Annotated in this window: 57 protein-coding genes (2 of these 57 only partly in view); 22 read left to right on the top strand and 35 right to left on the bottom strand. The window is 62.3% G+C overall.

Annotation, left to right across the window (positions count from 1 at the left end):
- Window positions 1–1208, bottom strand: the 5' portion of a protein-coding gene (locus tag AACY31_RS08805; RefSeq protein ID WP_339477647.1) for a GTPase/DUF3482 domain-containing protein. 166 nt of this gene lie to the left of the window's left edge; only the first 1208 of its 1374 coding nucleotides appear in the window; its start codon is at window positions 1206–1208; its stop codon lies beyond the left edge, outside the window.
- A complete protein-coding gene (locus tag AACY31_RS08810) occupies window positions 1201–2568 on the bottom strand; it encodes a DUF2868 domain-containing protein (RefSeq protein WP_339477646.1) in 1368 nt (455 codons plus the stop codon). The genes AACY31_RS08805 and AACY31_RS08810 overlap by 8 nt, the downstream gene beginning before the upstream one ends.
- Before the next feature lie 86 nt (window positions 2569–2654).
- Here AACY31_RS08810 and AACY31_RS08815 point away from each other — a divergent pair, with 86 nt between their 5' ends.
- Window positions 2655–3167: a dihydrofolate reductase gene (locus AACY31_RS08815; protein WP_339477643.1), complete on the top strand. Its 513-nt coding sequence runs from the start codon at window positions 2655–2657 to the stop codon at window positions 3165–3167.
- Window positions 3168–3689: 522 nt separating this feature from the next.
- Window positions 3690–4745 (top strand): haloacid dehalogenase-like hydrolase, encoded by a 1056-nt coding sequence (locus AACY31_RS08820; protein ID WP_339477640.1) that lies wholly within the window; start codon window positions 3690–3692, stop codon window positions 4743–4745.
- A gap of 109 nt (window positions 4746–4854) precedes the next feature.
- Here the strand turns inward: AACY31_RS08820 and ilvD are convergent, their stop codons facing one another.
- The 4 genes from ilvD to AACY31_RS08840 all read right to left on the bottom strand — a co-directional run bounded on the left by ilvD (window position 4855) and on the right by AACY31_RS08840 (window position 10394).
- Window positions 4855–6696, bottom strand: coding sequence for a dihydroxy-acid dehydratase (gene ilvD, locus AACY31_RS08825; RefSeq protein ID WP_339477637.1), 1842 nt, complete (start codon window positions 6694–6696; stop codon window positions 4855–4857).
- A 269-nt stretch (window positions 6697–6965) separates the two neighbouring features.
- Window positions 6966–8171: an MFS transporter gene (locus AACY31_RS08830; protein ID WP_339477636.1), complete on the bottom strand. Its 1206-nt coding sequence runs from the start codon at window positions 8169–8171 to the stop codon at window positions 6966–6968.
- 247 nt (window positions 8172–8418) lie between these two features.
- Entirely contained in the window at window positions 8419–9615 is a 1197-nt protein-coding gene (locus tag AACY31_RS08835) for a class I SAM-dependent rRNA methyltransferase (protein WP_339477632.1), read from the bottom strand.
- A 239-nt stretch (window positions 9616–9854) separates the two neighbouring features.
- Window positions 9855–10394 (bottom strand): type 1 glutamine amidotransferase domain-containing protein, encoded by a 540-nt coding sequence (locus AACY31_RS08840; RefSeq protein WP_339477629.1) that lies wholly within the window; start codon window positions 10392–10394, stop codon window positions 9855–9857.
- 232 nt (window positions 10395–10626) lie between these two features.
- Between AACY31_RS08840 and AACY31_RS08845 the strand changes: the two genes are divergently transcribed.
- From AACY31_RS08845 to AACY31_RS08855, 3 genes are read left to right on the top strand one after another with little or no spacing between them, the layout of a single operon-like run.
- The gene (locus tag AACY31_RS08845) at window positions 10627–11442 is read left to right on the top strand and encodes an HDOD domain-containing protein (RefSeq protein ID WP_339492682.1); all 816 of its coding nucleotides are present in this window, start codon (window positions 10627–10629) and stop codon (window positions 11440–11442) included.
- Window positions 11443–11472: 30 nt separating this feature from the next.
- The gene (gene mutM, locus AACY31_RS08850) at window positions 11473–12285 is read left to right on the top strand and encodes a bifunctional DNA-formamidopyrimidine glycosylase/DNA-(apurinic or apyrimidinic site) lyase (RefSeq protein WP_339492673.1); all 813 of its coding nucleotides are present in this window, start codon (window positions 11473–11475) and stop codon (window positions 12283–12285) included.
- A 55-nt stretch (window positions 12286–12340) separates the two neighbouring features.
- A complete protein-coding gene (locus tag AACY31_RS08855; RefSeq protein WP_018609455.1) occupies window positions 12341–12661 on the top strand; it encodes a hypothetical protein in 321 nt (106 codons plus the stop codon).
- 139 nt (window positions 12662–12800) lie between these two features.
- Here the strand turns inward: AACY31_RS08855 and AACY31_RS08860 are convergent, their stop codons facing one another.
- The 5 genes from AACY31_RS08860 to AACY31_RS08880 all read right to left on the bottom strand — a co-directional run bounded on the left by AACY31_RS08860 (window position 12801) and on the right by AACY31_RS08880 (window position 17468).
- Window positions 12801–13052 carry a YfhL family 4Fe-4S dicluster ferredoxin gene (locus AACY31_RS08860; protein WP_003206534.1) on the bottom strand — a complete coding sequence of 84 codons (252 nt, stop codon included), beginning with the start codon at window positions 13050–13052 and terminating at the stop codon, window positions 12801–12803.
- Window positions 13053–13188: 136 nt separating this feature from the next.
- Entirely contained in the window at window positions 13189–13668 is a 480-nt protein-coding gene (gene coaD / locus AACY31_RS08865; RefSeq protein WP_339477621.1) for a pantetheine-phosphate adenylyltransferase, read from the bottom strand.
- A 115-nt stretch (window positions 13669–13783) separates the two neighbouring features.
- Entirely contained in the window at window positions 13784–15379 is a 1596-nt protein-coding gene (locus tag AACY31_RS08870; protein ID WP_339504333.1) for a GMC family oxidoreductase, read from the bottom strand.
- A gap of 85 nt (window positions 15380–15464) precedes the next feature.
- The gene (locus tag AACY31_RS08875) at window positions 15465–16010 is read right to left on the bottom strand and encodes a twin-arginine translocation pathway signal protein (RefSeq protein WP_339477616.1); all 546 of its coding nucleotides are present in this window, start codon (window positions 16008–16010) and stop codon (window positions 15465–15467) included.
- A 27-nt stretch (window positions 16011–16037) separates the two neighbouring features.
- Window positions 16038–17468: a coniferyl aldehyde dehydrogenase gene (locus AACY31_RS08880; protein ID WP_339477614.1), complete on the bottom strand. Its 1431-nt coding sequence runs from the start codon at window positions 17466–17468 to the stop codon at window positions 16038–16040.
- A 149-nt stretch (window positions 17469–17617) separates the two neighbouring features.
- Between AACY31_RS08880 and AACY31_RS08885 the strand changes: the two genes are divergently transcribed.
- Both AACY31_RS08885 and AACY31_RS08890 read left to right on the top strand, forming a co-directional pair.
- The gene (locus tag AACY31_RS08885; RefSeq protein WP_003206524.1) at window positions 17618–18289 is read left to right on the top strand and encodes a TetR/AcrR family transcriptional regulator; all 672 of its coding nucleotides are present in this window, start codon (window positions 17618–17620) and stop codon (window positions 18287–18289) included.
- A 33-nt stretch (window positions 18290–18322) separates the two neighbouring features.
- A complete protein-coding gene (locus tag AACY31_RS08890; protein WP_339477610.1) occupies window positions 18323–19177 on the top strand; it encodes a sulfurtransferase in 855 nt (284 codons plus the stop codon).
- Window positions 19178–19308: 131 nt separating this feature from the next.
- On the opposite strand, the gene AACY31_RS08895 is transcribed toward AACY31_RS08890, so the two are convergent.
- Genes AACY31_RS08895 through AACY31_RS08910 form a run of 4 tightly spaced genes read right to left on the bottom strand, consistent with a single transcriptional unit; the run spans window position 19309 to window position 23788 of the window.
- A complete protein-coding gene (locus AACY31_RS08895; RefSeq protein WP_339477607.1) occupies window positions 19309–20307 on the bottom strand; it encodes a hydrolase in 999 nt (332 codons plus the stop codon).
- 31 nt (window positions 20308–20338) lie between these two features.
- Window positions 20339–20950 carry a 16S rRNA (guanine(966)-N(2))-methyltransferase RsmD gene (gene rsmD, locus AACY31_RS08900; protein ID WP_339477605.1) on the bottom strand — a complete coding sequence of 204 codons (612 nt, stop codon included), beginning with the start codon at window positions 20948–20950 and terminating at the stop codon, window positions 20339–20341.
- Window positions 20950–22440: a M16 family metallopeptidase gene (locus AACY31_RS08905; protein ID WP_339477603.1), complete on the bottom strand. Its 1491-nt coding sequence runs from the start codon at window positions 22438–22440 to the stop codon at window positions 20950–20952. Before AACY31_RS08905 ends, rsmD begins: the two co-directional genes overlap by 1 nt.
- Entirely contained in the window at window positions 22433–23788 is a 1356-nt protein-coding gene (locus tag AACY31_RS08910) for a M16 family metallopeptidase (RefSeq protein WP_339477602.1), read from the bottom strand. Before AACY31_RS08910 ends, AACY31_RS08905 begins: the two co-directional genes overlap by 8 nt.
- A 344-nt stretch (window positions 23789–24132) precedes the next feature.
- On the opposite strand from AACY31_RS08910, the gene ftsY reads away from it, so the two are divergent.
- The 4 genes from ftsY (at window position 24133) to rpoH (ending at window position 28201) form a co-directional block, all read left to right on the top strand.
- On the top strand, window positions 24133–25545 hold the full coding sequence (gene ftsY, locus AACY31_RS08915; RefSeq protein ID WP_339504334.1) for a signal recognition particle-docking protein FtsY: 1413 nt from the start codon (window positions 24133–24135) through the stop codon (window positions 25543–25545).
- A complete protein-coding gene (gene ftsE, locus AACY31_RS08920) occupies window positions 25542–26213 on the top strand; it encodes a cell division ATP-binding protein FtsE (RefSeq protein WP_339492668.1) in 672 nt (223 codons plus the stop codon). Before ftsY ends, ftsE begins: the two co-directional genes overlap by 4 nt.
- Complete coding sequence (ftsX, locus tag AACY31_RS08925) at window positions 26210–27232, top strand: permease-like cell division protein FtsX (RefSeq protein WP_339477598.1); 1023 nt, start codon at window positions 26210–26212, stop codon at window positions 27230–27232. Before ftsE ends, ftsX begins: the two co-directional genes overlap by 4 nt.
- 114 nt (window positions 27233–27346) lie before the next feature.
- Window positions 27347–28201 carry an RNA polymerase sigma factor RpoH gene (rpoH, locus tag AACY31_RS08930; RefSeq protein WP_003177476.1) on the top strand — a complete coding sequence of 285 codons (855 nt, stop codon included), beginning with the start codon at window positions 27347–27349 and terminating at the stop codon, window positions 28199–28201.
- A gap of 195 nt (window positions 28202–28396) precedes the next feature.
- On the opposite strand, the gene mtgA is transcribed toward rpoH, so the two are convergent.
- Window positions 28397–29119, bottom strand: a complete 723-nt coding sequence (gene mtgA / locus AACY31_RS08935) for a monofunctional biosynthetic peptidoglycan transglycosylase (RefSeq protein WP_339492667.1) — start codon at window positions 29117–29119, stop codon at window positions 28397–28399.
- Window positions 29120–29192: 73 nt separating this feature from the next.
- Between mtgA and AACY31_RS08940 the strand changes: the two genes are divergently transcribed.
- A complete protein-coding gene (locus AACY31_RS08940; RefSeq protein ID WP_339492666.1) occupies window positions 29193–29564 on the top strand; it encodes a DUF423 domain-containing protein in 372 nt (123 codons plus the stop codon).
- A 9-nt stretch (window positions 29565–29573) separates the two neighbouring features.
- On the opposite strand, the gene AACY31_RS08945 is transcribed toward AACY31_RS08940, so the two are convergent.
- Window positions 29574–31565 carry an acyltransferase family protein gene (locus AACY31_RS08945; protein ID WP_339504335.1) on the bottom strand — a complete coding sequence of 664 codons (1992 nt, stop codon included), beginning with the start codon at window positions 31563–31565 and terminating at the stop codon, window positions 29574–29576.
- 228 nt (window positions 31566–31793) lie between these two features.
- Between AACY31_RS08945 and thiS the strand changes: the two genes are divergently transcribed.
- From thiS to trmB, 3 genes are all read left to right on the top strand, one after another.
- Window positions 31794–31994 carry a sulfur carrier protein ThiS gene (gene thiS / locus AACY31_RS08950; protein WP_339477591.1) on the top strand — a complete coding sequence of 67 codons (201 nt, stop codon included), beginning with the start codon at window positions 31794–31796 and terminating at the stop codon, window positions 31992–31994.
- Between the two features lie 188 nt (window positions 31995–32182).
- On the top strand, window positions 32183–32977 hold the full coding sequence (locus AACY31_RS08955; RefSeq protein WP_339477589.1) for a thiazole synthase: 795 nt from the start codon (window positions 32183–32185) through the stop codon (window positions 32975–32977).
- A gap of 9 nt (window positions 32978–32986) precedes the next feature.
- The gene (gene trmB, locus AACY31_RS08960; protein WP_339477586.1) at window positions 32987–33712 is read left to right on the top strand and encodes a tRNA (guanosine(46)-N7)-methyltransferase TrmB; all 726 of its coding nucleotides are present in this window, start codon (window positions 32987–32989) and stop codon (window positions 33710–33712) included.
- 149 nt (window positions 33713–33861) lie between these two features.
- On the opposite strand, the gene AACY31_RS08965 is transcribed toward trmB, so the two are convergent.
- The 10 genes from AACY31_RS08965 to AACY31_RS09010 form a co-directional block, all read right to left on the bottom strand.
- Entirely contained in the window at window positions 33862–34185 is a 324-nt protein-coding gene (locus AACY31_RS08965) for a DUF3392 domain-containing protein (protein WP_003177482.1), read from the bottom strand.
- Window positions 34186–34206: 21 nt separating this feature from the next.
- Entirely contained in the window at window positions 34207–35406 is a 1200-nt protein-coding gene (hemW, locus tag AACY31_RS08970; protein WP_339477584.1) for a radical SAM family heme chaperone HemW, read from the bottom strand.
- Window positions 35403–35999, bottom strand: coding sequence for an RdgB/HAM1 family non-canonical purine NTP pyrophosphatase (rdgB, locus tag AACY31_RS08975; protein ID WP_339477583.1), 597 nt, complete (start codon window positions 35997–35999; stop codon window positions 35403–35405). Before rdgB ends, hemW begins: the two co-directional genes overlap by 4 nt.
- Window positions 35996–36430: a DUF4426 domain-containing protein gene (locus AACY31_RS08980; RefSeq protein ID WP_339477581.1), complete on the bottom strand. Its 435-nt coding sequence runs from the start codon at window positions 36428–36430 to the stop codon at window positions 35996–35998. Before AACY31_RS08980 ends, rdgB begins: the two co-directional genes overlap by 4 nt.
- Window positions 36431–36456: 26 nt before the next feature.
- Entirely contained in the window at window positions 36457–37077 is a 621-nt protein-coding gene (gene metW / locus AACY31_RS08985) for a methionine biosynthesis protein MetW (protein WP_339477580.1), read from the bottom strand.
- Window positions 37078–37084: 7 nt separating this feature from the next.
- Window positions 37085–38224 carry a homoserine O-succinyltransferase MetX gene (gene metX / locus AACY31_RS08990; RefSeq protein WP_339504337.1) on the bottom strand — a complete coding sequence of 380 codons (1140 nt, stop codon included), beginning with the start codon at window positions 38222–38224 and terminating at the stop codon, window positions 37085–37087.
- Window positions 38225–38530: 306 nt separating this feature from the next.
- Window positions 38531–38824, bottom strand: a complete 294-nt coding sequence (locus AACY31_RS08995) for a DUF167 domain-containing protein (RefSeq protein ID WP_003206488.1) — start codon at window positions 38822–38824, stop codon at window positions 38531–38533.
- Between the two features lie 4 nt (window positions 38825–38828).
- Window positions 38829–39419 (bottom strand): YggT family protein, encoded by a 591-nt coding sequence (locus AACY31_RS09000; protein ID WP_339477579.1) that lies wholly within the window; start codon window positions 39417–39419, stop codon window positions 38829–38831.
- Between the two features lie 10 nt (window positions 39420–39429).
- A complete protein-coding gene (gene proC, locus AACY31_RS09005) occupies window positions 39430–40248 on the bottom strand; it encodes a pyrroline-5-carboxylate reductase (RefSeq protein ID WP_339477578.1) in 819 nt (272 codons plus the stop codon).
- 35 nt (window positions 40249–40283) lie between these two features.
- Window positions 40284–40970: a YggS family pyridoxal phosphate-dependent enzyme gene (locus AACY31_RS09010; protein ID WP_339477577.1), complete on the bottom strand. Its 687-nt coding sequence runs from the start codon at window positions 40968–40970 to the stop codon at window positions 40284–40286.
- 53 nt (window positions 40971–41023) lie between these two features.
- Between AACY31_RS09010 and AACY31_RS09015 the strand changes: the two genes are divergently transcribed.
- On the top strand, window positions 41024–42058 hold the full coding sequence (locus AACY31_RS09015; RefSeq protein WP_339504339.1) for a type IV pilus twitching motility protein PilT: 1035 nt from the start codon (window positions 41024–41026) through the stop codon (window positions 42056–42058).
- Between the two features lie 157 nt (window positions 42059–42215).
- Here AACY31_RS09015 and AACY31_RS09020 read toward each other — a convergent pair whose 3' ends face one another.
- Window positions 42216–42827 (bottom strand): C40 family peptidase, encoded by a 612-nt coding sequence (locus tag AACY31_RS09020; protein WP_339477574.1) that lies wholly within the window; start codon window positions 42825–42827, stop codon window positions 42216–42218.
- Window positions 42828–43076: 249 nt separating this feature from the next.
- Between AACY31_RS09020 and AACY31_RS09025 the strand changes: the two genes are divergently transcribed.
- The gene (locus AACY31_RS09025; protein ID WP_339477573.1) at window positions 43077–43505 is read left to right on the top strand and encodes a TM2 domain-containing protein; all 429 of its coding nucleotides are present in this window, start codon (window positions 43077–43079) and stop codon (window positions 43503–43505) included.
- Window positions 43506–43638: 133 nt separating this feature from the next.
- Here the strand turns inward: AACY31_RS09025 and AACY31_RS09030 are convergent, their stop codons facing one another.
- From AACY31_RS09030 to gshB, 7 genes are all read right to left on the bottom strand, one after another.
- Window positions 43639–44910 (bottom strand): dihydroorotase, encoded by a 1272-nt coding sequence (locus tag AACY31_RS09030; RefSeq protein ID WP_339477571.1) that lies wholly within the window; start codon window positions 44908–44910, stop codon window positions 43639–43641.
- Window positions 44907–45911 carry an aspartate carbamoyltransferase catalytic subunit gene (locus AACY31_RS09035; RefSeq protein ID WP_100263606.1) on the bottom strand — a complete coding sequence of 335 codons (1005 nt, stop codon included), beginning with the start codon at window positions 45909–45911 and terminating at the stop codon, window positions 44907–44909. Before AACY31_RS09035 ends, AACY31_RS09030 begins: the two co-directional genes overlap by 4 nt.
- 24 nt (window positions 45912–45935) lie before the next feature.
- On the bottom strand, window positions 45936–46442 hold the full coding sequence (gene pyrR / locus AACY31_RS09040) for a bifunctional pyr operon transcriptional regulator/uracil phosphoribosyltransferase PyrR (RefSeq protein WP_339477569.1): 507 nt from the start codon (window positions 46440–46442) through the stop codon (window positions 45936–45938).
- Window positions 46443–46526: 84 nt separating this feature from the next.
- Window positions 46527–46964 (bottom strand): Holliday junction resolvase RuvX, encoded by a 438-nt coding sequence (gene ruvX / locus AACY31_RS09045; protein ID WP_339477567.1) that lies wholly within the window; start codon window positions 46962–46964, stop codon window positions 46527–46529.
- On the bottom strand, window positions 46964–47533 hold the full coding sequence (locus tag AACY31_RS09050; RefSeq protein WP_339477566.1) for a YqgE/AlgH family protein: 570 nt from the start codon (window positions 47531–47533) through the stop codon (window positions 46964–46966). Before AACY31_RS09050 ends, ruvX begins: the two co-directional genes overlap by 1 nt.
- 220 nt (window positions 47534–47753) lie before the next feature.
- On the bottom strand, window positions 47754–48650 hold the full coding sequence (locus AACY31_RS09055; protein WP_339477564.1) for an energy transducer TonB: 897 nt from the start codon (window positions 48648–48650) through the stop codon (window positions 47754–47756).
- A 76-nt stretch (window positions 48651–48726) separates the two neighbouring features.
- Window positions 48727–49680 carry a glutathione synthase gene (gene gshB, locus AACY31_RS09060; protein WP_339477562.1) on the bottom strand — a complete coding sequence of 318 codons (954 nt, stop codon included), beginning with the start codon at window positions 49678–49680 and terminating at the stop codon, window positions 48727–48729.
- Window positions 49681–49904: 224 nt separating this feature from the next.
- Between gshB and AACY31_RS09065 the strand changes: the two genes are divergently transcribed.
- From AACY31_RS09065 to AACY31_RS09085, 5 genes are all read left to right on the top strand, one after another.
- A complete protein-coding gene (locus AACY31_RS09065; RefSeq protein ID WP_003206467.1) occupies window positions 49905–50333 on the top strand; it encodes a response regulator in 429 nt (142 codons plus the stop codon).
- Window positions 50334–50380: 47 nt separating this feature from the next.
- A complete protein-coding gene (gene pilH, locus AACY31_RS09070; RefSeq protein ID WP_339477558.1) occupies window positions 50381–50746 on the top strand; it encodes a twitching motility response regulator PilH in 366 nt (121 codons plus the stop codon).
- A 10-nt stretch (window positions 50747–50756) separates the two neighbouring features.
- A complete protein-coding gene (locus tag AACY31_RS09075; RefSeq protein WP_339477557.1) occupies window positions 50757–51296 on the top strand; it encodes a chemotaxis protein CheW in 540 nt (179 codons plus the stop codon).
- A gap of 78 nt (window positions 51297–51374) precedes the next feature.
- On the top strand, window positions 51375–53432 hold the full coding sequence (locus AACY31_RS09080) for a methyl-accepting chemotaxis protein (RefSeq protein WP_339504342.1): 2058 nt from the start codon (window positions 51375–51377) through the stop codon (window positions 53430–53432).
- 186 nt (window positions 53433–53618) lie between these two features.
- Window positions 53619–55037, top strand: partial view of an Hpt domain-containing protein gene (locus AACY31_RS09085; RefSeq protein ID WP_339504344.1) — the start only. 4509 nt of this gene lie beyond the right edge of the window; 1419 of the gene's 5928 nt are visible here — the first part of the coding sequence; the start codon lies at window positions 53619–53621; the stop codon falls past the right edge of the window.

Here is a 55037-nt window from a genome sequence, read left to right on the forward strand (position 1 = left end):
CTGTCCATCGCCGCATGGCCGCGCTGGTTGAGGGCTTGCAGCAGTTGGCGTTGGCGCAGGGCCAACAGGCGCAGCACGCTGTCGTCCACCGTCAATTCCCGTTGCCCCTTGAGCTTGCCCATCAGCCGGTTGCCATAGCTGCGGGCGGTTTGCAGGGTGCCGCCGACAATGGCCCCGGCCAGGGCGGCGGCGCCAAGGGTCAGGCCGCCCACCAGCAAATCCACGCCGGCCCCGGCCGCCGCACCCGCCGCGATTCCGCCACCGACGCGTACGCCCAGTTGCTTGAGGGTCTCGGGGTTGAACAGGTCGTCGCCCCAACGCCCGTCGAGCAGTGGCAGGTCGCTGGCGGCGGCGTCCTGGAGACGGAAAGCATAGAGCTTGAGCAGGGCCTCGACACAACGCTGTTCGCGCTGACGCACCGCGTTGCGCAGCTCAGTAATGGCCTGGCGTTCCAGTTCGGCGTCGCTGGCGACGCTGCGTCGGCAGGCGGCGCAGTCGATCAGCAGTTCGGCGATCAAACGCGCCGCGCTCTGCTGGCGGGCCAGGCGTTGGGCCTGTTGGTCGGTGACCAGGCGTTCCAGTTGCCCACGGGCGCTTTCCAGCAACAGCGCGAGGCTCTCATACAGGCGCCGCTCGCCGTCCTCGGGTGGGGCAACGCTGTCAAAGCGCACCAGGGCGTGCAGCCCCAATCGCGCCAGGGCTTCGCGCCAGTCGGGCTCGCGATGGTGGGTGCTGCTGACGAAATTCAACACCGGCAGCAGCGGCTTGCCACAACTGGCGAGGACTTCCAACTCATCGCGGTACTTGGCCAGCACCGGCTCCCGGGCATCGATCACATATAGCCCGGCGTCGCTGGCGAGCAGTTGTCGCAGCACTTTGGCTTCCTGTTCGAAGCGTTGCCGTGCTTCGCTGCCCTCGAGGAAGCGGGCCAGGCGTGCCGGGCCGTCCAGGCGTTCGCCTGGGCGCTCCAGGCGCTCGAGGTAATCGAGCAGGGCGATGGCGTCCTCCAGGCCCGGCGTGTCGTACAGTTCCAGCAGCGCTTCGCCGTCTACCGACAGGCGCGCACCCTCGACATGCCGGGTGGTGCTCGGGCGATGGGACACCTCGCCGAAGCCGACGTCGCGGGTCAAGGTACGCAGCAGCGAGGTCTTGCCCACATTGGTGTGGCCGACCACCGCCAGTCTCAGCGGCTTCATGGGCTCAGTCATGGCCGGTCTCCAGCCAGTTCAAGGGCATGCAGTCGGCGAAGGGCAACTGCAACTGTTGCAGCGCGGTGTGCCAGTCGCCCAGGCGCTCGGCGTCCAGCGCCTCACCGGGCGGCGCCTGCAACAGCCAGACGCGGGTGGCGCTGGCGCTGCGGGCCAGCTCGGCGATCAGTGCCAGGCTGCCGCGGTCCGGTGAACGGCGTGGGTCGCAGGCAATTGCCAGTCGTGCCGGCGGAAAGCGTGACAGCTGTTCGAGGAGTTTGTGGCGAGACTCGCGGCTGTCGAGAACGCCGGCGCTTTTCACGGTTTCGGGCAGCTTGGGCGGCCAGGTTCGATCGTCCAACTCGATTGCCACCAGCAGCGCACCGTCGCTGTTCAGGGCACTGACAGCATTTTCGATGGAATGCAATTGCGCGGGGGCGGCGTCGTTGACGCCCAGTCGCTCGCTGCTGGGCATCAGCCGTTCACGCAATTGGGCGTAGCCCGGCAGGTTCAAGTCCAGGCGCAGCGTGGTGCGGCCGCGCCGCCAGCGCCACAGGCACAGCAGTGCCAGGCACACACGCGGCAACAGGCCATAGACCAGCAGCACACCGACCAGCCAGGCAGCCCAGGCCTGGCGGGCGCTCTCAATGTTCAGGGCGGCATCGCCACTGGCGCGGATCATTTCCACCGTCGGCACGCTGAAGCCCAGCAGCGCGGGCAGTGTGCCGAGGGCCTGGGTCATGGCGACGAAGGTCTCGCTGCCAAGAAGAGTGGTTTCCCAGACGAAGCCATAGCGCCGGGTCGCCATCAGCAGCAGGACGATGACCAGCGCGCTGAGCATCGCCAGCAGCCACAGGCCATTGACCAGCACGCCGAGGGCCCAGCGATTGAGTTTGTGCCGTTGCAGCAACAGCAGCAGGGCTGGCGCCAGTTGGGCGGCCTTGGCGTCGCGGGCGAGTTTTTCGCTGAGCCACAGCCACAGGCGTCCCAGCGTGGCACCTTGCTCGCCAGCGAATATCAGGCCCAAGGCCCAGCCGATGAGCAGGATCAGGTTCAGCCCCAACAGACTGCCCAAGGCCCAGAACACATTGACCGGTGCCTGCCCGTCGCCGAGTGCGGCAAAGCCCAGGCCGGCGCCGCTGATGACGGCGAGCAGCGCCAATGCGATCAGCGCCAGTCGTGCCCCTTGCAGCCAATGGCGCAGGGCCTCGGTGAGGCCATCGCGCTCGGCCAGGCAGCGGGCGCGGTGGTGGATGCGCGTGGCTAAGTCGCCGCCGGCCACACGGGCCAGGCGATTGGCTTGCTGGTCTTCGAGCGGGCCGGCGTGTTCTTCACGCAGGCGTATCGTCTCGGTCAACCAGAGGTTCTGCAGTGCTGTCACGGGGGTTTCCGTTGCTCGAATGAGGGTTGAGCATAACCGCTGTGACGCCTGTCGGGGTACGCCGGGCCTCTGGTATCCTCGCGGCCATGAACAAAACTCTCCCTTTAAGCCTGATCGCAGCCCTCGGTGAAAACCGTGTGATTGGCGTCGACAACAGCATGCCCTGGCACCTGCCGGGGGATTTCAAATACTTCAAGGCCACCACCTTGGGCAAGCCGATCATCATGGGGCGCAAGACCTGGGATTCCCTCGGTCGAGCGCTGCCGGGACGCCTGAACATCGTGGTCAGCCGTCAGCCGGGTCTGGTGCTGGAGGGCGCGCAAGTATTCTCCACCCTGGAGGCCGCGGTGGCGCGGGCCGAGGCGTGGGCGCTGGAACAGGGTGTCGACGAGTTGATGCTGATCGGCGGCGCCCAACTGTACGCCCAGGCCCTGGAGCAGGCGGATCGACTGTACCTGACCCGCGTGGCGCTGAGCCCGGAAGGGGATGCGTGGTTCCCGGCATTTGATGCGAGCCTGTGGACGCTGGTCTCGAGCCAGCCGAATCCGGCCGAAGGGGACAAGCCGGCCTACAGCTTTGAGGTGTGGGAAAAGCTCTAAAGCAAAAGCTTCGCGAGCAAGCCCGCTCCCACAGTTAACCGAGTTCTATCAGGGAAAATCGGTCGACTGTGGGAGCCGGTTTGCTCGCGAAGGCGATCTACCAGGCGCCACCAAGTTAAGGCGACCAGCGAGACCGGCAAGCCCATGGCCGGCAGCACGATCAGCGCGGCGAACGTCGCGCCAGCACCGACCCCGGCCACCCCGGCGAACGTCGCGCCAGCACCGACCCCGGCCACCCCGGCCGAACTACGATCACGATCGCCACCAGCGCCCACAGCGCAACAAATCTTCGATAAGGCGGGTGCCAGTCGCCTGAAGCCGCGACTGCGAACCGGGGAGCCTAATAGCCTGATAACTAATGCATTAATACGAAAGGTGTATGTATATTGTCGTTTATGGAGCATGGCGGTGACGTTTACGGATATGTCGCTGGCGCTATGAAGACGCAAGCGGTCGTGGACAGGTGAGAGCTGTCACGAGCATTTGCTAGCGTCGAGTTTTTTGCACCCGGGAGAAATGCCGATGAAGTTTGTACCTCGTTTTTTCGCTGTCGCCTTGAGTCTTGGTCTCGCTGGCCAGGCACTCGCCACCGACCTCAAACACTGGCCGGTGGAACAAGCCAAGGCCCTGGAGGCGATGATCGCGGCCAACGCTAACAAGGGTAACTACGCGGTGTTCGACATGGACAACACCAGCTACCGCAACGATCTGGAAGAGTCGTTGCTGCCGTTCATGGAGAACAAGGGCCTCATCACCCGGGAAACCCTGGACCCGTCCTTGAAGCTGATGCCGTTCAAGGACACCGCCGATCACAAGGAAAGCCTGTTCAGCTACTACTACCGCCTATGCGAAGTGGACGACATGGTCTGCTACCCGTGGGTGGCTCAGGTGTTTTCCGGCTTTACCCTCAAGGAACTCAAGGGCTACGTCGACGAGTTGATGGCGTCCGGCAAACCAGTGCCGACCACGTATTACGACGGCGACAAAGTGGTCAACTACAACGTCAATCCGCCGAAAATCTTCACCGGCCAGACCGAGCTGTACAACAAGCTGATGGAAAACGGCATCGAGGTCTATGTCATGACCGCCGCTTCCGAAGAGCTGGTACGCATGGTCGCCTCGGATCCGAAGTATGGCTACAACCTCAAGCCGCAGAACGTGATCGGCGTGACCACGCTGCTCAAGGACCGCAAGACCGGCGAGCTGACCACTGCTCGCAAGCAAATCACGGCGGGTAAATATGACGAGAAGGCCAACCTTGGCCTGGAGTACACGCCTTACCTGTGGACCCCGGCGACCTGGATGGCCGGCAAGCACTCAGCGATCCTGACGTACATCGATCAATGGAAAAAACCGGTGCTAGTGGCCGGTGACACGCCGAGCAGTGACGGCTATATGCTGTTCCACGATGTGGACGTGGCCAAGGGCGGTATCCACCTGTGGATCAACCGCAAGGACAAATACATGACCCAGATTAACGGCATGATGGCCAAGCACGCTGCCGCCCAGGCCAAGGAAGGACTGTCGGTGACGGCGGACAAGAATTGGGTGATCGTCAAGCCGCAAGACATCCAGTAGGCGCTGGCGAAGCCTGCGATCTTTTGATCTTTCGCTTGAAATCCAAGCGGTACGGAAAAGATCGCAGCCTGCGGCAGCTCCAGGGCATTTTTACTACGGCTATTGATGCTTACAAACCGTCGAGCATTGCCTTGTTACGCACCGCGCCCTTGTCGGCACTGGTGGCGAGCAGGGCGTAGGCCTTGAGGGCCGTGGTGACTTTGCGTGGACGCACTTCCACCGGTTTCCAGCCCTTGTTGTCCTGTTCGAGGCGGCGCCCGGCCAATTCTTCGTCGCTGATCAACAGGTTGATCGAGCGGTTCGGAATGTCGATCAGGACCTTGTCGCCGTCCCGTACCAGGCCGATGGCGCCGCCAGCCGCAGCCTCCGGCGAAGCGTGGCCGATGGACAGGCCCGAGGTGCCGCCGGAGAACCGGCCATCGGTCAGCAAGGCGCAGGCTTTGCCCAGTCCTTTGGACTTCAGGTAGGAGGTTGGGTAGAGCATTTCCTGCATGCCCGGGCCGCCTTTCGGACCTTCGTAGCGAATGATCACGATGTCACCGGCCTTCACTTCGTCAGCGAGGATGCCGCGCACGGCACTGTCCTGGCTTTCGAAAATCTTCGCGTTGCCTTCGAACACATGGATCGACTCGTCGACGCCGGCGGTTTTCACCACGCAGCCATCCAGGGCGATGTTGCCATACAGCACGGCCAGGCCACCTTCCTTGGAATACGCGTGCTCGACGCTGCGGATGCAGCCGTTTTCACGGTCGTCGTCCAGGGTTTCCCAACGGGTCGACTGGCTGAACGCAGTTTGCGTCGGGATGCCCGCCGGGCCGGCCTTGAAGAAGTGGTGCACGGCCTCGTCGGTGGTCTGGGTGATGTCCCACTTGGCGATGCCTTCGGCCATGGTCTTGCTGTGTACGGTCGGCAGGTCGGTGTGCAACAGGCCGCCACGGGCCAGGGAACCGAGGATACTGAAGATCCCGCCGGCGCGGTGCACGTCTTCCATGTGGTACTTCTGGATGTTCGGCGCGACCTTGCACAGTTGCGGCACGTGACGGGACAGGCGGTCGATGTCGCGCAGGTCGAAATCGATCTCGGCTTCCTGGGCAGCGGCCAGCAAGTGCAGGATGGTGTTGGTGGAACCGCCCATGGCGATGTCCAGGGTCATGGCGTTTTCGAACGCCTTGAAGTTGGCGATGTTGCGCGGCAACACCGACTCGTCGTTTTCACCGTAGTAGCGCTTGCACAGCTCGACGATGGTCCGACCAGCCTGCAGGAACAGCTGTTCGCGATCGCTGTGGGTGGCCAGGGTCGAACCGTTGCCCGGCAGCGCGAGGCCCAGGGCTTCGGTCAGGCAGTTCATCGAGTTGGCGGTGAACATGCCGGAGCACGAACCGCAGGTCGGGCAGGCGCTGCGCTCGTACTCGGCGACCTTCTCGTCAGAGGCGCTGGAGTCGGCGGCGATGACCATGGCGTCGACCAGGTCGAGACCGTGGCTGGCGAGCTTGGTCTTGCCGGCTTCCATCGGGCCGCCGGAGACGAAGATCACCGGGATGTTCAGGCGCAGGGCGGCCATGAGCATGCCCGGGGTGATCTTGTCGCAGTTGGAAATGCATACGATGGCGTCGGCGCAATGGGCGTTGACCATGTATTCGACGGAGTCGGCGATGATCTCGCGGCTCGGCAGCGAATAGAGCATGCCGTCGTGACCCATGGCGATGCCGTCGTCCACGGCGATGGTGTTGAATTCCTTGGCCACGCCGCCGACGCGCTCGATTTCCCGGGCAACCAGCTGGCCGAGGTCCTTGAGGTGGACGTGGCCCGGTACGAACTGGGTGAAGGAGTTGGCAATGGCGATGATCGGCTTCTTGAAGTCGTCATCCTTCATCCCCGTGGCGCGCCACAAGGCACGGGCGCCGGCCATGTTGCGGCCATGGGTGGATGTTTTCGAGCGGTAATCAGGCATGGAGCACTCCGGGCGGCTAAATCAGGTACTTATCAGGTATCAATGGGGAAGTGAGCTTCTGTCGACGTCTGGAACACCCGGGTTTGGCCGTGTGTCCGGACGTGGCTGATGACTTTGCAGGATCGCTGCGCGCCTCAGCATGAGCTCATAAACCCGCCGGGGATGAATGGCGATGAATGTCGCGATTCTACACCGCTGGCGCCAGGATGAAATGACGCAAAGCGCTGATCGGGCGCCAATGTCGTGCGTGGGATGACGACTGGCAGGGGTCAGCCGGTCAGCAGCCCCCTGTAGCGATGCCGGACCAGGGCATTGAGTGCCAGTCCCAACAGGCTGAGCAGGACCAGGCAGAGGGCCAGGGTGACTTGCAAATCCAGCGGGGTGAGGCTAATCGCGGCACTGGTCAGCCCGCCAACGATGAAGATCAGCACGCTACCGGCCGAGGCCGATGTGCCGGCTTGCTCGGGAAATCTATTCATGGCTTGGGTGTGGGCGGCTGCGCGGGCAATGGTGGTTCCGGTGGTGCACACGATCATGGGCAGCAGCAAGGTGGTAACCGACAAGCCCAGGTGGCTGGAGAGCCCCAGCATCAGGCCCCCCGCCGAGAGAATCAGGCCCAGGCCGATGTTGATTTGTGTCTGCGAGTCGATGCGATTGCTCAACACGGTCGCCACCGCTCCCCCGCCAATGTAGGCCAAGCCATAGCCCAGCAGCGCCAGTGAAAAAGCCTCGGGCGAGAGGTGCAACTGGTCGATCAAGACCAATGGCGAAATGACAATGAACGAGAAATGGCAGGAAAAAGCCAGCGCCGAGGTCAGCCAATAGGCCATGAAGCTGAAGTCACGGCAGACCTTTCGATAGGCTGCGATGAAACCCAGCCCCCTGGGTTGGCGGTCTGCCGCGCAGCGTTCAAGTAAATGACAGGTGCTTACGAATGCCCCCATTGCCAGGGCAATGAACACCAGAAAGCTGCCACGCCAGCCCATCCAACTTTGCAGCCCGGTGCCGGCCAGGGGCGAAACGGAAATGAAAACCCCTCCGCAGGTGACCAGGAATATCCGCAGTTGCTGCTGTTCCCGGCCAGTGAACAGGTCTTGGATCAGCGCCTGGGACAGCACCAAACAACCGCATCCCAAGGCTTGGACGATACGGAAGAACAGAAACGCCCCGTAACCGTCGGTGAGCACGCAACCTGTTGCGCCGATGGCTGCAACGATGATCCCGATCAACAGCAGGTTCTTTCGCCCCATGGTGTCGGAGAGTGGGCCGACCAGCAGTTGCGAAAGGGCGATCCCCACCGCGTAGAGGCTGACAGACAGGGCAATGTCCGAGGATGGACGTTCAAAGTGCTCGGACAGGGCGGGGAACGAAGGCAGCACGACATCGATTGGAAAGACGCCGAGCAATGTCAGGGTCAGCAATAGGGCGATGGTGGCAGGTTTGCGTGCGGTCAGGTGGTTTTGCGGATCAGTCATCGAACAGTTCCAAGGCGTACCTGAGGGTCGCTTTCAATCCTAATACGTCATGCCTGCCAGACGCGGGGGAGATTGAGTAGGAAGGCTCTGGTAATTGCGTGGGGAGGCTCCTACAGACGTTTGCTACTTGTTAACTTTTTGCGCTGGGGCCTTATTCCTGCGCGCAAAAAAATCGCAGCCAAGGCTGCGATCGGAATGCAATTCGAGTGTGCGGGGCGCAGCGCTATGGCCCTGGCCCCGCCCGGCCTCAGCTGTTGGGCAACAACCGGCAGGTGATGCTCTTGATGTAGCGGGTTTCGGCAATGGCCGGGTGTACCGGATGGTCTGGCCCCTGGCCGCCACGTTCGAGCAGTTGAATGTTGCGGTCCAGGTGGCGGGCGCTGGTCAGCAGGATGTTTTGCAGATCGTCTTCGGGCAGGTGCATCGAGCACGACGCGCTGACCAGGATGCCGTCCTTGCTGAGCAGGCGCATGGCCTGCTCATTGAGACGGCGATAGGCGCCTTCACCGTTTTTCAGGTCTTTCTTGCGTTTGATGAAAGCGGGTGGGTCGGCCACGATCACGTCGAAACGTTCTTCGCTGGCCTTGAGTTCCTTCAGGGCCTCGAACACGTCGCCTTCGATGCAGGTCAGCTTCTCGGCGAGGCCGTTCAACGCGGCGTTGCGCTCGACACCGTCGAGGGCGAAGGCCGAGGCATCGACGCAGAACACTTCACTGGCGCCGAACGCCGCGGCTTGCACGCCCCAGCCACCGATATAGCTGAACAGGTCCAGTACGCGCTTGCCCTTGGCGTACGGGGCCAGGCGTGCGCGGTTCATGCGGTGGTCGTAGAACCAGCCGGTTTTCTGGCCTTGCATGACCGGCGCTTCGAACTTCACGCCGTTCTCTTCCAGGGCGACCCATTCCGGCACCAGGCCGAACACGGTCTCGACGTAGCGGTTCAGGCCTTCGGCGTCACGGGCCGCGGAGTCGTTCTTGAACAGGATGCCGCTGGGCTTGAGCACCTGGGTCAGGGCCGCGATCACGTCGTCCTTGTGGGCTTCCATGGTGGCAGAGGCGATCTGCACCACCAGGATGTCGCCGAAACGGTCGACCACCAGGCCTGGCAACAGGTCGGAGTCACCGTAGACCAGGCGATAGAACGGCTTGTCGAACAGCCGCTCGCGCAGGGACAGCGCCACGTTGAGGCGATGCACCAGCAGGGACTTGTCCAGCGCCAGCTTCACGTCACGGGACAGCAGCCGGGCGCAGATCAGGTTGTTGGGGCTCATCGCAACGATGCCCAGCGGCTTGCCGCCGGCGGCTTCGAGGATGGCCTGGTCGCCGGCCTTGAAGCCGTGCAGCGGGGTGGCGGCTACGTCGATTTCGTTACTGTAGACCCACAGGTGGCCGGCGCGCAGGCGACGGTCGGCATTGGCTTTGAGGCGCAGGCTAGGCAGGGACATGACGTCGCTCCGGAAAAAAGAGCGGGAGTATACCGTGTTGCAACCCTGGCGGGGCTTGCGGTGGACATGCGGTGAGCAAGCACACTCGCTTAGCCGTAGAAGCTATGTAGAAGCTATGTAGGAGCTGTCGAGTGAAACGAGGCTGCGATCTTGCCCCAGACACTTGAATCGTAAGCGAAAGATCAAGATCAAGATCAAAAGGTCGCAGGCTTCGCCAGCTCCTACAGAGCGCAGCAGGCTCAGGCGGACAACGCGCTGATCAACTCGCGGTTGAACGCCGGGATGTCGTCGGGCTGGCGGCTGCTGATCAACGTGCCGTCCTTGACCACTTCCTTATCGACCCAGTTCGCGCCGGCGTTGACCAGGTCATCCTTGAGGCTTTTGTAGCTGGTCATGGTCTTGCCCTTGACCAGCCCGCTCGACACCAGCAGCCAGCCACCATGGCAAATCACCGCAATGGTCTTGCCCGCCGCCTCGAAGCCCTTGACCAGTTTCTGGGCATCGGCGTCGATGCGGATGGTGTCGGAGTTCTGCACGCCACCGGGCAGCACCACGGCGTCGTACTGCTCGACATTGGCGGCCTTGAACGTCAGGTCGATCCGGAAGTCGTCGGCCGGCTGGTCATGGTTCCAACCTTTGACCTGGCCTTCGCGGGCCGAAACGATGTCCACCTTGACGCCGGCCTGTTCCAGGGCCTGTTGGGGGGCGGTCAGTTCGGCCTGTTCAAAACCGTCGGTCACGAGGATGGCGACACGTTTGTTGTTCAGGGAGCCGGGCATGAAAAATCTCCTCAAGCTGAGTGGCTGGGCTGCCGACTCAAGCCTTTATGCAGGCTTGACTGTCGGCCCTGTAAAGTCCGAAGCCGATGCCTGAAGGAAAGTTCCGTCGATCTACCCGGCGGTGTATCGGATCCATCTTTAAGGGTTAGAATCTGCGCCTGACCCGGAGTGTGTACTCATGTCCAAAGAGCTTTCCGCCGAACAGATCCAACAGTCCTTGCAAGGCATCAGCGTGCCACCCCAGCCGCAGATCATGGTGGACCTGCAGATGGAGCAGTACATGCCCGACCCGGACCTGGAGACCATCGCCAAGCTGATCTCCCAAGATCCTGGTCTCTCCGGGGCCTTGCTCAAGATCGTCAACTCGCCGTACTACGGCCTGCGCAACAAGATCACCTCGATCCAGCGCGCGGTGAACCTGCTGGGCAGCCGTTCGATCATCAACCTGATCAATGCGCAGTCGATCAAGGGCGAGCTGCACGACGACGCCATCGTCACTCTGAACCGCTTCTGGGATACCGCCCAGGATGTGGCGATGACCTGCCTGACCCTGGCCAAGCGCGTCGGCCTGGAGAACGGTGACGAAGCCTATGCGCTGGGGTTGTTCCACGACTGCGGCGTGCCGTTGATGCTCAAGCAGTTCCCCAACTACATGGGCGTGCTGGAAGAGGCCTATGCCAATGCCAGCGCCGAGTGTCGGGTGGTGGACACCGAGAACCGCGTGTTCAACACCAACCATGCCGTGGTCGGTTACTACACCTCCAAATCCTGGCGCCTGCCGGATCACGTCAGCCAGGCCATCGCCAACCACCACAATGCCCTGGCGATCTTCAGCGACGAGTCTTCACGCAACAACAGCCCGCTGAAGAACCTGCTGGCGATCCTGAAAATGTCCGAGAACATCTGTGCGTCCCACCGGGTGCTCGGCAATCAGACCGAAGACCACGAGTGGAATTGCGTCGGCAGGCTTGTGCTCGATTACATCGGTTTGTCGGAATACGACTTCCAGACCCAGAAACAGGAAATTCGCGACCTCGCCAATCGTTGAGTGCGGTGCTTCGCCTGACTCGAGAGCCTCATGCCAGAACTGCCTGAAGTCGAAACCACCCGTCGCGGAATCGCGCCTCACCTTGAAGGCCAGCGGGTCAGTCGCGTGGTGGTCCGCGACCGCCGCCTGCGCTGGCCGATCCCGGAAGATCTCGACGTGCGGCTTTCGGGCCAGCGCATCGTGCAAGTGGATCGGCGGGCCAAGTACCTGTTGATCAATGCCGAGGTCGGCACGTTGATCAGCCACCTGGGCATGTCCGGCAATCTGCGCTTGGTGGAGGTCGGCATGCCTGCCGCCAAGCACGAGCACGTGGACATCGAGCTGGAGTCCGGCCTGGCTTTGCGCTACACCGACCCTCGACGGTTTGGTGCGATGCTCTGGAGCCTGGACCCGTTCAATCACGAGCTGTTGATTCGCCTTGGTCCCGAGCCGTTGACCGACCTGTTCGATGGCGAACGGTTGTTCCAGCTTTCGCGAGGGCGGTCCATGGCGGTCAAGCCGTTCATCATGGACAACGCGGTGGTGGTGGGGGTGGGCAATATCTACGCGACCGAGGCCCTGTTCGCCGCCGGGATCGACCCGCGCCGGGCCGCCGGAGGCATTTCCCGGGCGCGTTACCTGAAGCTGGCGATCGAGATCAAGCGCATCCTCGTCCATGCCATCGAGCGCGGTGGCACCACGCTGCGGGACTTTATCGGCGGGGATGGCCAGCCCGGCTATTTCCAGCAGGAACTGTTCGTCTACGGCCGGGGCGGGGAGCTGTGCAAAGTGTGTGGCACGGGTCTGCGGGAAATCCGCCTGGGCCAGCGTGCGAGCGTCTGGTGTCCGCGCTGCCAGAGCTGATCGGTCCTACGGTCTATAGTCAGTAGTCATACCGATTTAGCTGAAGGATCGCCCGATGAAACTGCTTCGACCTGTCGTTCTAGCGCTCCTGCTGAGTGTCGGTTTGCCTGCCCTGGCAAGCGACGGCAGCGGCGATCCGCGCTACACCATCCAGAACCCACCGGCCTTCGCCATGATCGGCGATCTGCTGATTGCCCGTCCGCTGCTGCTCGCCGCCACAGTGATTGGCGCCGGAGCATTCGTGGTGTCGTTGCCCTTTACCGCGCTGGGCGGCGGGGTAGGCGATGCGGGCAAGGCGCTGGTGGTGGACCCGGCGAAGGCCACGTTTGTGCGGTGCCTGGGGTGTATTGGGGAGGGGTTTGAGCGGCAGGAGTGAAGGTCAATAGTTACATCTGGGTGGTGGCTGAGGGCCTCTTCGCGAGCAAGCCCGCTCCCACAAGGTGAACACGGTCGATTCTTGTGGGAGCGGGCTTGCTCGCGAAGAGGCCGGCAAAGACGCTACAAAAGCACCTGGCTCAAGCCTTGCCAGTAATCTTGCGATATTTCGCCATCAGCTGTTCTTCAGTTTCCGGATGAGCCTCGTCCAGAGGGATGCAATCCACCGGGCAGACCTGCTGGCACTGGGGTTCGTCGTAATGGCCGACGCACTGGGTGCACAAGTTCGGGTCGATGACGTAGATCTCTTCGCCTTGGGAAATGGCCTCGTTCGGGCATTCGGGTTCGCAGACGTCGCAATTGATGCAGTCGTCGGTGATGATCAGGGACATGCAGGCTCCTGCCGGGGCGTTGGGCCCGGGCATCTGAAAACGTATGGGCGCAATTGTGCCGCATTGGCGAGCGCAGTGCACGCGGGCGCGATGGACTGCGCTGCGCCGGGCTGCGAAGCGAGTCGCAGTCCGCAGGTTATTTCTTGAAGCGCAGGGTCAGCGCATCGGCCACGGCCGGGTGGACGAACTGGGTGATATCACCGCCCAAGGCGGCGATTTCCCGTACCAGGGTCGAGGAAATGAAGGAATAACGCTCCGACGGCGTCAGGAACAGGCTCTCGACGTCCGGTGCCAATTGGCGGTTCATGTTGGCCAATTGGAACTCGTACTCGAAGTCCGAGACCGCCCGCAGGCCGCGCAGGAACACATTGGCGTTCTTTTCCTTGGCAAAGTGCGCCAAAAGCGTCGAGAAACCGACCACTTCCACGTTGGGCAGGTGCTTGGTGACCTCGCGGGCCAGTTCCACACGTTGTTCCAGCGGGAACAGCGGGTTTTTCTTCGGGCTGGCGGCAACGGCAATGATCACATGGTCGAACAGGCGCGCGGCGCGTTCGACCAGATCGCCATGGCCCTTGGTAATAGGGTCGAAGGTACCTGGGTACAACACTCGGTTCATCGCGTCGTCCTGGCGGGAGTCCGTTGGGGAGTCGGATGGTATCGCAGCCTTCTCGGTCGGCCAAGTCGGCTGTTGCGTAAGAAAGCACTATAGACGGTGCGAATAATCCGGCTATTCATGGGTTTTTCAGGCGTTCGGCCAGGGCTGTCGCCAATTGCGCGGTCAGCCCGTACACCGATAATTGCGGGTTGGCGCCGATGCTGGTGGGGAACAGCGAGCCGTCATGGATCGACAGGTTGCCCAGTTGGTGATGGCGGCCAAGGCTGTCGGCGACGGCGGTTTTTGGGTCTTCACCCATGGCGCAACCGCCCATCACGTGGGCGCTGCCCAGGCGTGTGCGGTACAAAGCCAGGTCAAGTCCGTCGATCAGTGTGCGGGCTTCAGCCAGAGTCTTTACGTAGCGGGCATCGCTGTGCAAGGGCATGACCGCCTTGGCGCCGCCAGCAAACTGGATCTCGGCCATGCTGTGGAAGGCCCGGCGCAAGCCATCCCAGGCATACGGAGTCACGGGATAATCGAGCACGGGCGTGCCGTCGCTGCGCAATTGGACGCTGCCGCCGGGGCTGTCTGGATGAAAACCGTCGCGCAACAGCGCCAGCATGGCGTGGGTATGGGGCAGCCGGGACATGTGCAAAGCGTTCTCGGGGCCGAACCCGCCCAATAGCGTCGCGGCCAGGGCCGGGTGCAAGGGCGGGACCTCGAGCTTGTAGGACATTTTGCCGGTGGTTCCGTCCTGCCATTGGAAGTGATCGGAGTAAATCGATTGCGGTGCGCCGTAGAACGGGTTGATGACCTCGTCGAACTGCCCGGCGGACATGTTCACCAAGTGCAGGAAGGTGCGCTTGCCCACGCGTTCATGCGGGTCTGGCGCATCGGAGTGCAGCAGCAATCCGGGGCTATTGATGCCGCCGCCCGCCAGCACGTAATGCCGCGCCTGGACGGTGATGCGCCGCCCGGTCGGCGCCACGCAACGTTCGTCCATGGCGTGGCACTCGAGGCCGATGACGGCATCGTTTTTGATCGTCAGACGCTCGGCCCGCGCCAGGTAAAGCAGCGCTCCGCCCTTGTCCAGTGTGGCCGGGATGGTGGTGACCAGCATCGACTGCTTGGCGTTGGTCGGGCAGCCCATGCCGCAATAGCCCAGGTTCCAGCAGCCGCGTACGTTGCGCGGGATGACGTGCCAGGCATAGCCCAATTGTTCACAACCTTTGCGGATCACATCGTTGTTGGCATTGGGCGGAATCAACCACGGCGCCACGCCCAGGCGTTGTTCCATCTGCGCAAACCAGGGGGCCATTTCAGCGCGGCCGTGTCCCTTGACGTTGTGCTCGGCGGCCCAGTGGTCGAGGGTCTGGTCGGGCGTGCGGAAGCTGGAGGTCCAATTGATCAGCGTCGTGCCACCGACAGCCCGGCCCTGGAGAATGGTGATGGCGCCGTCCTTGCTCATGCGCCCGAGGCCTTCCTGATACAGGCTGCTATAGGCTTGGTCTTCGAGCAGCGTGAAGTCATGACTGGTCTTGAGCGGACCTTCCTCGATCAGCAACACGCGGTAGCCAGCAGCGCTGAGAATTTCTGCCGTGGTGCCGCCGCCAGCACCGCTGCCGACGATGGCCACGTCCGCTTCCAAGGTCAGGTCCTGGGTCAGTTGCGCGCCGTTGTAGGTGGTCCAGCCGCGGGCCAGGCCTTCGCGGAAGGGATCGGGTACGGGCATGTTCAGGACTCTCTTATTGTTATGTCGATGAAGAGGAACCCAGTGGGAGCGAGCCTGCTCGCTCCCACTGGGTTTAACTTGGTTTTCAGACCGTTGGCGGCCCTGGATACCCGCAATGCGCCCAGGCCTCGGGCCGGTTGTACCAGGCCATCATCACCAGTTGCAGCAACGAGCTATGGCCTTGTCGCAGCAGGTCCAGCGAACTGTTTTCCCACCGTCCGAGGAACTGGCAGATGTCATCGGCGTTGGCGTTTTCCCACGAGCCCCAGACGCCGGTCAGTGGCCCGCGGGTAATGCCCAGCGTGAGCACGTCGAACAGCTGACGCGTGAGCTTGAGCATGGCGGGGGACAGGTGGGCCAGGCTGCTGTCCAGGCTTTGCAGGGTCGCGTCGGTGGCGGCGGGGATCTGTCCGACGGCCACTGCGCCGTCGAGCATCACAGGGATGACGCTGCGTAAAAATGGCAGGTCGCTGTCGCGCAGGGCCGCCAGGCCGTTGGCCGCTTGGCTTGGCGAGCAACCGCTCAGGCTGGCGCCCACACCGACGGTGGCCAGGAAGGCGCTGGCGCCGAGGCCGAACTTCAGCAGGCCGCGCCGGGACAGCGCGGGTGTATCGGTGAGGCTTGGGTTCATTATTGTGATTACCCGGGAAGAGACGTGTCAGCGGACAAACAGCTTCTGGATCAGTTTCTGCAAAGGTTTGCCGTAAGGGGGGTAAATCAGCTTCGCTGCGTTGAACCGCTGTTTGGTCAGCACGCCCTTGGCCTTGCTGAAGGTCAGGAAGCCCTCATGCCCGTGGTAATGCCCCATTCCCGAGGGCCCGATGCCGCCAAACGGCAAGTCATCCTGGGCGACGTGCAGCAGCGTGTCGTTCAAGCAGACGCCGCCGGAATGGGTTTCGTGGAGCACGCGATTCTGTTCGGCCTTGTTGTAGCCAAAGTAGTAGAGCGCCAGGGGGCGGGGTCGCTGATTGATGTAGGCAAACGCCTGGTCCAGATGCTCATAGGGCACGATGGGCAATAACGGGCCGAAGATCTCGTCCTGCATGACGGTCATCTCATCGTTGACGTTGAGCAGCAGGCTATGGGCCATGCGACGGCCTTGGCCGTGCTCGAACAACGCGATCAGCAACGCGCCCTTGCTGGTGGCGTCGCTGATGTAGCCGTTGAGCCGCGACAGCTGTCGTTCGTTGATCACGGCGGTGTAGTCCGGGTTGTCCGTCAGGGTCGGATAAAACCCGCGAATCGCCTCGCGATAGGCCTCCACGAACTCTCCGACGCGGTTCTGCGGTACCAGCACGTAGTCCGGGGCGACACAGGTTTGCCCGGCATTCAGGCTCTTGCCGAAAGCGATGCGTTCGGCGGCGTCCTTGAGCGGCACATCGGTCGACACGATGGCCGGCGACTTTCCACCCAGCTCAAGAGTGACCGGGGTCAGGTTTTCGGCAGCGGCACGCATGACATGTCTGCCGATGCTGGTGGCGCCGGTGAACAGCAAGTGATCGAAGGGCAGCTTGGAAAACGCCATGCCGACCTCCGCCTCGCCAAGCACCACGCACACCAGGTCCTGGGGAAAGACCCGGGCCAGCAGTTGCTTGAGCAGCAGGCCGGTGGCCGGTGTCGCTTCGCTGAGCTTGAGCATCACCCGGTTGCCCGCCGCCAGCGCTCCCGTCAGCGGCCCGATGGCCAGGAACAACGGGTAGTTCCACGGCACGATGACCCCGACCACGCCCAACGGTTGGTACACCACTTTGGCCGATGCCGGCTGGAAGGCCATGCCCACCTTGCGCCGGGAGGGTTTCATCCAGCCCTGGAGATGTCGGCTGGCATAATGGATACCGTGCAGGCTCGGCATCAACTCGGCCAGCAGTGTTTCGTCGCCGCTGCGGTGGCTGAAATCCTGGCTGATGGCGTCGATCAAGGCTTGTCGTTCGTTGCTCAATACCTCGCGCAGTGCCTTGAGCCATTGTCGGCGTTGTTCGGCCGGTGGCATCGGATGGACGGCGTAGGCCTGGCGCTGAGCATCGAAGAGCGACCGCAGCTCGTTCAGTTGTTGTTGAGACTCGTGCAGATAGGCAACGTCGGCAGGCATCGTCGGGCACCGGACATTATTAGAGTGGGTGTTTTTTTAGAGCTTATACTCTATAAAGTCAATGGCATCCGTAACGGCGATGGGTTTTTCCTGTGACCGATAGGTCGTAAGATGCCGATCAATGCCTTCGTCGAATTAAAGCCCAAACCATGGCCCCACGAATGAAAACCAGCGAGCGCATCGTGCAAAACAGCCTCGAGCTGTTCAACCAGCAAGGCGAGCGCAGCGTCAGCACCAACCACATTGCCGCCCACATGGACATGTCCCCAGGCAACCTCTATTACCACTTCCCCAACAAGCAGGCGATCATCGCCGTGTTGTTCAGTGAGTATGAAAACCTGGTGGACAGCTTCTTGCGCCCGCCCCAGGGCCGTGCGGCTACGGTGGAGGATAAGCGCTTCTATTTGCAGGAGCTGTTGGCGGCCATGTGGCGCTACCGTTTTCTGCACCGGGACCTGGAGCATCTGCTCGACAGCGATCCGGACCTTGCGGCGCGCTATCGACGTTTTTCCCAGCGCAGCCTGATTCATGGCACTGCTATTTATGAGGGCTTTGTTGCCGCCGGCATCCTGAAGATGGACCGGGTGCAGATCGAGTCCCTGACGCTCAATGCCTGGATCATCCTCACGTCCTGGGTGCGGTTCCTGTGCACCACGCGGGAAAACTTCAGCCACCTGAGCGAGCAGGCCATCAAGCGTGGCGTGTATCAGGTACTGGTGTTGGAGGCCGGTTTTGTGACCGATCAGGCCCGCGAAGAGGTGGATGCATTGTTCAAAGAGTATTACGTCCCCCTGGCCCAGACCCTGGAGGAAGGGCAGTAGGACCGACCCCCGACTTAGCCACAGGAGTTCACCATGCCCATTGCGCAACTCATCAGCCCTCAAGCCCTCGAAGAGCGGCGGGCACAGCCCGGGGTGGTCATCCTCGATTGCCGTTTTGCCCTGGAAGACCCGGATTACGGTCAGCGCAGTTATGCCGAGGGCCACATCGCCGGCGCATCGTTCGCGGACCTTGAGCGCGACCTGAGCGGGGCGGTGACCAAAGGTGTGACCGGGCGTCATCCGCTGCCGGAGCCCGAGGCGTTGATCGAGCGCCTCAAGGCCTGGGGGATCGATAACGACAGCGATGTTGTGCTGTACGACGACGGTCCCGGCGCCTATGCCGCGCGGGCCTGGTGGTTGCTGGCCTGGCTGGGCAAGCGCGATGGCGTGTACATCCTCGACGGTGGACTCAAGGCCTGGCATGCCGCCGGCTTGCCCTTGAGCCTGGATCCGCCGCAGAACAGTCGCGGGACCTTCAGCGGGGCACCGGATGCGAGCTTGGTGCTCAGCGCCCAAGCGCTGCAACAACGCCTCGGCCAATCGGACATGACCCTGCTGGATGCCCGAGCGTTGCCGCGTTTCAAAGGTGAAGTCGAGCCGATCGACCCAGTGGCCGGGCATATTCCGGGCGCCCAGTGCGCGGCGTTCAGCGACAACCTGGGCGCCGATGGCCGCTTCTTGCCGGCCGACCAGCTCAAGCAGCGCTTCGCCGAAAAACTGGGCGAGCGCTCGCCCGCCGACCTGGTGGCCTATTGCGGCTCCGGTGTGACGGCGTGTCATAACCTGTTTGCCTTGTGCCTGGCAGGCTATCCGTTGGGGCGGCTGTACGCCGGCTCGTGGAGTGAGTGGATCAATGATCCCCAGCGGGGCGTGGCGAAGGGCGAATAACAAACACTCGGAACCAATGTGTGCCGGCTTGCTCGCGAAGACGGTGTGTCAGTCAACTTCAATGTCGCCGACCCACCGCTTTCGCGAGCAAGCCCACACAGGGGGGGTGTGTTGGTCATGAACCATCACGCTCAGCCGGGCCCCAGGCTGGCCAGCCAACCGGGAATCCGCCGCTCCAGGTAATACCCCGGGCACCGCAGGGTTCCGTCGACAAACCCCACATGCCCGCCCTGGGCGTGCAGTTCAATCCGGGTCGAGGGGGATAATTCGCCCGGTTCTGGCAGGCTGTGAGGAAACACAAAAGGATCGTCGGCAGCCTGGATGACCAGGGTCGGCGTGCTGATGCCTGCCATGAAATAACGGCTGGAGGCACGGCGGTAATAATCCGCGGCATCGGAGAACCCGTGCAGCGGCGCCGTCACCCGGCCGTCAAAGTCCCAGAAGGTGCGCATGTTTTCCAACGGGCCAAGCGCCGCCAGGGTCGCCAGGCCTTCTTGGCGTCCGTCGTGCTGGAACTGGCGTTGCTTGTTGCGCACATAGGCCACGAGCTTGCGCATGAAATGCGCCTGGTAGAACCTGGAGAATCCCTGGCCGATGCGATCGGCACACTGGTCGAGGCGAAACGGCACCGACACCGCCACTGCCCCTTGCAACTGGCTGTCGCGGCCGGTTTCCCCCAGGTGCTTGAGCAGCACATTGCCGCCCAGTGAATAACCCACCGCAAACAGCGGCGCCAAAGGCCGTCGGGCGCGCAAGTGGGTGATGGCGGCGGCCAGGTCTTCGCTGACGCCCGAGTGGTAGCTGCGGGGCAACAGGTTCGGCTCACCCGAGCAGCCACGCCAGTTCAGGGCCGCACTGGCCCAACCCTGGTGACCAAGGGCCTGTTGCAGCCCAGCCACGTAAGGCGAGTTGGAAGAGCCGGTCAGGCCGTGCAGCACCAGCACCAATGGCGCCTTGGCGCTGTGGGGGCCATGCCAGTCAAGGTCTAGAAAATCACCGTCTTCGAGCCACAAGCGTTCGCGCTGGCGCTCAAGGTGTGTGGCCTGACGCCACAACGGGCCCCATAAGGTTTGCAAATGCGGGTTGCCAAGGCCCGGGGCGGGGACGAAACGTTCGGATGCGGCGGACATCATTATTATTCTCGATGCACTGGTCAGCCGTTCAGTCAATGTCCTTTGCCGAACGCTGCCACAACGCGTAATACACCCGTCCGGATTTCTGCTCGCGATGCAAGCGCCAATTGCCCGGCAAGCCCAGGGTGGACGGGGCAGTCTCGCTTTCAGTGTAGACCCAGGCATCCTCGGCCAGCCACTGACGATCCTCGAGCAAGGCGCAGACCGTCGGCAACAGGTTCTGGTTGAAAGGTGGGTCGAGGAACACCAGGTCGAAAGGCGTCGCCGGCTGGCTGTCCAGGTAGCGCAGTGCGTCGGCGGTTTGCACCTGGCCGACGGTGCAGCGCAGGGTGCCCAAGTGTTCTTTCAGATTGGAGACCGCCAGGTTGCTGGCGTCCAGCGCCTGCCCCATGGCGGCGCCACGGGACAGGGCCTCGAGAAACAGCGCGCCGCTGCCGGCGAACGGATCGAGCACCCGGGCACCCGCCACGTAGGGTGCGAGCCAGTTGAACAGGGTTTCGCGCACGCGATCGGGAGTGGGGCGCAGGCCCGGGGCATCCGGGAAGCTCAGGCGTCGGCTGCGCCATTCGCCGCCGATGATGCGCAACTGGTTCACACCATTGTGCACGGGTTTCTTGCTGGAATTCGATGGGCGGGCCATTAGTGCTCCGGAACCCCGAGCGGCTGCTCGGCAGGTTTGTCAGTGGGGGGCGGCAGCGGTTTTTGCGGCACGCTTGGGCCGGCGGTGACGATGACCATTTTGTCGGTGCTCAGGTGCTTGTTCAGCGCAGCCTTGACCTGCTCGACCGTCAGTTCCTGGGACTGACGCATGAAGTCCTCCAGGTAGCTCAGCGGCAAGTCATAGAAACCCATGGCGCCGAGTTGGCCGACGATGTCGGCATTGCTGGCGGTGGACAGCGGGAAACTGCCGGCCAACTCACGCTTGGCGTCATCGAGTTCTTTCTGGGTGGGACCGTTCTTGAGGTAGTCGGCGAACACGTCCTGCACCAGTTTCAAGGTGCCTTCGCTCATCTGTGCACGGGTCTGCAGGTTGATCATGAACGGGCCGCGGGCTTGCATCGCCGTGAAACCGGAGTACACGCCGTAGGTCAGGCCGCGCTTTTCCCGCACCTCGGTCATCAGCCGTGTGCCGAAGCCGCCACCGCCGAGGATCTGGTTGCCCAGGGACACGGCGGCATAGTCCGGATCGTCGCGGTCGATGCCCAGTTGCGCGAGCATCAGGTTGGTCTGTTTGGATGGGAATTCGATGTGGCCGATACTCGCTTTGGGCTCCACCGGTGGCGGCGTTTTCGCCAGGGCTGGGCCTTTGGGCAGCGCGGCGGATACCTGGTTGGCCACCGCTTCGGCTTCGGCGCGGGACAAATCCCCCACCAGCGCAATCACTGCGTTGCCGGCGGCGTAGGCCTTGGCGTGGAAAGCTCGGGCCTGGGCCAGGGTGATCGGTGGAATGCTGTCGGCAGTGCCGTCGCTGGAGTGGGCATAAGGATGATCGCCATACAGGCGCTTCATCAGTTCCAGGCCGGCCAGTTTGCCTGGGTTCTGTTTCTGGTATTCGAAACCGGCGAGCATCTGGTTCTTGATGCGGGCAAAGGAGTCGGCAGGGAAGGTCGGTTTGCCGACAACTTCGGCGAACAGCTTCAACGCCGGCTCACGTTTGGCGGCTGCGCTGAGGCTGCGCAGCGACGCCACGGCCATGTCCCGGTAGGCGCCGTTGCCGAAGTCTGCACCGAGGCTTTCGAAGCCTTGGGCAATGGCGCTGACGTCCTTGCCGGCCACGCCTTCGTTGAGCATGGCGTTGGTCAGCAGCGCGAGGCCGGGAGCGTCGCCGTCCTGGCTGCTGCCGGCGGCGAAGGTCAGGCGCAGGTCGAACATTGGCAACTCCCGGGCTTCGACGAACAACACCTTGGCGCCGTCAGCGGTTTTCCAGGTCTGCACGTCGAGCTGGCGCCGGCTGGGGGCCTTACCGTCCAGTTCCGCCAACGATTGCAGCTTGTTGCCGGACTTGGCGTTATCCAGCGCCTGACTGGCGGTGACGTCGGTGGTCGGCGACAGATAGAACGCCAGGGAGCCGGCCAGGGTGATGAGCGCCAGGCCGATCAGCAGCGGGCGCCGTGATTTGCGCTCACTCATGAGCTTTCTCCTCGGGCAGGACATGCGCAATGCTCAGGCGCGAGCGGGTGAAATACAGCTGGGCTGCCTTCTGGATATCTTGCGGGGTCACGCTTTGCAATTCAGCAAGTTCGGTGTCCATCAGCTTCCAGGACAAACCGACGGTCTCCAACTGGCCAATGGCGGTGGCCTGGCTGGTAATCGAGTCGCGCTCATAGACCAGGCCGGCGATGACCTGGGCGCGTACGCGTTCCAGCTCTTCGGCAGTCGGCGCGGTGGTTTTCAACTGTTCAAGCAAGCGCCACAGACCGGCTTCGGCTTGGGCGATGGTTTTGTGTTTCTGCGTGTTGGGCGTTGCCGACAGCGTGAACAGCGTGTCGCCGCGGGTGAAGGCGTCGTAGTTCGACGAACCGCCGGACACCAACTCTTCGCCGCGTTCCAGCTGGGTCGGGATCCGGCCGCTGTAGCCGCCGTCCAACAGGGCCGAGATCAGCCGCAGTGCGTTGACCGAAGCCTTGTCGGTCGCGGTGGCGATGCTGGGCACATTGAAGGCCAGCATCACGCTGGGCAGTTGGGTCTGCACATGCAGGGTGATCTGGCGCTCGCCGGGCTCGGCCAGCTCCAAGGGGATTTTCGCGACCGGCACCGCGCGTCGGGCAATCGGGCCGAAATAGCGCTGGGCCAGGGATTTGACCTCGTCCGGCGTCACGTCGCCGACCACCACCAGGGTCGCGTTGTTCGGGGTGTACCAGGATTCGTACCAGTGACGCAGATCCTCGACGCTCATCCGGTCCAGGTCGGCCATCCAGCCGATGGTCGGCGTATGGTAGCCGCTGGCCGGGTAAGCCATGGCCTTGAAGCGCTCGTAGGCCTTGGACATGGGCTTGTCGTCGGTGCGCATGCGGCGCTCTTCCTTGATCACCTCGATCTCGCGGCTGAACTCCTCTGGCGGCAGGCGCAGGCTGGCCATGCGGTCGGCTTCCAGTTCGAAGGCCACGCCCAGGCGGTCGCGGGCCAGTACCTGGTAATAGGCGGTGAAGTCATCGCTGGTGAAGGCGTTCTCTTCGGCACCGAGGTCGCGCAGGATCAGCGACGCTTCGCCGGGACCGACTTTTTCACTGCCCTTGAACATCATGTGCTCAAGGGCGTGGGATAAACCGGTCTGGCCTGGCGTTTCGTAGCTGGAGCCAACCTTGTACCAGACCTGGGAGACCACCACCGGCGCACGATGGTCTTCGCGCACGACGACCTTGAGGCCATTGTCGAGGGTAAATTCGTGGGTGGGTTGTGGGTCGGCAGCCAAGGCTGAAAAGGGCAGACAAACTGTGCTGAGCAGCAGGCCTGCGGCGCGGCGGGCAAGAGCATTCATTCGTGTTTAAACCTGTTGGGTTGCCCGCTAGGTCTTAGCGTCGGCGGGCGAGAGGGTGCTAGGATAACGGTCCGTTTTACTGGCGGCCACGCCTATCGGGCCTTTTATCGGCCCGGGGTTGTCTGGGTTCCCCGGAGAAGCGTCGGGTTTTTTCGTTGATCCCGGCGTTTTCGCCGATGATGCCGTACCAGTCCTTCGAAAAAATCGACTTTGGGGTGTCCTTGGGACGCCTCGACAAAATGTTGCGCGTGAACAAGCTGGATGAAACGCAGTCTGTTCAGCATTGAATATTTATCACCGAGGCGCCCTTGTGGCGCTTCGCTACCGTGAGATAGCCGTCCTCCATGTTTGGTTCCAACGACGACAAGAAGACCCCAGCTGCGGCTGGCGAGAAGAAAGGCCTGTTCGGATGGCTGCGCAAGAAGCAGCAGGAAACCGTCGTCGAACAGCCACAGCCGGAGCCCGCCGCCGAGGCCGTGGTCGAAGAAACCACGCCCATCGTCCTGCCGATTGCCGAGCCGGTGCTGCAACCGGTCGAGCCTGAGCCCGTTGCTGAGCCGGTGGCCGAGCCGCCGCTGACCCCGCCCGTCGAACAAACCCCCTGGTTGAGCTTGCCGGTGGCGGAAGAGCCGGTCGCGCTGGTCGAGGACACGACGCCCCATATCACCCCGCCGATTCCAGCGCCGACGCAGGTTGTCGAGGCCCCCGTCGTCGACGCGGTCATTGAGCCGCCGGTCGCCGTTGCGCCTGCCGCACCCGAGCCGGCACCGGCCCTGTTGGAAGCCAGCGCCCCCGTCGAGCCCGTTCGCAGCGCCGAGGAAAACAAGGTCGGCTTCTTCGCCCGCCTCAAGCAAGGTCTGTCCAAGACCAGCGCCAGCATTGGCGAAGGCATGGCCAGCCTGTTCCTGGGCAAGAAAGTCATCGACGACGAATTGCTGGAAGACATCGAGACCCGCCTGTTGACCGCCGACGTCGGTGTCGAGGCCACCTCGGTGATCATCCAGAGCCTGACCCAGAAGGTCGCGCGCAAGCAGCTGACCGACGCCGATGCACTGTACAAATCCCTGCAAGGCGAGCTGACCAGCCTGCTCAAGCCGGTGGAAAAACCGCTGGTGATTGCCTCGCAGAACAAACCGTTCGTGATCCTGGTCGTCGGCGTCAACGGCGCTGGCAAGACCACCACCATTGGCAAGCTGGCCAAGAAGCTGCAACTCGAAGGCAAGAAAGTCATGCTGGCGGCGGGTGACACCTTCCGCGCCGCCGCGGTCGAACAACTGCAAGTGTGGGGTGAACGTAACAAGATCCCAGTGATTGCCCAGCACACCGGTGCCGATTCCGCTTCGGTGATCTTCGATGCTGTGCAGGCTGCCAAGGCGCGTGGCATCGATGTGTTGATCGCCGACACGGCCGGTCGCCTGCACACCAAAGACAACCTGATGGAAGAATTGAAGAAGGTGCGCCGGGTGATCGGCAAGCTCGACGCCGACGCTCCCCACGAAGTGCTGCTGGTGCTGGACGCCGGTACCGGCCAGAACGCCATCAACCAGGCCAAGCAATTCAACCAGACCGTCGAACTGACCGGGCTGGCCCTGACCAAGCTCGACGGTACCGCCAAGGGCGGGGTGATTTTCGCCCTGGCCAAGCAGTTCGGCCTGCCCATTCGCTATATCGGCGTGGGTGAAGGCATCGACGACCTGCGCACTTTTGAAGCCGAGCCCTTTGTCCAGGCACTGTTTGCCGAACGGGAGCATTCATGATTCGTTTCGAACAGGTCGGTAAACGCTATCCGAACGGTCACGTCGGCTTGCATGAGCTGAGCTTTCGGGTCCGTCGGGGCGAGTTTCTGTTTGTCACCGGCCATTCCGGCGCCGGTAAAAGTACCTTGCTGCGCCTGCTGTTGGCGATGGAGCGGCCCTCCACCGGCAAACTGCTGCTGGCCGGCCAGGACCTGAGCACCATCAGCAATACCCAGATCCCCTACCTGCGGCGGCAGATCGGCGTGGTGTTCCAGAATCACCAGTTGCTGTTCGATCGCACGGTGTTCAACAACGTGGCGTTGCCTTTGCAGATACTCGGGTTGTCCAAGGCCGAGATCGTCAAGCGCGTGGACTCGGCCCTGGAGCGTGTGGCCCTGTCGGACAAGACCGACCTGTATCCGGGCGACCTGTCCACCGGTCAGCAACAGCGCGTCGGCATTGCCCGCGCCATCGTCCATCGCCCGGCCTTGCTGCTGGCGGACGAACCCACCGGTAACCTCGACCCGCGTCTGGCGGCGGAAATCATGGGCGTATTCGAAGACATCAACCGCTTGGGCACCAGTGTGCTGATTGCCAGTCACGACCTGGCCTTGATCGCGCGCATGCGTCACCGCATGCTCACGTTGCAGCGTGGACGCCTGATCGGTGACGGGGAGGCTGGCGTATGAGTGCTACTCGCAGCCCGAAAGTGGCCGAACGCGTGGCCCCGAAGGCCTCCGATCCGCAGCCGAAAAAGAAAAAACGCGACGATGACGACGGCCCGGACTTCGCTACGCTGCTGAGCGCCTGGATCGAAAGCCATCGCGCCAGCCTGCTGGACAGCCTGCGGCGCCTGGGCAAGCAACCCATCGGCAGCTTCTTTACCTGCATGGTGATGGCGGTTGCCCTGAGTCTGCCCATGGGGCTGTCATTATTGTTAAATAATGTGGAGCGCCTGGGCGGTTCCTGGCAGCGCGCGGCGCAGATATCCCTGTACCTGCAGATGGACGCGAGCCCCGGCGAAGGCCAGGCGTTGCGCGAGCAGATCAAGGCCATGCCGGGCGTGGCCGATGCCGAATACATTGGGCGCGAGCAGGCGCTGGAAGAATTCCAGCAGCAGTCCGGCCTGGGCGAAGCCCTCAAGGAACTGCCGGAAAACCCGCTGCCTGGCGTGGTGCTGGTGACGCCGAATGAGGTCGATAAGCCGACCCTTGAAGCATTAAGACAAAGACTTTCCGAGTTGCCGAAGGTACAGCAGGCGCAACTTGATCTAGTCTGGGTCGAGCGTCTTGCGGCGATCCTCAAGCTCGGCGACCGGTTTGTCTTCGGTCTGACAGTGCTGCTGGTTTCTGCATTACTTTTGGTGATAGGCAATACCATTCGTCTTCATATTGAAAACCGCCGCACCGAGATAGAAGTGATTAAACTCGTCGGCGGTACGGACAGTTATGTACGCAGGCCCTTTCTTTATATGGGCGCGCTGTATGGCTTCGGTGCCGGGATTCTGTCCTGGGGTGTATTGGCGTTCGGCCTGGACTGGCTGGACGATGCGGTAACAGGGTTGGCCGGTTTGTACGGCAGTGATTTCTCGCTGGCCGGCGTGCCAGTCGCCGACGGTCTGTCGCTCTTGCTTGGCGCGGTGCTGTTGGGTTATATCGGTGCATGGATTGCGGTCGCACGCCACTTGCGTGAGCTTGCGCCAAAATAAGTGTTTTTTTGCGTGTATTGACCTTTCAGTTTTTGTGGGAACTTGTCTTAGGGTTCTCGGTCAATTTTCGCAGTGCTGAACTGCACGAGTTATGTGAGTTGGAGGTTTTTTCGTATGACCACTTCTTTGCAACCTGCTTATGCTCTGGTCCCGGGTGCGAACCTGGAGGCCTATGTGCACACGGTCAACAGCATTCCATTGCTGACCCCCGAGCAGGAGCGTGAACTGGCCGAGAGTCTCTATTATGAGCAGGATCTTGAGGCGGCTCGGCAGATGGTGCTCGCCCACCTGCGTTTTGTCGTACATATCGCCCGTAGCTATTCCGGCTACGGGCTGGCCCAGGCTGACCTGATCCAGGAAGGCAACGTCGGCCTGATGAAGGCGGTCAAGCGTTTCAACCCGGAAATGGGCGTGCGCCTGGTGTCGTTTGCGGTGCACTGGATCAAGGCGGAAATCCACGAGTTCATCCTGCGCAACTGGCGCATCGTGAAAGTCGCGACCACCAAGGCCCAGCGCAAGCTGTTCTTCAATCTGCGCAGCCAGAAGAAACGCCTGGCCTGGCTGAACAACGAAGAAGTCCATCGTGTTGCCGAAAGCCTGGGCGTAGAGCCTCGGGAAGTGCGCGAGATGGAAAGCCGCCTGACCGGCCATGACATGGCCTTCGACCCGGCCGCCGAAGCGGACGACGACAGCGCTTTCCAATCGCCGGCCAACTACCTGGAAGACCACCGGTACGACCCGGCGCGTCAACTGGAAGACGCCGACTGGAGCGACAACTCCAACACCAACCTGCACGAAGCACTGGAAGTGCTGGACGAGCGCAGTCGCGACATTCTCTACCAGCGCTGGCTGGCCGAGGAAAAAGCCACGCTGCACGACCTGGCGCAGAAGTACAACGTGTCGGCCGAGCGGATTCGCCAGCTTGAGAAGAGCGCGATGAACAAGCTCAAGGTGTCGATCGCCGCCTGACTGCGGTAACGGTCATAAAAACGCCTCAATCAGTGATGATTGAGGCGTTTTTGTTTGTGCTCACTCTCGGACCCGACACTCCACCTGTGGGAGCGGGCTTGCTCGCGAATGCGGTGTGTCAGTCCACATCAATGTATCTGGTGTGCCGCATTCGCAAGCCAAACCGGCTCCCACAAGGGGTCTTCAGTGTCTTGGTTATTGCGCCCAAGGCGCTCGCCGCGAATTGTTGAGTTCCAGCAAATAACTGGCGCCCCCCAACTGGCTCATCTGCTGGCGAATCCAACTCGCCCGCCGCAGTACGTAAGGGCTCGGCCGGCCGGCGCTCCGCACCCGCGGGTTGGGCAACACCGCCGCCAACAGGCTGGCCTGTTGCCGGGACAAGGCGTCGGCGCTTACGCGAAAATGATGTCGCGCTGCCGCTTCTGCCCCGAATACACCGTCATCCCACTCGACGCTGTTGAGGTACACCTCGAGGATCCGCTGCTTGGGCCAGAACACTTCGATCAGTGCGGTGAACCAGGCCTCCAGCCCCTTGCGCAGCCAGCTGCGCCCCGACCACAGGAACAGGTTCTTGGACACTTGCTGGCTGAGGGTGCTGGCGCCGCGAATCGAACCGCCACGTCCATTGTGGGCGAACGCGGCCTGGATCGCGCCGATGTCGAAGCCCCAGTGCTCGGGGAATTTCTGGTCTTCGCCAGCGATCACTGCGACTTTCAGGTTATCGGATATCTGGTCCCAAGGCTGCCAGGTGCGTTGCAGGTCGATGGGCTTGCCGTCGAACCAGGATTCAACCTTGCGCTCGATCATCAGCGCCGTGAACGGCGGCGGTACCATCCGAAATAACAGCACGAGCACAACGCTGCCAACGGCGAACCAGAGCAGGGCTTTAAGGAGTCGTCGATATAATAAACGCAGCATAGAGATGGCTTGGCCGAACCCGTCGAGCGGGCCATTATACAGACCCTGTCCACCGAGTCTGACTGGAGTTCTCATGCTGCGTAGCTTTTTGATGCTGGCTGCTTTTTTCGGCTTCACGGGCGTGGCGCTGGGGGCGTTTGCCGCCCATGGCCTGAAAGGCCGCCTGAGCACCGAATACCTGGCGATTTTCCACACCGGCGTTACCTACCAACTGGTGCACACCTTGGCGTTGCTGGGTGTTGCGCTGCTGGCCACGCACATTCCCGGTCGCATCGTGACCTGGGCCGGGGTTTCATTTGTGGTCGGCATCCTGTTGTTCTCCGGCAGCCTGTACCTGCTGACCCTCACGGGCATCAGCAAGCTGGGCATCATTACGCCGTTGGGCGGTGTGGCGTTCCTGATCGGCTGGGTGTGCCTGGGGCTTGCCGCCTGGCGCCTGAATTGATGGTGGCGGTCAGCTGGCGTTCTTCCAGCCATTGAGCAGCGTTTGTGTGAAGGACGGCGCAAGGATGCGGTTACCGTGCCCACTCAGGTGGTCGGCATCGCGGAAGAGTGGTTTATCGTCGTCGTAGGCTGAACAGGTCGCGCCTGGGCACAGCAGAGGGAGAGGGTCCCAGACAAGCAGCATTGGATACTGCCCGGTCAAATGATCGAGCAGGGTCATCTGCGTCGTGCGCAGTTGTTCGATGTGTTCCCGCGCGATGGTGAATCCGGGGGTGCAGATCGGATTCATCCGGTTGAACCAGTCCGAGCAGCGATAGGGCGGCGCCTTGAACAGGGGCATGGGCGCATTGATCAGTACTCGCACCTTGGCGGCCATCAAGCGTGTCAGCACCGCTTCGGCGGCGATCCGGGCGCCTTCAGTCTGTTCGGACGTCAGCTCGGAAAGGGCCTCCCCCAATGCATCCTCTTCGCTGCGAACCCAGTCGCGTCCGGCCAGCTCCGGCATTCGTCGCGACGCGAGGAATACAATGTCACCGGGTTTTGCCCGTGCCTCGATGTCGCTCAGGGCCTTTTCCCGGGCCTGGGCGCAGGCACCTTGCGGATCGGGCGCCATGAGGCTGACCACCGTGCAGCCGCCGCGTTCATATTCCCAAACCCTGAAGCCGAGTTGCCGTGAGGCGAGGCTGAGCATGGTGCGATAGGCGGCCGCATGCGAATCGCCGATCACGAACAGCTGGCGACCCTGCAATGGCGGATTCTGGGCGGGTTCGTCGACGGAGCGTTGCGGCAGTCGCCTGGAGAACCAGGTGTAGGTATCACGGGTCTGACTCAGTGAAAGGACCTGGGGGTTTTCGCTGACCCAGCGTGCGCCGGACCAGCCCAGGCCGATGGCTGCCAGGCAAGAGGCAATCGTGATCCAGGCGCGGCGTTGGAACAGCGAGTGGCCGTCGCGCAAGGGTGTCTCCACCCAATGGTAGGACGCGGCGGCAAGCGCCATGACGATCAGCGGGTAGGCCAGCTGTACTGTCAGTTGCTCCAGGCCCGTGGTCCAGCGCAGGAACACCAGCACCGGCCAGTGCCAGAGATACAGCGAGTAGGACAATCTGCCGATATAGACGACGGGCGCCGATTGCAGCAGGCGCAGGGGCAGGAAGTGATCGTCGGTTTTCTGGGCCAGGGCGGTGATGATCAGCAAGGTGCCGCAAACTGTCAGCAGCGCCCAAGGGAAGGGGAACTGGTTTTTATCGGCGAGGAACAGTCCGCTGGTGACCAGCGCGAAGCCGGCGAGCAGCACGGCCCGGCTTGTGGCCGTTGAATGCAGCGTGAAGCGTCCGGTCGCCGTCAACTGGAAAAGGATCGCGCCAGCGGCCAGTTCCCAGAATCGACTGGGCAGCAGGTAGAACGCCTCGAGTGGATTGTCCCGTGTCTGCAGGGCGCTGAACGCCAGCGATGCCAGTGTGAGCAGGGGTAGCAGGGCCCAGGCGAGCCGGCTGTATTGTCGGTAGCGCAACCAGATGAAACAGATGAATGGAAAGACCAGGTAGAACTGCTCTTCCACGGCCAAGGTCCAGGTGTGGGTATAGGGGTTGAGCAGGGTGGACGGGGAGAAGTAGGTGTCGGTGTTCCAGGCCAGCACAAAATTGCTCAGGCCGAAGAAGGCGGCCAACCCAGTACGGTCATTCTGAATGCTGAGCCAGGCCTGGGGCACGAACATCGTCGAAAGCAGGCTGCAAACCAGAAGAACCAAGAGCAGTGCGGGGACGATACGCAGGCACCGGCGGCGATAAAACTCCATCAGGAAGGCTGGAAAGCTGAGGTGGGCGTGCGCGGACAGCGACCGGCTGATCACGTAGCCGGAGATGACGAAGAAGATATCGACGCCGGTAAACCCACCGGGCAGGGCGCTCAGGAAGTCGGCGTGGAAGACGATCACGCTCAGGACTGCAACGGCGCGCAGGCCGTCGATGGCGGGGATATTCGGCTTTGGATGAAGGCTGGGCACAGGCTCCTCTCACGCGTGTTCGATCAGGTTTTGCTGCGGTTCGACACGAGGCAACGAATATAGGAGGCTTGGACGAGCGTTTGAACCCTGGAGTTGTTTCGGGATTGGTCTGGACGTGCCGCCCGGCGGCTGGGCTGACCGGGCGGTCCATTTCATGACGAATGGCTTGGGTCGCCCAGACTGATCGGGCTAGAATGCCAGCCCCTAAAAATGATGGCGGCATCCGGCATGCGCATTCAGTTGAACGGCGACCCCCTTGATCTGCCCGACGGTGAAACCGTTGCGGCCCTGCTGAACCGTCTGGAGCTCACTGGACGCCGCGTCGCGGTGGAACTCAATCTGGATATCGTCCCGCGCAGCCAGCACGCCGAAACCACGCTGAACGATGGCGACAGCGTCGAAGTGGTCCACGCCATCGGCGGCGGTTGACCCCAATCCTGTGAAAACCGCTGCGCTCGCAAATACTGCATTAAAAACAGGCTCGGAATGCTCATTTACAACCCGTAAACTCCGCTTCTTTGCCAGTTTTTGCCTTGTCTTTCCTTCGCACGCGACGTTTTCACAGCAGTTGGCTAATAAGCATTTCGCAAGAACCTCACCCCAACAGAGGATTTCCCATGAGCATCGTTCGTAGCGACAAGCCCTTCGTTCTGGCCGGTCGTACCTACCAGTCGCGTTTGCTGGTAGGCACCGGCAAATATCGCGACATGGAAGAAACCCGCCTGGCCATCGAGGCCTCGGGCGCCGAAATCGTGACCGTCGCCGTGCGCCGGACCAACATCGGCCAGAATCCGGGCGAACCGAACCTGCTGGATATCCTGCCGCCGGACCGCTACACCATCCTGCCGAACACCGCCGGTTGCTTCGACGCCATCGAGGCCGTGCGCACCTGCCGCCTGGCCCGTGAGCTGCTCGACGGCCACAACCTGGTGAAGCTGGAAGTGCTGGCGGACCAGAAAACCCTGTTCCCCAACGTGATCGAAACCCTCAAGGCCGCTGAAACCCTGGTCAAGGAAGGCTTCGACGTGATGGTCTACACCAGCGATGACCCGATCATCGCCCGTCAATTGGCGCAAATCGGCTGCATCGCGGTCATGCCGCTTGCCGGTCTGATCGGCACAGGCCTGGGGATCTGCAACCCGTACAACCTGCAGATCATCCTGGAAGAAGCCAAGATCCCGGTGTTGGTGGATGCCGGTGTCGGTACCGCTTCCGACGCCACCATCGCCATGGAGCTGGGTTGCGAAGCGGTGCTGATGAACTCGGCCATCGCCCACGCCCAGCAGCCGATCCTGATGGCCGAAGCCATGAAGCACGCCATCGTCGCCGGTCGCCTGGCGTACCTGGCCGGCCGCATGCCGAAAAAACTTTACGCCAGCGCCTCCTCGCCGCTGGATGGTCTGATCAAGTAAGAGCCATTGATGACTGAATCGAACGACACGCCGGTCCTGCCGGAAGAAGGCGAAGAGCGCCAACACCGCCGCATCAAGAGTTTTGTGATGCGCGCCGGGCGCATGACTGAAGGCCAGCAGCGCGGCCTGGAGCTGGGTGCGCCGCTGTTTGTCCTGCCGCTGGCCGATGCGCCGGTGGATTTTGACCAGGTCTTCGGCCGCTCGGCCCCGCGCTCTCTGGAAATCGGCTTCGGCATGGGCCATTCGTTGCTGGAAATGGCCACGGCTTCGCCGGAGCAGGATTTCATCGGTGTGGAAGTCCACCGTCCCGGCGTCGGTGCGCTGCTCAACGGCGTGCTGACTCAAGGGCTGAGCAACCTGCGGGTCTACGATTGCGACGCCATCGAAGTGCTCAACCGCTGCGTGGCCGACAACAGCCTCGATCGGCTGATGCTGTTCTTCCCGGACCCTTGGCACAAAAGCCGCCACCACAAGCGCCGTATCGTCCAGGCGTCGTTCGCTGAGTTGGTGCGCAGCAAGTTGAAGGTCGGCGGTGTGTTGCACATGGCCACCGACTGGGAACCCTACGCCGAATACATGCTGGAAGTGATGAACGTCGCCCCGGGCTATCGCAACCTTGCAGAAGATGGCAAGTGCGTACCGCGCCCGGCCGAACGGCCGATCACCAAGTTCGAACGCCGTGGCGAACGCCTTGGGCATGGGGTTTGGGATTTGAAGTTCGAGAAGTTGGCTTAAGCGTCACGCAGAACTCAATGTGGGCACTGAGCTTCTGTGGGAGCAAGGCTTGCCCGCGATAGCAGCGCCTCGGTAGCCACTTGAACCCCGAGTTGTTTGCATCGCGAGCAAGCTTTGCTCCCACATTTCGTTTTGTGGCGTATTGAAGCTCAGCGCCGATCCGCCACCACTCCAATCAACACCAGCACCACCAACAACACCGGCGCCAGGCTGTAGTTGTTGAACTGGCTCAAGCCCCGAACGACCCACGGCGTGGCGTAGATCAGTGCCGCACCGCTGCCGATCATGCACAGCAGGGCGATCAGCGGGACGCGCAAGGCACCGGCGATGCTGCCCAGGCGTTGTTCGACCCAGCCCTTGATATCGGCGCCAAACAGCACCAGCAGGCAGCCTACCAATGCCAGGGAGATTTCTGACAGGTTGCTGCGGCTCCAGCGGGACACGGTGGCGAGCAGGTCGAGTACCAGATCCATTCGATTTCCTTGTTTGGGTAATTAGCTCAAAAATGTCTGCAGCAAGTCGTTGAGAAACAGCTGTCCGCGCTCGGTGGCCGCCAGACGTGTCGGTTCGACCTGCAACAACCCGCTTTGTTCGGCCTCGCGCCGGCCTTCGGCCAGGCTTTGCAGGGGTAGCCCGGTGCGCTCCGGGTACAGCCGCGCCTCCACGCCTGCGGTCAGGCGCAGGGCATTCATCAGGAACTCGAACGGCAGCTCTTCGTTGGCCAGGGTCTTCTCGCCGGCCTGGAAGCTTTTGGCCGGGTTGAGATAGTCCTTGGGCAGGCGGGTTTTCCAGGTGCGCACGATGCGCCCGTCGGGATGGCTGAGCTTGCCGTGGGCGCCGGCACCGATGCCGATGAAGTCGCCAAAGCTCCAGTAATTGAGATTATGTCGCGCCGCCCGTCCGGGTTGGGCGTAGGCCGAAACTTCGTATTGGGCGTAGCCGTGTTCGGCCAGCAAGGCTTGCCCGGCTTCCTGGATGTCCCACAGGGTGTCGTCTTCCGGCAATGTCGGCGGCTGGTTCCAGAACACCGTGTTTGGCTCCAGCGTCAGCTGGTACCAGGACAAATGGGTCGGTTTCAAGGCGATGGCCTGGCGCAGGTCGCTCAAGGCGTCTTTCAGGGACTGGTCGGGCAGCCCGTGCATCAGGTCCAGGTTGAAATTGTCGAAACCGGCCTGCCGGGCCATGCCTGCGGCGCGCACCGCCTCGTCGCCGTTGTGGATCCGGCCCAGGGCCTCGAGCTTGGCCTGCTGGAAGCTCTGGATACCGATGGACAGGCGATTGATGCCCAAGGCCCGGTAAGCGACGAATTTCTCTTGCTCGAAGGTGCCGGGGTTGGCTTCCAGGGTGATTTCAATGTCCTGGGCGAACGGTATCCGCGCTTCCACCCCCTTGAGCAACCGCCCCAGGGCCCGGGCGCTGAACAGGCTTGGGGTGCCGCCACCGAAAAATATCGAGCTCAACGGGCGACCATAGACCGCGTGCAAATCCTGGTCGAGGTCGGCCAGTAAAGCGTCGACATATTCCTCTTCCGGCAACTGCGGGCTGGCGGTGTGGGAGTTGAAGTCGCAATACGGGCATTTGCGCACGCACCATGGGATGTGGACGTACAGCGCCAGGGGCGGCAGCACTGGCAGCGGCGCCCGGGGCGTTTGTACACCGCCATGAATCAGCGGTGCGGGAGCGTCATCGATCATTGCAGGCCCAGGCGTTGACGCAGCAGGGCCATGGCGCGGGCGCGGTGGCTCAGTTGGTTCTTTTCCACGGGGCCCAGCTCGGCGCTGGAGCAATTGCGTTCCGGCACCCAGAACAACGGGTCATAGCCAAAACCGTGCTCGCCGCTGGCTTCGGTGAGAATGCGCCCGTGCCACAGGCCTTCGCAGAGGATCGGCAACGGATCATCAGCATGGCGTACCAGGGCCAGCACGCACACGAACTGCGCGCTGCGCTCGGCTTCGGGCACGTCCGTGAGGACGTCGAGCAGCTTGGCGTTGTTCGCGGCGTCACCTTTGCCGTCGGCGTAGCGGGCCGAGTAAATCCCCGGCGCGCCGCCCAGGAAGTCCACGGCCAGCCCGGAATCGTCGGCCAGCGCTGGCAGGCCCGAGATGCGCGCGGCATTGCGGGCCTTGAGGATGGCGTTCTCGACAAACGACAGGCCGGTCTCTTCCGGCTCCACCTGGCTGAACTCGCCAATCGAGCGCAACTGCACCGACCCGCCGAGCATGGCTTGCAGTTCCTTGAGTTTGCCGGCGTTGTGGCTGGCCAGTACGAGTTGGGTGAAATTGATCATTGGCCCGGGAACAGTTCCTGGTTGAAGTTGATGGTGTTGATCTTGCCGTCAGTCTGCACCTTGATCTCGAAGGTGCGGGTTTCCTGCTGGGGCACCGGGTACTGGGCGATGTAGTAGATCGCGCCTTGCTCGGTCACCTGCTTGAATTGCAGTGGGATGCTCTGGCTGGTGAGGTCTTTCACCGTGCCGCTGACCTGGGCCATCAGAGGTTTGCCATCCTTGATCACCGAAACATTGATCACGCCCTGTTGCTTGCTGCGAATCAGCTCGGCGCCCTTGGCGATTTCCGGGGTCAGGAAGGTGGAATTGAACGTGTTGTAGTGCACGGTGATATCACCGAATTTTTCCATGCGCTCGCTCTTGATAGCGTCGGCGGCCATGGCGCCAACGCTCAGGCAAGCGGTGAAGAGAAATAACGCTAGACGTTTCATGTCGTGCTCCTGGGTAAGGCCGGGGCTTACACCGCGACCTGATGATCGGTAAGGCCTGGGCTGCTGACCCGATAGATGCCTATCTCACCTAACAGATTAGGCCATAGCTTACTGGCCCACCCGTGGCGGTGCTGTTGGTCTACGGCCAGGCGATCGATGACCTTGGCTTCACGCTCGCGGCACAGCGCTTCGAAATCCTCAAAGGTGCAGAAGTGGATGTTCGGCGTGTTGTACCAGGTGTAGGGCAAGAACTCCGAAACCGGCATGCGCCCCTTGCTCGCCAGGTACCAGCGGCAACGCCAGTGGCCGAAGTTGGGGAAGGTGATGATGCACTGGCGTCCGACCCGCAGCATTTCGTCGAGGATCTTGTCCGGGTAGTGCACCGCTTGCAGCGCCTGGGTCATGACCACAATGTCGAAGCTGTTGCTGGCGAAGTTGCCCAGGCCCTTGTCCAGGTCCTGCTCGATGACGTTGATGCCCTTGGCGACGCACTCGGCAATGTTGTCCGGGTCGTTTTCCAGGCCGTAGCCGCTGACCTGCTTGTTGTCTCGCAGCCAGCTCAGCAGTTCACCGTTGCCGCAGCCCAGGTCGAGCACGCGGCTGCCGGCGGGGATCCATTCCTGGATGATGTCCAGATCGGCTCTCATGGCGTCCTCACAGCGTTATACGGTTCATGTAGTTGCCGAACGCCTGCAGGTAGCGCGGGATCGGGATCAAAAAGGCGTCGTGACCCTGGGGCGCGTCGATTTCCAGGTAGCAGACGTCCTTGCGCGCGGCCATCAGCGCGTCGACCAGCTCCCGTGAACGCGCCGGGGAGAAACGCCAGTCGGTGGTGAACGACATCACGCAGAACTTGGCGGTGGCATTGGCGAAGGTTTTCGCCAGGTTATCGTCGAAGTTCGCCGCCGGATCGAAGTAGTCCAGTGCTTTGGTCATCAACAGGTACGTGTTGGCGTCGAAACGCCCGGAGAACTCTTCACCCTGATAACGCAGGTAGCTCTCGACCTGGAACTCGACACTGTGGAAGTCGTAGTTGAGCTTTTCGCTCTTGAGGCCTCGGCCGAATTTCTCGCCCATGGAGTCGTCGGACAGGTAGGTGATGTGACCAACCATCCGCGCCAGCATCAGCCCGCGCTTGGGGATCACGCCGTGTTCCTGGAATGAACCTCCATGGAATTCCGGGTCGGTGAGGATCGCTTGGCGCGCCACTTCGTTGAAGGCGATGTTCTGCGCCGACAGCTTGGGCGCCGAGGCGATTGCCAGGCAGTGACGCACGCGGTCCGGGTAGGTGATGGTCCACTGCAGGGCTTGCATGCCCCCCAGGCTGCCGCCGATCACGGCTGCCCACTGGTCGATACCGAGTCGGTCAGCCAGGCGTGCCTGGCTATGGACCCAGTCTTCCACGGTCAGCACCGGGAAATCGGCGCCGAAAGGTTTGCCAGTGTCCGGGTTGAGGCTGCTGGGGCCGGTAGAGCCATTGCAGCCGCCCAGGTTGTTCAGGCTGACCACAAAGAATTTGCTGGTGTCGATGGGCTTGCCCGGGCCGATGCAGCTGTCCCACCAGCCGGGCTTGCGGTCGTCGATGCTGTGGTAGCCGGCGGCGTGGTGATGCCCCGACAAGGCGTGGCAAATCAGCACGGCATTGCTCGCCGTGGCATTGAGGGTGCCGTAGGTTTCGTAGATCAGGTCATAGGCTGGCAACGAACGGCCGCAGGCCAGGGCCAGGGGCTCGCTGAAATGCGCCATTTGCGGCGTCACCAGACCAACGGAATCGGGGGGAAAGGCAGCTGGCATCGACCCTGCTCGCGTTGAAATGAGGCGTAAGTCTAAAGACCGCTGTGGCAGGCGGCAAGCAAAGGCGCCGCTGATTGTCCGCCGTTGTTTTTGTGGTGAGGGAGCTTGCTCCCGCTGGGGCGCGAAGCGGCCCTGTAGGAGCTGTCGAGTGCAACGAGGCTGCGATCTTTCCCCAGGCAATTGTGTCGTGAGCGAACGCACAACAGATCAAGATCAAAAGATCGCAGCCTCCGGCAGCTCAGGTGCCACCTAGCGGGAGCAAGCTCCCTCGCCACAGGGTTAACCAGGCCCCCGATCCAAGCCGGATCAGGTTGGCCGGACGAGGCCCGGCAACTCCGGCAGTTTCTTCGGCGAATGGATGCGCACCCGTTTCTGCCGGTTCAATTCGCCGCTGACCAGGCTGACCTGGCTCTTGGACACGCCAAATGCCTTGGCCAGGAACGCCATCAGGTACGCGTTGGCCTTGCCCTCGACCGGCGGGGCGGTGAGGCGGATTTTCAGGCGGTCACCGTGCAGCCCGGCGAAATCATCGCTGCGGGCTGCCGGTTGCAGGTGACACTCCAGGATCAGGTCGTCGCCGTCCCAGCGAAAGTAGCTCATCTGGTCAGATCAGCAGGCGCAGGATTTTCGGCATCATGGTCATCGCCGCCAGGTTGTTGATCACCAGCATGTCGATCAGCTTGAGCACCATGAACGCCAGGATCGGCGAAATATCCAGGCCGCCAAGGTTCGGCAGGATGCGGCGGAACGGCGCCAGGGCCGGCTCGCAGATCTGGTTCACCAGTTCGGCGCCCGGATTATGGCTACCCGGCGCGACCCACGACAGGATCACGCTGATGATCAGGGCGAAGAAAAAAATCTTCAGAAACAGCGCGGTCACGCCAATGATCGACCAGATCAGCAGTTGCAGCGGGTTGCCGATGGTGCCGTAGGTCAGCAGCAGGGTCAGGGCCATCAGCGCCAGTTGCACGAGGATCGCCAGGATCAGCGACGACATGTCCAGGCCGAACAGGCTGGGGATGATCCGACGCAGCGGCTTGAGCAGCGGCTGGGTGGCCTTAACGATGAACTGGCACAGCGGGTTGTAGAAGTTGGCGCGCACCAGTTGCAGCACGAAGCGCAGCAGCACGATCAGCAGGTACAGGCTGCCAAGGGTTTGCAGCACGTAGACCGCTGCAGTGTTCAATCCAATCATGAATGACTCCTTATTGGCCCAGTTGTTCGGCCATTTCGGCCGAGCGGTGCGCGGCGGCGCCGAGTGCTTTTTCCACCAGGGCTTCAAAGCCCCCGGCCTGGAACGATTTGATGGCCGCGTCGGTGGTGCCGGCCGGCGAGGTCACGCGGCGGCGCAGCTCGGCCGCATCGACGTCGCTGGACACCGCCATGTGCGCGGCACCGAGGGCTGTCTGCAAGGTCAGCTGAGCGGCGGTTTCCCGGGGCAGGCCGAGTTTCTCGCCGGCGGCGGTCATGGCTTCGATCAGCAGGAAGAAGTACGCCGGGCCCGAGCCGGAGACGGCGGTGACGGCGTCCAGTTGCTGTTCGGTGTCCAGCCACAGTGCCAGGCCGACAGCCGACAGCAGCTCCTCGGCCTGCTGGCGTTGTGCGGTGGACACTTGGGACGTGGCGAACAGGCCGCTGACGCCCTGGCGCAGCAGTGCCGGGGTATTGGGCATGCAACGTACGATCGGCTGCTCGCCGAGCCAGTTGTTCATGCTGGCGCACGTGATGCCGGCGGCAATCGACACCACCAATTGATGAGGTTTGAGACTTGGGCGCAGGGCTTCGCAGACGGTTTTCATCGCCTGCGGCTTGACCGCCAGCACGATGACGTCCGCGCCGTCGATGGCCTGGGCGTTGTCGGCGAAGGTTTCGATGCCGTGTTCGCTGCTCACCCGGGTGCGGGTCTCTTCGCCCGGATCGCTGGCGCGGATCAGGGAAGCGTCCAGGCCCTTGGCCCGCAGGCCGCCGATCAGGCTGGCGGCCATGTTGCCGGCGCCGATGAAGGCAATACGCGTGTTGCTCATGACAGGTCCTTATAAAGAGATGAGTCGGCCATGTTTCAGGATTGACCGTAGTCGCGGGCACCAAACAGGGCTGTACCGATGCGCACCCAGGTGGCGCCCTGGGCAATGGCCGACTCAAGGTCGTGGCTCATGCCCATGGAAAGGGTGTCCAGCGGCAGCGCCAGGCTGGCTTGCAGACGTTGGACCGCGGCGAAGGCAGCATCCTGGGCGGCGCGGTCTTCGGTGGGTTCGGGAATCGCCATCAACCCGCGCAGTTTCAAGCGGGGCAGTGCACTGATGGCGCTGGCCAGGGCGGGCAGGTCCGCTGGGGTACAGCCGGATTTGCTGGCTTCACCGCTGACGTTGACCTGAATGCAGATGTTCAGCGCTGGCAAGTCGGCCGGGCGTTGCTCGGACAGGCGCTGTGCGATTTTCAAGCGATCCACGGAATGCACCCAGTCGAAATGTTCGGCGATAGCACGCGTCTTGTTCGATTGAATGGGGCCGATGAAGTGCCAGATCAAGGGCAGGTCGGTCAGTTCGAGCTGTTTGCCCAAGGCTTCTTGCAGGTAGTTCTCGCCGAAGTCCCGCAGGCCGGCGGCATAGGCTTCGCGCAGGGCCTGGACGGGTTTGGTCTTGCTCACGGCCAGCAGTTTGACACTGTGTTCGGCACGCTGGGCGGCCTGCTCCGCAGCGCGGATGCGCGAACTAACCTGAGCGATGTTGTCTGCTATCGTGGACATAAAGAAGCGCCAGCGGTGAGGTTCGCGGCATTCTACTGGAATTGAGGAGCGCTATGGATATCACTGAGTTACTGGCGTTCAGCGCCAAGCAGGGCGCGTCGGACCTGCACCTGTCCGCCGGGCTGCCACCGATGATCCGTGTCGATGGCGATGTCAGGCGCATCAACCTGCCGGCACTGGACCACAAACAGGTTCATGAGCTGATCTACGACATCATGAACGACCGGCAACGAGTAGATTACGAAAAGTTTCTGGAGACCGATTTTTCCTTCGACGTGCCGGGCGTCGCGCGGTTCCGGGTCAACGCCTTCAACCAGAATCGCGGTGCGGGGGCGGTGTTTCGGACCATTGCGTCGAAAGTCCTGACCATGGAAGACCTGGGGATGAGCGAGGTGTTTCGCAAAGTGACCGAGGCGCCTCGCGGGCTGGTGTTGGTGACCGGGCCGACCGGTTCAGGCAAATCCACCACCCTGGCGGCGATGATCGACCACCTCAACAGCCACAAGCACCATCACATCCTCACCATCGAAGACCCTATCGAATTCGTTCACGAACCGCGCAAATGCCTGATCAACCAGCGTGAGGTGCATCGCGACACCCAGGGTTTCTCCACCGCCCTGCGCTCGGCCCTGCGGGAGGACCCGGACGTGATCCTGGTGGGAGAGATGCGCGACCTGGAAACCATTCGCCTAGCGCTGACCGCCGCGGAAACCGGGCACCTGGTGTTCGGCACCCTGCACACCACGTCGGCGGCCAAGACCATTGACCGGGTAGTGGATGTGTTCCCCGGTGATGAGAAGTCCATGGTTCGCTCGATGTTGTCGGAATCGTTGCAGGCGGTGATTTCCCAGGCGCTGGTCAAGAAAATCGGCGGCGGCCGGATCGCGGCGCATGAAATCATGCTGGGCACCTCGGCCATTCGGAACCTGATCCGCGAAGACAAGGTGGCGCAGATGTACTCGGCGATCCAGACCGGCGGTTCGCTGGGGATGCAGACGCTGGACATGTGCCTGAAGGACTTGGTGAACAAGGGGCTGATCAGCCGCGAACATGCGCGGGAGCGGGCGCGTACGCCCGATAACTTCTAAAGAGACAGGGAGGGGGTAGTCCCTGTAGGAGCTGTCGAGTGCAACGAGGCTGCGATCTTTCCCCTGCCGATTGAGTCGAGAGCGAAAGATCAGGATCAAAAAATCGCAGCCTTCGGCAGCTCCTACAGGTGCAACCTAGCTAAAGGCCATGCGCTCTTCAGCGCTGAACCACGCGCATCGCACTCGGCTGTTTCGGCAGCACGCGCTTGGCTACCACGTAGTGGGTGTTCCAGTACGGCTTGTTCAAGGTGTCGATGCTCACCGACTTGCCCCGGCGCGGGGCGTGGATGAAGCGGTCGTTGCCCAGGTAGATGGCCACGTGATTGATCCGGCGACTCTTGAGTTTGAAGAAGATCAGGTCGCCGGGCTTGAGGTCCTTGCGCTCGACTTTCTCGCCATGACCGGCGGCCATGGCGTTGGAGGTGCGCGGCAGGTCGAAGGAGGCGTCGTTGAAGGCGTATTTCACCAGCCCGCTGCAATCGAAACCTTTACTTGGGCTACTGCCGCCCCAACGATAAGGTGTGCCAAGTACATTCACGGCGCGGCTCAACACATTGCTGCTCGTTTTGGCCGCCATCGGCGGGACCAGCTTGCTGTTGGCCGTGCTCACGCGCTGGGCACTTGGCTTGTTTTTGCTCAAGGAAGCAGAAACATGGGATTTCGGGGTATAGCCGTTGACGTTGGGAAGACGTTGCTCACGATTGGTGGCGTGGGCGGCCAGTGGCAATAATAGGCAGAGGGTTAGCCATGTCTTGAAAAATGAACGCATTAGGCAGGGCTCTTGAAGGTTAGCGCGCAACTTTATAACAGCTTTTTTTGCCATTCCGAGGCCGTTTGTCGATTCGAAACGCCGCGCTAAAGCCAGCAAAATGCGACAAATTGACCTGATTGTCCGACAGACCCCCTATGCCACGGGGCTTTCACCGGCTCGGGTCGCCGAGGACCGCTTGTCGGCTGCGCATGAAAAAGTCACAAAAAGTCCGAAAAAATTTATCTATCGAGGCGAGAGAGGCCATTCATGAACAGCTATCAGCAGGACGCCAGCCACGATACCCACAGCAAAGTCATTGGGTATCTGTTGTGGATTTTCGGGTTCACCGGTGCTCATCGTTTCTATTACGGCAAGCCGGTCACGGGCACGATCTGGTTCTTCACCTTCGGCCTGCTGGGCATTGGCTGGCTGATCGACCTGTTCCTGATCCCGGCCATGGACCGCGAAGCAGACCTGCGTTTCACTCAGGGGCCTATCGAATACAGCGTGGCGTGGATTCTGCTGACGTTTCTCGGGGTGCTGGGCGTACACCGCATGTACCAGGGCAAATGGCTCAGCGGGATCCTTTACCTGCTGACTGGCGGGGTGTTTTTCCTGGGGGTGCTGTATGACTTCTGGACGCTGAACGATCAGGTCTCGATTCGTAATGCGCAGCAGCGTGGGGCTTTTCATTAATCAGTCAGGCCAAGTTGTCTGCATTCGCGAGCAGGCTCGCGCCCACAGGGATCTTCAGTGAACACATTATTTTGTGAGCACCTCAAATCCAATGTGGGAGCGAGCCTGCTCGCGAAGCAGGCGACGCAGTTTTTCAGGCCTGGTGAGTAATCCGCCCATCCATCAGGGTGTAACGCACCACACCTGGCAGGCTATGGCCGAGGAACGGGCAGTTGTCACCCTTGGAGCGCCAGGCTTCACCGGCCACGGTGGACGCGGCAGGGTCGAACAGTACCAGGTCCGCCGCGGCGCCAACCGCGAGTTTCCCCGCCGGCAGTTGCAGCGCTTGGGCCGGGCCGGCGCTCAGGCGTGCCAGCAGGGTCGGCAGGTCCAGCAAGCCATCTTCCACCAGTGTCAGGGCCAGCGGCAGCAGCAGTTCGACGCTGCTGATGCCCGGCTCGGTGGCGCCGAACGGTGCCAGCTTGGCATCGCGCTCGTGGGGTTGGTGATGGCTGGAGAGGGCCGAGATCACCCCGGATTTTACCGCCTCACGCAGGCCGTCGCGGTCGGCGCGGGTGCGCAGCGGCGGCTGGACGTGATAGACACTGTTGAAATCGATCAACGCTTCGTCGGTCAGGATCAACTGGTAGAGCGCCACATCGGCGGTCACCGGCAAGCCGCGGGCCTGGGCCTGGGCAATCAGTGCCGCGCCGCGGGCGCTGGTCAACTGGCTGAAGTGGGCGCGCACGCCGCTTTGCTCAACCAGCAGCAGGTCCCGGGCCAGGGCCACGGTCTCAGCGGTTTCCGGGATGCCCGGCAGGCCGAGGAAGCTGGCGGTCGGGCCTTCGTGGGCCAAACCGCCTTCGGCCAGGTCGTGGTCCTGGGAGTTGAAGATCACCGTCAGGCCGAAGGTCGCCGCGTATTCCAGGGCTCGGCACAGGGTACGGGTGTTGCGGAAACTGTTCAGGCCGTTGCCGAACGCCACGCAACCGGCGTCACGCAGGGCGATGAGTTCGGCCAGTTGCTCGCCGTCCAGGCCCTTGCTCAATGCCCCGATGGGGAAGACTTTGGTGTTACCGGCCTCGCGGGCGCGGTCGAGGATCAGTTCGGCCACGGCCGAGGTGTCGAGCACCGGTTTGGTCTGCGGCGGGCAGCACAGGCTGGTCACGCCACCGGCAGCGGCGGCCCGGGTTTCGCTGACGATGCTGCCTTTGCGGCTGTAGCCCGGTTCGCGCAGGGCGACGTTCAGGTCCACCAGGCCGGGAGCGGCTACCAGGCCTTGGGCGTCGAGGGTCTGGACTGCGATGAAACCGGCCGGCGCCGCACCAAGGGCGACGATCTTGCAGGCATCGATATGGATATCAGTCACTTGATCCAGGCCACTGGCTGGATCGATCACGCGTGCGCCGAGAATGCTGAGCTTCACTGGGCGTTCTCCTGGTCGAATTGGCGCTGGGCCGTTTGCCCGCTCATGGCCATGGACAGCACGGCCATGCGGATGGCGATGCCGTAGGTCACCTGGTTGAGAATCACCGAGTGCGGCCCGTCGGCCACCGCCGACTCGATCTCCACGCCGCGGTTGATCGGCCCCGGGTGCATGACGATAGCGTCTGGCTTGGCCCCGGCCAGGCGGGCGGTGGTCAGGCCGAACAGGCGGTAGAACTCGCCTTCGCTGGGCAGCAGGCCACCGGTCATGCGCTCGCGTTGCAGGCGCAGCATGATCACCACGTCCACATCCTTGAGGCCTTCGGTCATGTCGGTGTAGACCTTCACGCCGTATTGCTCGACGCCGATGGGTAGCAGGGTTTTCGGCGCGATCACGCGGATGTCCGGGCAGCCGAGGGTCTTGAGGGCCAGCATGTTCGAGCGGGCCACCCGCGAGTGCAGGATGTCGCCGACGATGGCCACCGACAGGTTCTCGAAGCTGCCCTTGTGCCGACGGATGGTCAGCATGTCCAGCATGCCTTGGGTCGGGTGGGCGTGGCGGCCGTCGCCGCCGTTGATGATCGCCACTTGCGGGCACACGTGTTCGGCAATGAAATGCGCTGCGCCGGAGTCGCCGTGGCGCACGACGAACATGTCGGCGGCCATGGCTTCGAGATTGCGCAGGGTGTCGAGCAGGGTTTCACCCTTGCTTGCCGAGGACGTGGACACGTTGAGGGTGATCACGTCCGCCGACAGCCGCTGGGCCGCCAGTTCGAAGGTGGTGCGGGTGCGGGTGGAGTTTTCGAAGAACACGTTGCACACGGTCTTGCCGCGCAGCAACGGGACTTTCTTCACCGCCCGGGCACCGACTTCGAGGAACGAGTCGGCAGTGTCGAGGATTTCCGTCAGCAGCTCGCGGCGCAGGCCGTCGAGGGACAGGAAGTGCTGCAGCTGGCCCTGATCGTTGAGCTGCAGCGGGCGCTTGGTTTCGAGAGGCGTCATCGCGATGGACTCTTACAAGGGCAGTTAAAGGGCAAGGTCTTGCAGTTCGAGTTGCAGCGGCGACGGGCCGGAGAGCTTGACGCGCTCATGGGCGGCCAGTGTCAGCGTCGCCCCGACCACGTTCGGGCGGATCGGTAGCTCGGCGGCGTCTAGGTCCAGCAGGCACACCAGCGTTACGCTGGCCGGGCGACCGTAGTCGAACAGTTCGTTCATGGCGGCGCGGATGGTCCGGCCGCTCATCAGCACGTCGTCGATCAGCACCAGGTGCTGGCCTTCGATCTCGAACGGCAGGGCCGAGGGGCGCACTTGCGGGTGCAGACCGTTCTGGCTGAAGTCGTCGCGGTAGAAGGACACGTCCAGGGTGCCCAGTGGCGATTGGCTGCCCAGTGCTTCGAGCAAGGCCTGGGCGACCCAGACGCCACCGGTGCGGATGCCGATGTAGCGCGGGTCGCTGATGCCGCGTTGTTCCAGGTGGGCCGTGAGACGAATCGCCATCTGGCTGATCAGTTCGGCAGGATTGGGCAGGCTCATGCTGGCTCCTTCAGGTTCCCGGGCCGGTGGTGAGTGGCGCGGTCTATCGCTAAGAGAAAGCGCCTTGGCGGCGCTTTCAAGAAATCAGGTTTCGAACAGGTCGGTGTTGGCGTCGAGCCAGCCTTGCAGCAGCAGGGCGGCAGCGATGGCGTCCACCGGGTTGTCGCGGTAACTGCCTTTCTGCCCGCCGCGCACCAGGCGCTCGCCCTTGGCCTCGAAGGTGGTCAGGCGCTCGTCATGGGTATAGAAGGGCAGGTTGTAGCGGCCATTGAGCCGGCGGGCGAACTTTTCGGCGCGCAGGCACATGTCGCTGGGCGTGCCGTCCATGTTCAGCGGCAGGCCGACCACCACCGCATCGGGTTTCCACTCCTTGATCAGCGCTTCGACCTGGTTCCAGTCCGGAACGCCATTCTGCGCCTTCAGGGTGCACAACTCGCGGGCCTGGCCGGTAATGACCTGGCCGACCGCTACGCCGATCTGTTTGGTGCCGTAATCGAAGCCCAGCAGCAAGCGCAGGGCCATCAGGCGTGTCCTGCCTGGCTGGTGAGCAGGCTGAGGTTGACCCCCAACCGGCTGGCCGCCGCTTCCAGGCGCAGTTCGCTGCTGGTGTTGAACAGGATGTCGGCGTCGAACGGGCAGGTCAGCCAGGCGTTGTCAGCCAGTTCGGTTTCCAGTTGCCCGGGTTCCCAACCAGCATAGCCGAGGGCGATCAGACTTTTCTCTGGGCCGACGCCATCAGCGATGGCGAACAGCACGTCCTGGGAGGTGGACAGCGACAAGCCGTCCAGGTCCACCGTGGCCTGGAATTTGGGGCCCAACGGGTGGAGCACGAAACCGCGATCAGTCTGCACCGGGCCGCCGATGAAAATCGGCACGTGCTGGCACAAGAGTGGCGGTTCCATCTCTGGCCGCAACTGCTCAAGAATGTCCGCCAGGTTCAGCTCCTGCGGGCGATTGACTACCAGCCCCATGGCCCCATTGGCCGTGTGCTCGACGATGTAGGTCAAGGTATGGGCAAAGTTCGGATCGGCCATGTGCGGCATGGCAATCAGGAAGTGATGCTTGAGGTAGGTGGGGCTGACGTTTTTCATAGGCGCTAGTGTGGCGGCGCAGGGCCGAACTGACAAGCCAGGAAATACCTGAGACTGTCACCAATCCCCTGTGGGAGCGAGCTTTGTGGGAGCAAAGCTTGCTCGCGATCCAGGCGCTGCGGTCCTCAAGAGACCGCGGCGTTTTCATCGCGGGCAAGCCTTGCTCCCACACAGCTCGTTCCCACAAGGGATCTGCGGCGGGTTCAGGCGTCGATGTGGCTCAGTTACTGGAAAGCTTGTCGCCCCGGGCGAACTTCCAGGTGCGGATGATTTCCAGCCGGTCGATGTCCGACAAATCCCCGGTAAACGGTGCGAACGGTGCGGCCAGGCGCACGATTCGTTGGGCGGCCTGGTCCAAAAGCGGCTGGCCGGAGGATTCGAGCACCAACACTTCATACAACGAGCCGTCGCGGTTGATCGAGACCATGAGTCGCAGGTTGCCGTAGATCTGTTTGCGCCGCGCTTCGTCGGGATAGTTGAGGTTGCCGATGCGCTCGACCTTCTTGCGCCAATCGTCCTTGTACCAGGCACCCTTGTCGCGCATGGTCGAGGCGGCGCTCAGGCGGTGGATGCGCGGGCGCTTGGCGTAGAGCTGTTGCTCCTGGGCCAGTTCGGCTTCCAGGCTGGCGATGTCGCTGGACAGCTGTGAGCTGTCGAAGGTGGGGACGGGGGCCTTGGGCTTGGGATTCGGCTTGACCTCCTGCTTGGCCGGGGCCTTTTTCGGCTTTGGCGCCACGGTGGTCACGGCTGCCTTGGGCGCCGTCTCCTGCACTTCGGGCTTGGCGGCTGGTGGCGGAGTGACTTTTTGTACCTGGGTGTCCTGGAACGGCGCGATCTCGGTGGTCTTGGGGGTCGCCTTTTTTTCCAGGGTGCCGCTGCCTTGCTGGTTTTCCTGGGCGAGGAAGTCGGCCTTCTTGGGCTTGGTCTCGCTCTTGAAGGTGGCCAGGGTGATTTCCAGGGTCTGGCTGATCTGCTTGGGCTCGACCGTGGCGAAACCGACGCCCAGCAACAGGGCCAGGTGGATCAATGCCGCCAGGAACAGGGTAAAACCGAGGCGATCGGCCGGGCGCACGCGACGATGGGCGAGCTCTTGGGGCAGATCGGACGGGAGTGTCATGACAAGGAAACCAACATCGCGCTTTTTTCAGGCCGGGCATGATAACGCAATGTGGGTTTCCTTCAGCAGATCTGGATCAACGAGCCTTGAGCTTCTGATCGATGGCATCCATCAGCATGCCGCCAATGTCGGTGCCAAAGGCATTGTCGATCTCGCGGATGCAGGTCGGGCTGGTGACGTTGATTTCCGTCAGGTGCTCGCCGATCACGTCCAGACCTACGAACAGCAGGCCTTTCTCGCGCAGGGTCGGGCCGACCTGGGCGGCGATCCAGCGATCCTTGTCAGTCAATGGACGCGCCTCGCCACGCCCGCCCGCTGCCAGGTTGCCGCGGGTTTCGCCGGCTGCCGGGATGCGCGACAGGCAATAGTCCACCGGTTCGCCGTCGATCATCAGGATGCGTTTGTCGCCATCGACGATGGCCGGTAGGTAACCCTGGATCATGATCTGCTGCTGACCGTGCAAGGTCAGGGTTTCGAGGATCACCGAGAGGTTCGGATGGCCAGCGGTGTGGCGGAAGATCGAGGAGCCGCCCATGCCGTCCAGGGGCTTGAGGATCACGTCGCCATGATGGTCGGCAAATTCGCGCAACACGTCCGGACGACGGCTGACGATGGTTGGCGGCGTGCATTGCGGGAACAGCGTGGCGAACAGCTTTTCGTTGCAATCGCGCAGGCTCTGGGGCTTGTTGACCACTAGCACACCGGCGTTTTCAGCCTGTTCCAGCAGGTAGGTGGAGTACACGAACTCCATGTCGAACGGCGGATCCTTGCGCATCAGGATCACGTCCAGGTCGCTGAGCAGTGCATCGCTTTCGGTGCCCAGTTCAAACCACTTCTCGGGGTTGGCGAAGACTTTCAGCGGCTTCATCCGCGCCCGAGCCTGGCCTTCGGCCTGGTAGAGGTCGCGCTGTTCCATGTAGAACAACTCCCAGCCGCGCTTCTGAGCGGCCAGCAGCATGGCCAGCGAGCTATCCTTTTTATAGGAAATGCTGGCGATAGGGTCCATGACAATGCCGACGCGTACGCTCATGGCTTGTTTCCTCGAAATTTGATGGGCACATATTGGCGTGAAAAAGTGGCGTCAGAGTGGCGCCCGGAAGATTGGCGGTCAAGGAAAAACCACCGCGCCGAGCGGCCGATAGATCGGCGATGGAGACTGTGCTAAAAAGGCTGCCATGTGACGTGTGGGCCTTGAACATCAAGGGTTTGCGCTGTCGATCACACTTACGCGTTAAAACCCGGTTCGCAGTGGCAATGGCAGAGCATCTCACGCAGCAGCAACCCAGCGCCTTGAAGGTCATGGTCATCGACGACTCGAAGACCATCCGCCGCACCGCCGAAACCTTGCTGCGCAACGTGGGCTGCGAGGTAATTACGGCCGTCGATGGTTTCGATGCCCTGGCCAAGATCGCCGACCACCATCCGGGCATCATTTTTGTCGACATCATGATGCCGCGCCTCGATGGCTACCAGACCTGTGCCTTGATCAAGAACAACAGCGCGTTCAAGGCCACGCCGGTGATCATGCTGTCGTCCCGTGACGGGTTGTTCGACAAGGCCAAGGGGCGCATCGTCGGTTCCGATCAGTTTTTGACCAAACCGTTCAGCAAGGAAGAACTGCTGGGCGCGATACAGGCCCATGTTCCGGGCTTTGCCGCTGTCCAGCCGCACCAGGCACATTAATGACACTCGGCCACCGGGTCTGGGGTCAACAAAAAATGGGGAACACCATGGCACGAATTCTGATCGTCGATGATTCACCGACTGAAATGTACAAACTGACCGGCATGCTGGAAAAGCACGGCCATCAGGTCCTGAAGGCCGAGAATGGCGCCGATGGCGTGGCCCTGGCCCGTCAGGAGAAACCCGATGCGGTGCTGATGGACATCGTCATGCCCGGCCTCAACGGTTTCCAGGCCACGCGCCAGTTGACCAAGGATTCCGACACCGGGCACATCCCGGTGATCATCATCACCACCAAGGACCAGGAAACCGACAAGGTCTGGGGCAAGCGCCAAGGGGCGAAGGACTACCTGACCAAACCGGTGGACGAAGAAACCCTGATCAAGATCCTGAACAACGTGCTGGCGGGTTGATGACGCGGCCATGAGCCTATCCCTGACCGCTTTCGAACTGCTGCTGCAGATCGACCGGCGCTGCCGGTTGCTGGGGGCGGGCCTGCCCTCCCAACCGACCCACCGCGCCGGGTGGAGCGGCATCGGCTTTCGCTTGGGCGAGCATTGGTACGTGGCGCCGATGGGCGAAGTCAGCGAAGTGCTGCACGAACCACGTCACACGCATTTGCCCGGGGTCAAGCCATGGGTGCGTGGAGTGGCTAACCTGCGCGGGCGCTTGTTGCCGTTGATGGACTTGTGCGGGTTCTTCGGTCACGAGCTGTCGACCGTGCGCAAGCAGCGGCGCGTGTTGGTGGTGGATCACGACGAGGTGTTTGCCGGGTTGTTGGTGGACGAGGTCCTTGGGCTGCAGCATTTTGCCCAGGACAGCCTGGAACCAACGCTGCTGGACGACCTCGACGGCCCGGAAGCGGCTTTCGTCAAGGGCCGGTTTGGCGGCGAGCGCGAGTGGCAAGTGTTCAGCCCGTTTGCCCTGGCGCGGTCGCCGGGGTTCATGGATGTGGCGATTTAGGTGACTGCACAACTCTGGGTAGGGGAGTCCGGTCGGGCTTGGGATTGTGGATAGATTGGGCAGTACAGGCGAGAACCGATGATCAAAGCAAAAACAGGCAAGCCACTTGAAGCGTCGCGCAGTCGTTCGCAGATCATCGTGCTGTTCGTCGCGCTGATCGTCTTCATCATGCTGCTGTTCGCCAACTTCGCTTACCTCAACACCCAATCCACCTATGACAAACAGTACATCGGCCATGCGGGTGAGCTGCGGGTGCTGTCCCAGCGCATTGCCAAGAACGCCGCCGAGGCCGCCGCCGGTAAACACGCGGCGTTCAAGCTGCTGGGCGATGCGCGCAATGACTTTGCCCAGCGCTGGGGCTCCCTGAAACAGGGCGACCCGGTGACTGGCCTGCCCCCAGCGCCTGCCACCCTGCGTCCGCAGATGCGCGCCGTGCAGTTGGATTGGGAGCGCCTGCTCAAGAACACCGATGCCATTCTCTCCAGTGAACAGACCGTGCTGTCGTTGCACCAGGTGGCGGCGACCCTGGCCGAAACCGTGCCGCAGTTGCAGGTCGAGTACGAAAAAGTCGTCGAGATCCTGCTGCAGCGCGGCGCGCCGGCCGCCCAGGTGGCCATGGCCCAGCGCCAGTCGTTGCTGGCCGAGCGGATTCTCGGCGCGGTGAATACCGTGCTGGCGGGGGACGAAAATGCCAGCCAGGCCGCCGACACCTTCGGTCGCGACGCCGCGCGTTTTGGCCAGGTGCTCAATGGCATGTTGCAAGGTGACCCGGCCCTGAAGATATACCTGGTCCAGGACCGCGATGCCCGGGCACGCCTGAGCGAAATCAGTGAGCTCTTCGAGTTCGTCTCCGGTTCGGTGGACGAAATCCTCGAGACCTCCCCGGAGCTGTTCAAGGTTCGTGAATCGGCCGGCAACATCTTCAACCTGTCGCAGACCCTGCTCGACGAGGCTTCGCACCTGGCCACGGCTTTCGAAAACCTCGCCGGTGGGCGTTCCATCAACACCATCGGCGGCTATGTGCTGGGTTTGCTGGCGCTGATGTCGATTATCCTGATTGGCCTGGTGATGGTCCGCGAAACCAACCGCCAGTTGCACGAAACCGCACAAAAGAACGAGCGCAACCAGAATGCGATCATGCGGTTGCTGGATGAAATCGAAGACCTGGCCGATGGCGACCTGACCGTTACCGCTTCGGTCACCGAGGACTTCACTGGCACCATCGCCGACTCCATCAATTACTCGGTGGATCAACTGCGCGATCTGGTGGCGACCATCAACCTCACCGCCGGCCAGGTCGCCGCCGCCGTGCAGGAAACCCAGGCCACGGCGATGCACTTGGCCCAGGCTTCCGAGCACCAGGCCCAGCAAATCTCCGAAGCTTCGACTTCAATTAATGAAATGGCCCAGTCCATCGACCAGGTGTCGGCCAATGCCGCCGAGTCGTCGGCGGTGGCCGAGCGGTCGGTGGAGATCGCCAACAAGGGTAATGAGGTGGTGCACAACACCATTCATGGCATGGACAACATTCGCGAGCAGATCCAGGACACCGCCAAGCGCATCAAGCGCCTGGGTGAGTCATCCCAGGAAATCGGCGACATTGTCAGCTTGATCGATGACATTGCCGATCAGACCAACATCCTGGCCCTCAACGCCGCCATCCAGGCGTCCATGGCCGGTGATGCCGGACGCGGGTTCGCGGTGGTGGCCGATGAAGTGCAGCGTTTGGCCGAGCGCTCTTCGGCGGCAACCCGGCAAATCGAGACCTTGGTGCGGGCGATCCAGGCCGACACCAACGAGGCGGTGATTTCCATGGAGCAGACCACCACCGAAGTGGTGCGCGGTGCGCGACTGGCCCAGGATGCTGGCGTCGCCCTGGAAGAAATCGAAGGCGTGTCCAAGACCCTGGCGGCGCTGATCCAGAGCATTTCCAACGCGGCGCAGCAACAGACCACCTCGGCGGGGCAGATTTCCTTGACCATGAACGTGATCCAGCAGATCACTTCGCAGACCTCGTCCGGCTCCACCGCCACTGCCGAGAGCATTGGCAACCTGGCGAAAATGGCCAGCCAACTGCGTCGTTCGGTGTCGGGGTTCACGTTGCCGGCGGCGTCTGGCGATGAGGAAACAGCGTGACCAACCGGATCCATCGGTTGGAAAGGGCTTTTTGTGGCAAGGAGGTTTCTGTGGGAGTAAGGCTTGCCCGCGATGAAGATAACGCGGTACTTCGGGCACCGAGGTGTTTGCATCGCGAGCAAGCTTTGCTCCCACAGGTAAATCCCTTCCCTACAGGCGTGTTGTGCTCTCCTGATTGGAGTGGTTATGGGTGATCGGCACGACTATGTGGCCCTGGAATGGGTCAAGGGCGAGATTGCCGAAACGCTGAAGCAGGCTCATCTGGCCCTCAACCGTCTGGTGGACGATCCGCAGGCGTCGGATGCCCTCGGGCAATGCCTGGCCTGTATTCACCAGGTCCACGGCGGCCTGCAGATGGTCGAGTTCTACGGTGCGGCGTTGCTGGCCGAGGAGATGGAGCAGCTGTGCGCCGCCCTGCAGGACAACCGTGTCAGCCATCGCGACGAAGCCATCAGCCAGTTGAGCCAGGCCCTGGGGCAGTTGCCGATCTACCTGGACCGCGTACAAAGTGCCCGTCGGGACCTGCCGCTGGTGGTGCTGCCCTTGATCAACGACCTGCGCAGTGCCCGGGGCGAGGGCCTGTTGTCGGAAACCAGCCTGTTCAGCCCCGAATTGCCCGATATTGCGCCGCTCAGCGACGAAACCGTGCAGCGCCTCGAACCCGCTGACCTGCCAAACACCTTGCGCAAATTGCGCCAGACCCTGCAATTGGCCCTGGTGGGCCTGTTGCGCGAACAGGATGACACGACCCACTTCGGTTACCTGGCCAAGGTCTTCCATCGCCTGGAAACCTTGTGTGCTGGGGCGCCGCTCAATGCGTTATGGCAGGTGGCCTCGGCGCTGGTCGAAGGCATGCGTGACGGGCGCATCGCCAACAGCCCGGCGTTGCGCAGCCTGTTCAAGGAAGCCGACAAGGAACTCAAGCGCCTGCTGGACCAAGGCATGCCAGGCATCAATCAGCCGGCACCGCCCCACCTGCTCAAGAGCTTGTTGTTCTATATTGCCAAGGCCGAACATCCCAGCGGGCAGATGCAGATCATGAAAGAACGCTACTCACTGGACGACGCGCTGCCCGACAGCGCCATGGTCGACGAAGAACGCGTGCGCCTGGCCGGGCCCGACCGCGATGCCATGCGCTCGGTGCTTGCCGCACTGTGCGAGGAGTTGGTACGGGTCAAGGAGCGCCTGGACCTGTTCGTGCGCAGCGATCGCCAGCACGCCTCGGAGCTGGACAGCCTGTTGGCGCCGCTGCGGCAGATCGCCGACACCCTGGCGGTGCTCGGTTTCGGCCAGCCGCGCAAGGTCATCATCGATCAACTGGCGGTGGTCCTGAGCCTTGCCCAGGGCCAGCGCGAGCCGGATGACGCGATCCTCATGGACGTCGCCGGGGCCTTGCTCTACGTCGAGGCGACCCTGGCCGGCATGGTCGGCACCGTCGAGCCCGAGAGCCACGAAGACATCCACCTGCCCACCACCGACCTGACCCAGATCCACCAGATCGTCATCAAGGAAGCCCATACCTGTCTGCAACAGGCCAAGGACATGATCGTCGACTACATCGACGCGGACTGGAACAGCGAGCAACTGCAGCCCTTGCCGGCGCTG

It is taken from the genome of Pseudomonas sp. RL_105y_Pfl2_101, from assembly GCF_963970585.1.
Classification (GTDB): Bacteria; Pseudomonadota; Gammaproteobacteria; order Pseudomonadales; family Pseudomonadaceae; genus Aquipseudomonas.

Excerpts from the sequence above, each read along its gene's own strand:
- AACY31_RS08815 (WP_339477643.1), top strand. The coding sequence starts at position 2,655 with ATGAACAAAACTCTCCCTTTAAGCCTGATCGCAGCCCTCGGTGAAAAC.
- AACY31_RS08820 (WP_339477640.1), top strand. The coding sequence starts at position 3,690 with ATGAAGTTTGTACCTCGTTTTTTCGCTGTCGCCTTGAGTCTTGGTCTC.
- ilvD (WP_339477637.1), bottom strand. The coding sequence starts at position 6,696 with ATGCCTGATTACCGCTCGAAAACATCCACCCATGGCCGCAACATGGCC.
- AACY31_RS08830 (WP_339477636.1), bottom strand. The coding sequence starts at position 8,171 with ATGACTGATCCGCAAAACCACCTGACCGCACGCAAACCTGCCACCATC.
- AACY31_RS08835 (WP_339477632.1), bottom strand. The coding sequence starts at position 9,615 with ATGTCCCTGCCTAGCCTGCGCCTCAAAGCCAATGCCGACCGTCGCCTG.
- AACY31_RS08840 (WP_339477629.1), bottom strand. The coding sequence starts at position 10,394 with ATGCCCGGCTCCCTGAACAACAAACGTGTCGCCATCCTCGTGACCGAC.
- mutM (WP_339492673.1), top strand. The coding sequence starts at position 11,473 with ATGCCAGAACTGCCTGAAGTCGAAACCACCCGTCGCGGAATCGCGCCT.
- AACY31_RS08855 (WP_018609455.1), top strand. The coding sequence starts at position 12,341 with ATGAAACTGCTTCGACCTGTCGTTCTAGCGCTCCTGCTGAGTGTCGGT.
- AACY31_RS08860 (WP_003206534.1), bottom strand. The coding sequence starts at position 13,052 with ATGTCCCTGATCATCACCGACGACTGCATCAATTGCGACGTCTGCGAA.
- coaD (WP_339477621.1), bottom strand. The coding sequence starts at position 13,668 with ATGAACCGAGTGTTGTACCCAGGTACCTTCGACCCTATTACCAAGGGC.
- AACY31_RS08870 (WP_339504333.1), bottom strand. The coding sequence starts at position 15,379 with ATGCCCGTACCCGATCCCTTCCGCGAAGGCCTGGCCCGCGGCTGGACC.
- AACY31_RS08875 (WP_339477616.1), bottom strand. The coding sequence starts at position 16,010 with ATGAACCCAAGCCTCACCGATACACCCGCGCTGTCCCGGCGCGGCCTG.
- AACY31_RS08880 (WP_339477614.1), bottom strand. The coding sequence starts at position 17,468 with ATGCCTGCCGACGTTGCCTATCTGCACGAGTCTCAACAACAACTGAAC.
- AACY31_RS08885 (WP_003206524.1), top strand. The coding sequence starts at position 17,618 with ATGGCCCCACGAATGAAAACCAGCGAGCGCATCGTGCAAAACAGCCTC.
- AACY31_RS08890 (WP_339477610.1), top strand. The coding sequence starts at position 18,323 with ATGCCCATTGCGCAACTCATCAGCCCTCAAGCCCTCGAAGAGCGGCGG.
- AACY31_RS08895 (WP_339477607.1), bottom strand. The coding sequence starts at position 20,307 with ATGTCCGCCGCATCCGAACGTTTCGTCCCCGCCCCGGGCCTTGGCAAC.
- rsmD (WP_339477605.1), bottom strand. The coding sequence starts at position 20,950 with ATGGCCCGCCCATCGAATTCCAGCAAGAAACCCGTGCACAATGGTGTG.
- AACY31_RS08905 (WP_339477603.1), bottom strand. The coding sequence starts at position 22,440 with ATGAGTGAGCGCAAATCACGGCGCCCGCTGCTGATCGGCCTGGCGCTC.
- AACY31_RS08910 (WP_339477602.1), bottom strand. The coding sequence starts at position 23,788 with ATGAATGCTCTTGCCCGCCGCGCCGCAGGCCTGCTGCTCAGCACAGTT.
- ftsY (WP_339504334.1), top strand. The coding sequence starts at position 24,133 with ATGTTTGGTTCCAACGACGACAAGAAGACCCCAGCTGCGGCTGGCGAG.
- ftsE (WP_339492668.1), top strand. The coding sequence starts at position 25,542 with ATGATTCGTTTCGAACAGGTCGGTAAACGCTATCCGAACGGTCACGTC.
- ftsX (WP_339477598.1), top strand. The coding sequence starts at position 26,210 with ATGAGTGCTACTCGCAGCCCGAAAGTGGCCGAACGCGTGGCCCCGAAG.
- rpoH (WP_003177476.1), top strand. The coding sequence starts at position 27,347 with ATGACCACTTCTTTGCAACCTGCTTATGCTCTGGTCCCGGGTGCGAAC.
- mtgA (WP_339492667.1), bottom strand. The coding sequence starts at position 29,119 with ATGCTGCGTTTATTATATCGACGACTCCTTAAAGCCCTGCTCTGGTTC.
- AACY31_RS08940 (WP_339492666.1), top strand. The coding sequence starts at position 29,193 with ATGCTGCGTAGCTTTTTGATGCTGGCTGCTTTTTTCGGCTTCACGGGC.
- thiS (WP_339477591.1), top strand. The coding sequence starts at position 31,794 with ATGCGCATTCAGTTGAACGGCGACCCCCTTGATCTGCCCGACGGTGAA.
- AACY31_RS08955 (WP_339477589.1), top strand. The coding sequence starts at position 32,183 with ATGAGCATCGTTCGTAGCGACAAGCCCTTCGTTCTGGCCGGTCGTACC.
- trmB (WP_339477586.1), top strand. The coding sequence starts at position 32,987 with ATGACTGAATCGAACGACACGCCGGTCCTGCCGGAAGAAGGCGAAGAG.
- AACY31_RS08965 (WP_003177482.1), bottom strand. The coding sequence starts at position 34,185 with ATGGATCTGGTACTCGACCTGCTCGCCACCGTGTCCCGCTGGAGCCGC.
- hemW (WP_339477584.1), bottom strand. The coding sequence starts at position 35,406 with ATGATCGATGACGCTCCCGCACCGCTGATTCATGGCGGTGTACAAACG.
- rdgB (WP_339477583.1), bottom strand. The coding sequence starts at position 35,999 with ATGATCAATTTCACCCAACTCGTACTGGCCAGCCACAACGCCGGCAAA.
- AACY31_RS08980 (WP_339477581.1), bottom strand. The coding sequence starts at position 36,430 with ATGAAACGTCTAGCGTTATTTCTCTTCACCGCTTGCCTGAGCGTTGGC.
- metW (WP_339477580.1), bottom strand. The coding sequence starts at position 37,077 with ATGAGAGCCGATCTGGACATCATCCAGGAATGGATCCCCGCCGGCAGC.
- metX (WP_339504337.1), bottom strand. The coding sequence starts at position 38,224 with ATGCCAGCTGCCTTTCCCCCCGATTCCGTTGGTCTGGTGACGCCGCAA.
- AACY31_RS08995 (WP_003206488.1), bottom strand. The coding sequence starts at position 38,824 with ATGAGCTACTTTCGCTGGGACGGCGACGACCTGATCCTGGAGTGTCAC.
- AACY31_RS09000 (WP_339477579.1), bottom strand. The coding sequence starts at position 39,419 with ATGATTGGATTGAACACTGCAGCGGTCTACGTGCTGCAAACCCTTGGC.
- proC (WP_339477578.1), bottom strand. The coding sequence starts at position 40,248 with ATGAGCAACACGCGTATTGCCTTCATCGGCGCCGGCAACATGGCCGCC.
- AACY31_RS09010 (WP_339477577.1), bottom strand. The coding sequence starts at position 40,970 with ATGTCCACGATAGCAGACAACATCGCTCAGGTTAGTTCGCGCATCCGC.
- AACY31_RS09015 (WP_339504339.1), top strand. The coding sequence starts at position 41,024 with ATGGATATCACTGAGTTACTGGCGTTCAGCGCCAAGCAGGGCGCGTCG.
- AACY31_RS09020 (WP_339477574.1), bottom strand. The coding sequence starts at position 42,827 with ATGCGTTCATTTTTCAAGACATGGCTAACCCTCTGCCTATTATTGCCA.
- AACY31_RS09025 (WP_339477573.1), top strand. The coding sequence starts at position 43,077 with ATGAACAGCTATCAGCAGGACGCCAGCCACGATACCCACAGCAAAGTC.
- AACY31_RS09035 (WP_100263606.1), bottom strand. The coding sequence starts at position 45,911 with ATGACGCCTCTCGAAACCAAGCGCCCGCTGCAGCTCAACGATCAGGGC.
- pyrR (WP_339477569.1), bottom strand. The coding sequence starts at position 46,442 with ATGAGCCTGCCCAATCCTGCCGAACTGATCAGCCAGATGGCGATTCGT.
- ruvX (WP_339477567.1), bottom strand. The coding sequence starts at position 46,964 with ATGGCCCTGCGCTTGCTGCTGGGCTTCGATTACGGCACCAAACAGATC.
- AACY31_RS09050 (WP_339477566.1), bottom strand. The coding sequence starts at position 47,533 with ATGAAAAACGTCAGCCCCACCTACCTCAAGCATCACTTCCTGATTGCC.
- AACY31_RS09055 (WP_339477564.1), bottom strand. The coding sequence starts at position 48,650 with ATGACACTCCCGTCCGATCTGCCCCAAGAGCTCGCCCATCGTCGCGTG.
- gshB (WP_339477562.1), bottom strand. The coding sequence starts at position 49,680 with ATGAGCGTACGCGTCGGCATTGTCATGGACCCTATCGCCAGCATTTCC.
- AACY31_RS09065 (WP_003206467.1), top strand. The coding sequence starts at position 49,905 with ATGGCAGAGCATCTCACGCAGCAGCAACCCAGCGCCTTGAAGGTCATG.
- pilH (WP_339477558.1), top strand. The coding sequence starts at position 50,381 with ATGGCACGAATTCTGATCGTCGATGATTCACCGACTGAAATGTACAAA.
- AACY31_RS09075 (WP_339477557.1), top strand. The coding sequence starts at position 50,757 with ATGAGCCTATCCCTGACCGCTTTCGAACTGCTGCTGCAGATCGACCGG.
- AACY31_RS09080 (WP_339504342.1), top strand. The coding sequence starts at position 51,375 with ATGATCAAAGCAAAAACAGGCAAGCCACTTGAAGCGTCGCGCAGTCGT.